42 protein-coding genes and 2 tRNA genes are annotated in these 50827 nt (G+C 54.8%); 33 read left to right on the top strand and 11 right to left on the bottom strand.

Going from position 1 to position 50827, the window contains the following annotated elements:
- The 9 genes from HMPREF2981_RS00340 to HMPREF2981_RS00380 form a co-directional block, all read left to right on the top strand.
- Positions 1-191, top strand: a 191-nt coding sequence (locus HMPREF2981_RS00340; RefSeq protein ID WP_168165914.1) for a PH domain-containing protein, incomplete at its 5' end; no start/stop codon positions are given.
- The gene (locus HMPREF2981_RS00345; protein WP_070659892.1) at positions 191-1903 is read left to right on the top strand and encodes a PH domain-containing protein; all 1713 of its coding nucleotides are present in this window, start codon (positions 191-193) and stop codon (positions 1901-1903) included. The genes HMPREF2981_RS00340 and HMPREF2981_RS00345, both read left to right, overlap by 1 nt.
- Before the next feature lie 89 nt (positions 1904-1992).
- Positions 1993-2949: a Rossmann-like and DUF2520 domain-containing protein gene (locus HMPREF2981_RS00350; protein ID WP_041321877.1), complete on the top strand. Its 957-nt coding sequence runs from the start codon at positions 1993-1995 to the stop codon at positions 2947-2949.
- Positions 2946-3893, top strand: coding sequence for a pantoate--beta-alanine ligase (gene panC, locus HMPREF2981_RS00355; protein ID WP_070450584.1), 948 nt, complete (start codon positions 2946-2948; stop codon positions 3891-3893). Before HMPREF2981_RS00350 ends, panC begins: the two co-directional genes overlap by 4 nt.
- 95 nt (positions 3894-3988) lie before the next feature.
- Positions 3989-5521: a lysine--tRNA ligase gene (gene lysS / locus HMPREF2981_RS00360; RefSeq protein WP_238382396.1), complete on the top strand. Its 1533-nt coding sequence runs from the start codon at positions 3989-3991 to the stop codon at positions 5519-5521.
- Between the two features lie 148 nt (positions 5522-5669).
- Entirely contained in the window at positions 5670-5885 is a 216-nt protein-coding gene (locus tag HMPREF2981_RS00365) for a hypothetical protein (protein ID WP_004005752.1), read from the top strand.
- Positions 5886-6058: 173 nt separating this feature from the next.
- Positions 6059-6418 carry a histone-like nucleoid-structuring protein Lsr2 gene (locus HMPREF2981_RS00370; protein WP_004005751.1) on the top strand — a complete coding sequence of 120 codons (360 nt, stop codon included), beginning with the start codon at positions 6059-6061 and terminating at the stop codon, positions 6416-6418.
- Positions 6419-6965: 547 nt separating this feature from the next.
- Positions 6966-9518, top strand: a complete 2553-nt coding sequence (locus tag HMPREF2981_RS00375) for an ATP-dependent Clp protease ATP-binding subunit (protein ID WP_070659895.1) — start codon at positions 6966-6968, stop codon at positions 9516-9518.
- Positions 9519-9740: 222 nt separating this feature from the next.
- Positions 9741-10250 carry a MarR family winged helix-turn-helix transcriptional regulator gene (locus HMPREF2981_RS00380; protein ID WP_070450579.1) on the top strand — a complete coding sequence of 170 codons (510 nt, stop codon included), beginning with the start codon at positions 9741-9743 and terminating at the stop codon, positions 10248-10250.
- Positions 10251-10326: 76 nt separating this feature from the next.
- Here the strand turns inward: HMPREF2981_RS00380 and HMPREF2981_RS00385 are convergent, their stop codons facing one another.
- Both HMPREF2981_RS00385 and HMPREF2981_RS00390 read right to left on the bottom strand, forming a co-directional pair.
- A complete protein-coding gene (locus tag HMPREF2981_RS00385; protein ID WP_070659943.1) occupies positions 10327-11094 on the bottom strand; it encodes an SDR family oxidoreductase in 768 nt (255 codons plus the stop codon).
- A gap of 128 nt (positions 11095-11222) precedes the next feature.
- The gene (locus tag HMPREF2981_RS00390; protein ID WP_070659898.1) at positions 11223-12158 is read right to left on the bottom strand and encodes an HhH-GPD family protein; all 936 of its coding nucleotides are present in this window, start codon (positions 12156-12158) and stop codon (positions 11223-11225) included.
- A 134-nt stretch (positions 12159-12292) separates the two neighbouring features.
- On the opposite strand from HMPREF2981_RS00390, the gene HMPREF2981_RS00395 reads away from it, so the two are divergent.
- Complete coding sequence (locus HMPREF2981_RS00395; RefSeq protein WP_070659901.1) at positions 12293-13072, top strand: hypothetical protein; 780 nt, start codon at positions 12293-12295, stop codon at positions 13070-13072.
- Positions 13073-13216: 144 nt separating this feature from the next.
- Here the strand turns inward: HMPREF2981_RS00395 and disA are convergent, their stop codons facing one another.
- Complete coding sequence (gene disA / locus HMPREF2981_RS00400; protein WP_004005745.1) at positions 13217-14281, bottom strand: DNA integrity scanning diadenylate cyclase DisA; 1065 nt, start codon at positions 14279-14281, stop codon at positions 13217-13219.
- A 125-nt stretch (positions 14282-14406) separates the two neighbouring features.
- Here disA and radA point away from each other — a divergent pair, with 125 nt between their 5' ends.
- Positions 14407-15834: a DNA repair protein RadA gene (radA, locus tag HMPREF2981_RS00405; protein ID WP_070659904.1), complete on the top strand. Its 1428-nt coding sequence runs from the start codon at positions 14407-14409 to the stop codon at positions 15832-15834.
- Positions 15835-16006: 172 nt separating this feature from the next.
- Here radA and HMPREF2981_RS00410 read toward each other — a convergent pair whose 3' ends face one another.
- From HMPREF2981_RS00410 to HMPREF2981_RS00440, 6 genes are all read right to left on the bottom strand, one after another.
- On the bottom strand, positions 16007-17269 hold the full coding sequence (locus HMPREF2981_RS00410) for an FUSC family protein (protein WP_070659906.1): 1263 nt from the start codon (positions 17267-17269) through the stop codon (positions 16007-16009).
- Between the two features lie 147 nt (positions 17270-17416).
- The gene (locus HMPREF2981_RS00415; RefSeq protein WP_070659909.1) at positions 17417-18955 is read right to left on the bottom strand and encodes a polysaccharide pyruvyl transferase family protein; all 1539 of its coding nucleotides are present in this window, start codon (positions 18953-18955) and stop codon (positions 17417-17419) included.
- An 8-nt stretch (positions 18956-18963) separates the two neighbouring features.
- The gene (locus HMPREF2981_RS00420) at positions 18964-19932 is read right to left on the bottom strand and encodes a glycosyltransferase family 2 protein (RefSeq protein WP_246825176.1); all 969 of its coding nucleotides are present in this window, start codon (positions 19930-19932) and stop codon (positions 18964-18966) included.
- Positions 19933-20060: 128 nt separating this feature from the next.
- A complete protein-coding gene (locus tag HMPREF2981_RS00425) occupies positions 20061-21062 on the bottom strand; it encodes an inorganic phosphate transporter (protein WP_070618415.1) in 1002 nt (333 codons plus the stop codon).
- Entirely contained in the window at positions 21062-21679 is a 618-nt protein-coding gene (locus HMPREF2981_RS00430; protein WP_070618418.1) for a DUF47 domain-containing protein, read from the bottom strand. Before HMPREF2981_RS00430 ends, HMPREF2981_RS00425 begins: the two co-directional genes overlap by 1 nt.
- Positions 21680-22011: 332 nt before the next feature.
- Positions 22012-22707, bottom strand: a complete 696-nt coding sequence (locus tag HMPREF2981_RS00440; RefSeq protein ID WP_004005703.1) for a hypothetical protein — start codon at positions 22705-22707, stop codon at positions 22012-22014.
- 133 nt (positions 22708-22840) lie between these two features.
- Between HMPREF2981_RS00440 and HMPREF2981_RS00445 the strand changes: the two genes are divergently transcribed.
- From HMPREF2981_RS00445 to HMPREF2981_RS00475, 6 genes are all read left to right on the top strand, one after another.
- A tRNA-Lys gene (locus HMPREF2981_RS00445) sits at positions 22841-22913 on the top strand.
- A gap of 689 nt (positions 22914-23602) precedes the next feature.
- Complete coding sequence (locus tag HMPREF2981_RS10820) at positions 23603-23752, top strand: hypothetical protein (protein WP_168165915.1); 150 nt, start codon at positions 23603-23605, stop codon at positions 23750-23752.
- A gap of 1625 nt (positions 23753-25377) precedes the next feature.
- Positions 25378-28050: an excinuclease ABC subunit UvrA gene (uvrA, locus tag HMPREF2981_RS00460; protein ID WP_070659915.1), complete on the top strand. Its 2673-nt coding sequence runs from the start codon at positions 25378-25380 to the stop codon at positions 28048-28050.
- Positions 28051-28494: 444 nt separating this feature from the next.
- Entirely contained in the window at positions 28495-29001 is a 507-nt protein-coding gene (locus tag HMPREF2981_RS00465; protein WP_070659918.1) for an asparaginase domain-containing protein, read from the top strand.
- Between the two features lie 163 nt (positions 29002-29164).
- Positions 29165-29731, top strand: coding sequence for a peptidase (locus HMPREF2981_RS00470; RefSeq protein ID WP_246825177.1), 567 nt, complete (start codon positions 29165-29167; stop codon positions 29729-29731).
- Positions 29732-29882: 151 nt separating this feature from the next.
- Positions 29883-30833, top strand: a complete 951-nt coding sequence (locus tag HMPREF2981_RS00475) for a hypothetical protein (protein ID WP_070659921.1) — start codon at positions 29883-29885, stop codon at positions 30831-30833.
- 414 nt (positions 30834-31247) lie between these two features.
- Here HMPREF2981_RS00475 and tnpA read toward each other — a convergent pair whose 3' ends face one another.
- Positions 31248-31667 (bottom strand): IS200/IS605 family transposase, encoded by a 420-nt coding sequence (gene tnpA / locus HMPREF2981_RS00480; protein WP_080972578.1) that lies wholly within the window; start codon positions 31665-31667, stop codon positions 31248-31250.
- Positions 31668-31691: 24 nt separating this feature from the next.
- Between tnpA and HMPREF2981_RS00485 the strand changes: the two genes are divergently transcribed.
- The 10 genes from HMPREF2981_RS00485 to HMPREF2981_RS00535 all read left to right on the top strand — a co-directional run bounded on the left by HMPREF2981_RS00485 (position 31692) and on the right by HMPREF2981_RS00535 (position 42017).
- Entirely contained in the window at positions 31692-32924 is a 1233-nt protein-coding gene (locus tag HMPREF2981_RS00485; RefSeq protein WP_070659923.1) for an RNA-guided endonuclease InsQ/TnpB family protein, read from the top strand.
- 579 nt (positions 32925-33503) lie between these two features.
- Positions 33504-34472, top strand: a complete 969-nt coding sequence (locus HMPREF2981_RS00495; protein WP_246825178.1) for a skin secretory protein xP2 (protein APEG) — start codon at positions 33504-33506, stop codon at positions 34470-34472.
- A 238-nt stretch (positions 34473-34710) separates the two neighbouring features.
- Entirely contained in the window at positions 34711-35214 is a 504-nt protein-coding gene (locus HMPREF2981_RS00500; RefSeq protein ID WP_246825179.1) for a hypothetical protein, read from the top strand.
- Positions 35215-35451: 237 nt separating this feature from the next.
- Positions 35452-36279 carry a hypothetical protein gene (locus tag HMPREF2981_RS00505; protein ID WP_070659925.1) on the top strand — a complete coding sequence of 276 codons (828 nt, stop codon included), beginning with the start codon at positions 35452-35454 and terminating at the stop codon, positions 36277-36279.
- 164 nt (positions 36280-36443) lie between these two features.
- Positions 36444-37178: a hypothetical protein gene (locus HMPREF2981_RS00510; RefSeq protein ID WP_070659928.1), complete on the top strand. Its 735-nt coding sequence runs from the start codon at positions 36444-36446 to the stop codon at positions 37176-37178.
- A 114-nt stretch (positions 37179-37292) separates the two neighbouring features.
- Entirely contained in the window at positions 37293-38138 is an 846-nt protein-coding gene (locus tag HMPREF2981_RS00515) for a hypothetical protein (RefSeq protein WP_070659930.1), read from the top strand.
- Between the two features lie 347 nt (positions 38139-38485).
- Positions 38486-39019 (top strand): mechanosensitive ion channel protein MscS, encoded by a 534-nt coding sequence (locus tag HMPREF2981_RS00520; protein WP_070659932.1) that lies wholly within the window; start codon positions 38486-38488, stop codon positions 39017-39019.
- A gap of 307 nt (positions 39020-39326) precedes the next feature.
- Entirely contained in the window at positions 39327-40214 is an 888-nt protein-coding gene (locus HMPREF2981_RS00525; RefSeq protein ID WP_239668145.1) for a hypothetical protein, read from the top strand.
- A gap of 159 nt (positions 40215-40373) precedes the next feature.
- Positions 40374-41138 (top strand): hypothetical protein, encoded by a 765-nt coding sequence (locus tag HMPREF2981_RS00530; protein WP_070659935.1) that lies wholly within the window; start codon positions 40374-40376, stop codon positions 41136-41138.
- A gap of 171 nt (positions 41139-41309) precedes the next feature.
- Complete coding sequence (locus HMPREF2981_RS00535) at positions 41310-42017, top strand: cation:proton antiporter family protein (protein ID WP_070659938.1); 708 nt, start codon at positions 41310-41312, stop codon at positions 42015-42017.
- A 103-nt stretch (positions 42018-42120) separates the two neighbouring features.
- Here the strand turns inward: HMPREF2981_RS00535 and HMPREF2981_RS00540 are convergent, their stop codons facing one another.
- Entirely contained in the window at positions 42121-42780 is a 660-nt protein-coding gene (locus HMPREF2981_RS00540; RefSeq protein ID WP_048751718.1) for a DedA family protein, read from the bottom strand.
- A 359-nt stretch (positions 42781-43139) separates the two neighbouring features.
- Between HMPREF2981_RS00540 and HMPREF2981_RS00545 the strand changes: the two genes are divergently transcribed.
- From HMPREF2981_RS00545 to HMPREF2981_RS00570, 6 genes are all read left to right on the top strand, one after another.
- The gene (locus HMPREF2981_RS00545; RefSeq protein WP_070659941.1) at positions 43140-45272 is read left to right on the top strand and encodes a RecQ family ATP-dependent DNA helicase; all 2133 of its coding nucleotides are present in this window, start codon (positions 43140-43142) and stop codon (positions 45270-45272) included.
- 55 nt (positions 45273-45327) lie between these two features.
- On the top strand, positions 45328-45846 hold the full coding sequence (gene tadA / locus HMPREF2981_RS00550; RefSeq protein WP_070448756.1) for a tRNA adenosine(34) deaminase TadA: 519 nt from the start codon (positions 45328-45330) through the stop codon (positions 45844-45846).
- Between the two features lie 388 nt (positions 45847-46234).
- Positions 46235-47161, top strand: coding sequence for an ABC transporter ATP-binding protein (locus tag HMPREF2981_RS00555; RefSeq protein ID WP_070448758.1), 927 nt, complete (start codon positions 46235-46237; stop codon positions 47159-47161).
- Between the two features lie 2 nt (positions 47162-47163).
- Positions 47164-49728: a YhgE/Pip domain-containing protein gene (locus tag HMPREF2981_RS00560; protein WP_048778882.1), complete on the top strand. Its 2565-nt coding sequence runs from the start codon at positions 47164-47166 to the stop codon at positions 49726-49728.
- A gap of 9 nt (positions 49729-49737) precedes the next feature.
- Positions 49738-50388 (top strand): TetR/AcrR family transcriptional regulator, encoded by a 651-nt coding sequence (locus HMPREF2981_RS00565; protein WP_004005669.1) that lies wholly within the window; start codon positions 49738-49740, stop codon positions 50386-50388.
- A gap of 226 nt (positions 50389-50614) precedes the next feature.
- Positions 50615-50701, top strand: a tRNA-Ser gene (locus HMPREF2981_RS00570).
- Positions 50702-50827 lie beyond the last annotated feature (126 nt).

Below are 50827 nucleotides of genomic sequence, written 5' to 3' on the forward strand. Positions count from 1 at the left end.
ATGGGCGCATCCAGTATGTAGATGTAGATTCCGGCCCCTTGGAACGTGCTCATCACCTGGTGCGTCTGACGATCCGCACCGCCGGGGTGACCGCTTCTAAGGTGACGCTGTACGGTATTCCCGCTGAACGTGGGCAGCAGCTGCGCCAGCTTTTGATACGCCGCGCCGATGAACGCATGGCGGCGCTGTAATGACACAGGAACCCCAAAACTCGAATAACCAGGGCGTGCGGTCTGTCGAGTCTTCTAACACTTCTGAACACCAGATAACCCCGGATGAAGCTGCGGAGACCCTCACGTGGTGGCGTACCGATGTGCGCACGTTCATCATGAAAATATGGGTTTTCTTCGCGTTTATTATTTATCTCGCGTGGGATTATATTAAGAACTCCTTCAACAATAATGCCGAGAATGATTACTGGAATATCCTTCGGCAGCTGCCCGAATATCTGCTGAACCACGTGGGACATAACCCGGTAATGCTGTATGGCTACGGTGCTGCGGCGGTTCTTATTTTTGGCGGAAGTATTCTTTCGTGGGCGTTTACCCGCTACAGCGTGAGCGTGCATTCGGTATACCGCCACAGCGGAATATTTTTCAAGAAACAGCGGCAGATTCGCCTGGAAAGCGTGCAAAGCGTCGATATTTCACGCCCGCTCGTCGCCCGTATTTTGGGGCTGTCCGAGCTTCGGCTTGAGGCAGCGGACGGTGCCGAAGAAGCCCTGCATATCAAATACCTCTCGCATGCGAAGGCGCAGGATTTGCAGGAACGCCTGCTGCGCAGGATGAGTACCCTGCGTGCCGCCAATACGTCGGAGTCCGCCGATGCTGTGAGTGCTCCGGCTGAGAAGGATCACGAGGTGAACCTCGCAGGGGAGCAGCAGACAGAAACAGGCCACAAGCCGGAACGGTTGCTCTTCAAAGTCCCCAATTTGCGGGTTCTTGCCGCGATTGTGCTCAGCGCATTGTTGTGGGCACTCCCGGTAGCGATTATCTGGGTGGGCGGTACGATCGTGGGGTGGCTGATGAACCCCCAAAAGGACCTGGGGCAGATATCGCAGTTTATTTTTCCGTCCCTGATTCCAATTCTCGGTTTTCTCTGGCAGCTGTGGAGCAGTTTCGATCAGGGAGCAAATTTCACGGTGGAGCGCATCCGCCAGAATACTTCGGATGCGCGCGGCGACAGCCTGCGCATCACCTATGGCTTCACAGGCACGCATACGCAAACCCTGTTCCCGCAGCGTATTCAGGCCCTCAAGATTGAACAGCCCCTGCTGTGGAAGCCCTTCGGGTGGTACCGGGTGGTGGTCAATATTGCAGGCGTGGCAGTAAATACGGAGGGTTCATCCGACGACTTATTTACCCGAAACACCGCCCTGCCCGTGGGCACCGCCCGCGAAATGCAGCGGCTTCTTCACCTGCTGCTGCCGAGTGCGTCACCGCACAGCCTCGAAACCGTGCAGGCGGTTATGGAATCATCAAGGTACAACCCCGCCGACAGCAGTGAGTTAGGCGTAGTGAAGGCACCGCACCGGACACGCTGGCTTAACCCGCTCACCTTCCGGCGTGACGGCTTCGCGCGGGTGAATACCGAACGAGTGGAAGCTGAGGCCGACCTGCACCATTCGGGACACGCCCCCACCCGGGATCTTCTCTTGCTGCGTGGCGGCTGCCTGCTGCGGTTCCTCTCGGTAGTCCCCGAGCGGCAGGTGCTCGCGGTGCAGTGGTCGCAGGGGCCGCTCAATCGCATCCTCAAAACCGCGTGCATAAGTTTAGGCAGCGTTCCGGGACCGGTTAAACCCACCGTCCAGAACCTAGAGGTTCACGATGCCGAACGCATTGCCGTCGAGATCATCGCCCGCACTGACGGCACTCGGGCCTATTACACATCGCCTTCGGCATAATTCCTTGCTCAAGTCCGTCATGATCTTCGACGCACCTGGTGAACGCTGAAAAACACGCGGATTTTGCGGTACCTAATATACTTAAGAGTGTGACCACGAATCATCTGAAACCCGCACGCCTCGGCATCGGCGTTATCAGCGCCGGTAAAGTTGGCGCTGTGCTCGGTGCCGCCCTGCGCGCTGCCGGGCATTCCCTGGTGGGTGTGCATGCGGTTTCTGAAGCTTCTCAAGAACGGGCGGATGTGCTCTTACCCGGCGTACCGCTCCTTGAGGTGGAACAGATTGCCGAACGCAGCGAGCTGCTGCTGTTGGCTGTCCCCGACGATGAATTGGCTGGTCTGATCGAGTATTTGGCATCTTCCGGGTCCTTAACCAGTGGGCAGTTGCTTGTGCACACCTCCGGGCGGCACGGCACCGATATTTTTGCTCCCGCAACCACACTGGGCGCTATCGGCTTGGCGATTCACCCCGCCATGACTTTCACCGGTTTATCCCTGGATTTACAACGACTCACCGGTACGAGCTTTGCCGTGACCGGGCCCGCGCCTTTTATCCCTATAGCTCAGGCGCTCGTCGTTGAAATGGGCGGTGAGCCCGTCCACGTTGCCGAAGCCGATCGTGCGCTTTATCACGCCGCACTGGCGCACGCCTCGAACCATCTCGTCACACTTTTGGGACAGTCCCAGCAGATGCTTGCTAGTATCGGTATTGAAGACCCGGCGCGTTACCTCGGTCCGCTGGTTCGTGCGACCGTCGATAACGCGCTTGCGAGTGGCGAAGGCGCGCTGACCGGTCCCGTGGCACGCGGCGATGCAGGTACCCTGGATGCGCATCTTAATGCGCTGATAGAGTACACCGACCACGAAAATACACAGGATATCGCTGACTCATATGCCGCCATGGTGCGCGCAACCGCATCTAGGGCGCATAATAGAAACTTATTAAACGACGACCAGAAGGCTCGGATTGAATCTACCCTGCGAACCCACACCACGGGCACGCGTCAATCCGGTGCGATGCCTGACGATAAGGAGTTCTCGTCATGACTGAGACCTCGATGCCCCGCATCGTCACGACTATTACCGAGCTTCGCTCCGCTATTGCGGAGGCGCTTGCCGCCGCCCAGGAACGGCTGAATGAGCGCGCCCGTGCCGAAGCCGCCGAACAGGAAGGTGAGGTGCAATACCGCAGCGCTACGCTCGGGTATGTGCCTACGATGGGTGCTCTGCATGCAGGGCACGCCACGCTTTTGCGCCGCGCGAGTGAACAGAACGATGTTGTGGTGGCGTCGATCTTTGTTAACCCGCTTCAATTCGGCCCCAACGAAGACTATGACAAATACCCGCGCGCCCTGGAAACGGACGCGCAGGTCGCCGCCGATGCGGGTGTCGATATTATCTTCGCGCCCTCCGTGGATGAAATGTATCCCGAAGGCGAGCCGCTTATTCGCATTTCCAGCGGCGAACTGGGCAACAAATTTGAGGGAATCACCCGCCCCGGACACTTCGACGGCGTGCTCACCGTTGTGAATAAGCTCTTCAATATTGTGCGCCCCGCCGCGGGTTCGCACGAGGTTAACGCTTACTTCGGGCAGAAGGATGCCCAGCAGGTTTTGCTCGTGCAGCGCATGATTCACGACTTCAACCACGACATTACCCTGCGTCCTGTCGCTATTGTGCGTGACGACGACGGCTTGGCTCTTTCCTCACGGAATGAATTCCTCAGCGAGCAGGAACGCGAAGCTGCGCTGGTGATTTCCCGAACCCTTGCGTTGATGCGCGAAAACTCGCTGAACCGCGGGTTTGAGAGCATTGATCTAGAGAGTGCACGGGCACGTATTAACTCGACCGAGGGTGTGCGCCTGGACTACCTGGAGCTTGTGGATCCGAGCAATTTCCAGCCGCCGACCGCCGATTCCGAGCGGGTGCTCGCACTAGTTGCGGCATATGTGGGTTCCACACGCTTGATCGACAACATGGATTTGCTGTAGCAAACCGTCACATTTGACCTCCTAAAACACGAGATAGGTACCTTTTGAGCAACGAGCAGAGTGCCACACCGGCCATTGCAGATATGTCCGAGCAGATGAAGATTCGCTTGGAGAAGCGCGCTAAGTTCTTGGAGACCGCGGGTGAAGCGTATCCCGTTGGGCTTCTGGATGCCGAAGGTAAGCGCATCGAACCGGATCATATCGCCGATATTCGCGCTCAGTACGACCCGAAATTAGAGTCCGGCGAGCTCACCGCCGGGGACGAAACTGACCATGTGGTGCATGTGCCGGGCCGTGTTGTGTTCGTGCGCAATACCGGTAAACTCTGCTTTGCATCCCTGCAAGCGGGTACGAATGGCGACCGCATTCAGGCGATGCTCTCGCTCAATGAGGTTGGTGAACAGTCGCTTGCCGACTGGAAATCCCTGGTGGATTTGGGCGATCACGTGTATGTGACCGGCCGCGTGGTGGTCTCTCGCCGCGGCGAACTGTCGATTATGGTGCGTGAGTGGAGGATGGCCGCGAAGTCGATTCGCCCCATGCCCGTGCTGCACAAGGATTTGAACGAGGAAACTCGGGTGCGCCGTCGCTACCTGGACTTGATGGTTCGCCCTGAGGCTCGTGACCTGGTGAAAAAGCGCGCCCTGATTACCCGCACTGTGCGCCGCGTGCTGGAAGACCACGGCTATATTGAGCTGGAAACCCCGGTGCTGCAGCTGGTGCACGGCGGCGCGACGGCCCGTCCGTTCCGCACTCACCTGAATGCCTTCGACCAGCCTATGACGATGCGCATCGCCACCGAACTTCCGCTCAAGCGTGCCGTGGTAGGCGGTATTGAGCGCGTCTACGAAATCGGTCGCGTATTCCGCAACGAGGGTGTGGATTCGACGCACAGCCCCGAATTTACAACCCTGGAATGCTACGAAGCCTACGCCGATCAGTACGTGATGGCCGAGCGCATGCAGGAGATTATTGTTGCGTGCGCACAGGAACTCGGGGTTACCGCGATTGAGACTGAGGACGGCACGATTGACCTGGGCGGTGAGTGGGCGTGGCTGAGCGTCTACCCCGGACTGTCTGAGGCCGTGGGCGTTGAAATAACCCCGGACACCCCCGCTGAGACGCTGCGCGAGATCGCTGCCAAGCATGAGGTCGAGGTGGATCCCGCCTGGGATGCTGAGAAACTTGTGATTGAGCTTTTCGGCGAAATCGTGGAGCCAACACTGCTGAACCCGACCTTTGTATATAACTACCCGCCAAGCGCCCAGCCTCTGGCGCGACCAAACCGCGATGGTTCCCGCACGATTGAGGCGTGGGATCTGATTATTGGCGGCATGGAGCGCGGTACCGCGTTTTCTGAGCTGATCGACCCTGTGATTCAGCGCGAGCGTTTGACTGAGCAGTCCCATAAGGCTGCTGCGGGCGATGACGAGGCGATGGAACTTGATGAGGACTTCTTACGCGCCCTAGAGCACGGTGCACCGCCGATGGGCGGTCTCGGGCTGGGTGTTGACCGTCTGATTATGCTTTTGGCGGGTGAACAGGACCCTGAACGCCCTGGAACCGTGGTGCGTCAGCCAGGTATTCGTGAAACTATTTTGTTCCCGCTGATGAAACCGGAGTCGTAATTTCGGGCTTGATCAAGCCTTTTCTTTCGTAAAGGTCTGTAAACCGCGTTAAACCGTAGATGCCGTTCGTAACGTGTATGCGTTATCGGGCGGCATTTTGCGCTATCGGGTATGCTGTCATCAGCACGAAAGGTTGTGAGGGATTTTCATGGAGATTTTGATTGCGCTGCTGCCTCCTATTTTTGCCGGGATTGCGTTATATTTCATTTTGCGTTGGATTAACCGGGCAGATCGCGCCGAACGTTCAGCACAGCGTGATGTCGAAAAAGACGCTCAACAGTGGTACGAGAAGGTAAAGGGTTCACAAGGAACGGTAAATCCTTTTGGTACTGATAAAACGGGTAATAAAACGGAGCGTCAATAAATATAACCGTTAAATGACAACACTATTCTGTGTCATTCCTTAGAATTCTCTATGTTGGTAGTCATTAGTCATTTATTTCTGTTATTATGAAGGAGATAAATTAGAGAGTGTGACAACGTGCAGTGTAAAAACTCATAGTTGGAGCAATAAACCAAACTAAGGAGAAAACCCCTATGGCACAGAAGGTGCGCATTATTCTTGAGGACGACCTTGATGGTGGTCCCGCAGAAGAGACTGTACGATTCGGCCTCGACGGAGCTCATTACGAGATTGACCTATCCAGTGCTAATGCCGCTCGTCTTCGTGATGCAATTCGTCCGTTCGCATCTAAGGGTCGTCGCGTTCAGGTAGGCGCCTCCCAGCGCGGTTCCCGCGGTGGTCGTGGCTCTTCCGCTCCGGTGAAGCGTAACCCTGAAACCGCTGCAATTCGTAAGTGGGCACGCGAAAACGGTCACGAAGTTTCTGACCGCGGCCGCATCCATCAGGAAATTCAGGATGCTTACTACGCAGCTATGAAGGCAGAAGGTAAGTAAATAGTATTGATACCATCGCTAATTCTGTGATGGTATTTCATCTGCCGACGGCGGGATGACACATCAAGTGTTATCCCGCCTTCTGTATAACGAGGTTTTAGAAAAAGTCCTTCATGAGAAGAGCTATCATCTTCCGGCTTTTTTATTAGCCCCGTGATATGTATTTAGGTAATCACATGGTGGGTATCGCCCCGGGCCTTTTCTTGGTGTTTATGGAATCCCCGTTATCTTATGAGAGCAATCCTCAAGAATGTCTCCTAAGAATCTAAATACCGAAGCAGAATTATAACGTTTTAGTAAAGGGCGCGGAGGTACATTAGTATTGCTATAAGCTAAAGCAATATTAGGTCTTCTGATAGAGCCCGATAAAAGTTTCATGAAAATGTTTATGACCGTCGAGAAACGCCCGATGCGCATCCCGGTTTTGGCTCGGTAAAAGGCTCCCCGAAAAATAGCGACACAGACGTTCTCTTGATGGCGAACAGTGCACCGTAGCCGCGCTTTTCCACGTAATCTAGTATCAAGCAAAATTTCCAAGGAGTGCGCAATGTTTGAACGCTTTACCGACCGAGCTCGGCGCGTTGTGGTGCTTGCCCAAGAAGAAGCACGCATGCTCAACCACAATTACATCGGCACCGAGCATCTGCTGCTCGGGCTGATTCACGAGGGCGAGGGCATCGGTGCCCGTGCTCTTGAGTCCCTCGGGGTTACCCTGAATGCCGTGCGCGAACAGGTGCAGAGCATTGTGGGTCCCAGCCCCCAGGCGCCAAGCGGTCACATTCCCTTCACCCCGCGCGCCAAGAAGGTCCTCGAACTTTCCATGCGTGAGGCCATTCAGCTTAACCACGGTTATATTGGCACCGAACATATCCTGCTGGGCATGGTGCGCGCCTCCGAAGGCGTGGCAAACCAGGTTCTCTCCAAAGTAGGCGTGCAGGGTGCCGAGGTTCGCCAGGCCGTCATGGATCTTATTTCTGGATACCCCGGCAACAACGAGAATAGGGAAACCGCCGGTGTCGGCGCTGGCAACTCCCGCGAGGGCACCCCGGCGGGTTCGACGATTCTCGATCAGTTCGGGCGTAACCTCACCGCCGCCGCACGCGAAGGTCAGCTTGACCCGGTGATTGGTCGTCACCACGAGATGGAACGCGTAATGCAGGTTCTCTCACGCCGCACCAAGAACAACCCCGTGCTTATTGGTGAACCCGGTGTTGGTAAAACCGCCGTTGTTGAGGGCTTGGCGCAGGCCATCGTACACGGCGATGTTCCCGAAACTCTCAAAGATAAGCACCTGTACACCCTGGATTTGGGATCCTTGGTCGCGGGCTCCCGGTACCGCGGTGACTTTGAGGAACGCCTCAAGAAGGTGCTCAAGGAGATTCGCACCCGCGGCGACATTATCCTGTTCATTGACGAGATTCACACCCTCGTCGGTGCCGGTGCCGCAGAGGGCGCTATCGACGCCGCCTCCATCCTGAAGCCGATGCTGGCTCGCGGTGAGCTGCAGACCATCGGTGCCACCACCTTGGACGAGTACCGCAAGCACATTGAGAAGGACGCCGCACTGGAACGCCGCTTCCAGCCAATTCAGGTGGACGAGCCTTCCCAAGAGCTCGCCGTGCAGATTCTCAAGGGTGTGCGCGATAAGTACGAGGCTCACCACCGCGTAACCATTACCGACGAGTCGATCGAGGCTGCCGTGAACTTGGCGGCACGCTATATTTCCGACCGCTTCTTGCCGGATAAAGCCGTTGACCTGATCGATGAGGCAGGTGCTCGCCTGCGCATCAAGCGGATGACCGCCCCGCCCGAGATTAAGATTCTTGACGAGAAGGCGTCGAAGCTGCGCACGCAGAAGGAAGACGCTATCAAGGGCCAGGATTACGAGAAGGCCGCCGCGCTGCGCGATCAAGAGCAAAAGGTACTCGCCGAAAAGGCCGAGGCTGAGAAGGCTTGGCGCGAAAACGGCGATGCTTTCGGCGAGGTGACCCCCGAGGTTATCTCTGAGGTGCTCGCATCCTCGACCGGCGTTCCGGTGTACAAGATCACCGAGGAAGAGTCTTCGCGTCTGATCAAGATGGAGGACGAGCTGCACAAGCGCGTGATCGGTCAAGACAACGCTATCAAGGCTCTCTCCCGTGCGATTCGCCGCACCCGTGCCGGTCTGAAGGATCCGCGCCGCCCCGGTGGCTCGTTTATCTTCGCTGGTCCAACCGGTGTTGGTAAGACCGAGCTCGCGAAGGCTCTGGCAGAATTCCTCTTCGGCGATGAAGACGCCCTAATTACCCTGGATATGTCCGAATACCAGGAGAAGCACACCGTGTCTCGACTCTTCGGTGCGCCTCCCGGGTACGTGGGTTACGACGAGGGCGGTCAGCTGACCGAGAAGGTGCGCCGCAAGCCGTTCTCGGTGGTGCTCTTCGATGAGGTCGAGAAGGCTCACACCGATCTCTTCAACTCGCTGCTGCAGATTCTTGAAGACGGCCGCCTGACCGACTCACAGGGTCGCGTGGTGGACTTCAAGAACACCGTGATCATTATGACCACGAACCTCGGCTCGCGCGATGTGAACCGTCGCGTTCCCGTGGGCTTCCAGGCGATGGATCACGGCGACGCCGATTACGAGCGCATGCAGGCCCGCGTGATGGAGAACCTCAAGGAGCACTTCCGCCCCGAGTTCCTGAACCGCGTGGACGATATTATTGTGTTCCCGCAGCTCTCCGAGAACGAGATTCTGCAGATCGTGGATCTCTTCGTGGGCCGGTTGGCAAAGCGCCTGGCAGATCAGGAAATGTCGATCGAGCTTACGGATGCCGCAAAGGTTCTCATGGCCTCGAAGGGTTACGACCCGGCAATGGGCGCCCGCCCGCTGCGCCGCGAAATGCAGCGTAATATTGAGGATGCTCTCTCCGAGAAGATCCTCTTCGGCGAAATCAAGCCCGGCGAGAAGATTACCGTGGGTGTCGAGGGTGAAGGCGACGATGCGAAGTTCGTCTTCTCCTCGCAGCAGATGCGGGATTTACCCCTGGAGACCGTCAATAAGATGGCGGAGTCTGCCGTGGAAGAAGCCGAGCAGATTACCGGAGGGGCATCTGACTAGCGGCTTTCCCCAGTAGGCAATCCTGCGGAAGGCACTAACTAAGGCTTGTCCCCGAATCCTTTGCGTGAGGATTCGGGGACAAGCCTTAGTTGTTCAGGGTGTTTTTGCCGCGCTTCTGAATAATTATTGCTGTACCCCCGGCAATATCGCCGCGTTTCTGCTAAGTGTGTATGTCGGTGAATAACAAAGCGAGACGGAGTCGGGGGATAGTATGCTTAGTACATGCCCGCATCATCGGAAAAATCACAGCAGTCTGTAAAATACCCTCCGCAGCCGGGACAGGGGCAAGAAGCCTATCTCGCCGAAACCCGGTCGCGCATAGGGTCGTCGATTAAACGCGCCGAGCAGGCGATGATGGCGGTCAAATCTAAGGTTCTGCGCGAGTATGATCTGAGCGTCGCACAATATGCAGCCATGACTTCGCTCTACTATGTGCCCGGGCAGTCTGCGGCGCAATTGGCGCGTGCCGCAGCGGTAACCCCGCAGACGATGGCCACCATTCTTGCCCGTCTGGATGCGAAAAGCCTGATTACCCGTGTGCCCTCCGAAGTTCACAGCCGCGTGAATATCGTGACCCTCACCGATGCGGGCGAAGAACTGGTTGTTCAGGCTGACGAGAAGGTTCGCGCCGTCGAGCGTGCCATGAGCGCCGAATTCACCTCACAGGAGCGTGAACAGCTGCAAGACCTGCTTGACAGGCTTATCGGGTTTCTTGAGCATAAGGGCGCATAGGCACACGAGCGCTTAACACGATGATGCGGTCTTCGTATGTACGAAGACCGCATCGGTTCGCGCAGTATCGAAATCGCTACAGGCTTGCCAGCCACTCCTCAAGCGTGGTGGAGACGGTGTGATCTGCGGGATCGGGAATCAGCCCGCCTTTGGCAATAGCGGAACCAAAATACGGCAGCTGCCGCACCACCTTCGGTGTTTTGCCGCCGACCTCGCCGCGTGCCGTGAGAAGGCGCTTCACGAACTCCGCTGTTGTTCCTTCTTCTTCACCGCGGATCGAGACGATGCCCGTGCGCGGTACATTCTCGGAACCGTCGGCAACATCGCATACCAGCTGTGCTGCAGCCTCTGCGGGAATAGGTGCCATTTTCATGGTCGGCAGCACCGAGACGGGCCCCACCGTAACCTGCTGAACAATGGGGTCAAGAAGCTCAAACCACTGCGTCGAACGGATAATAACGGTGTCTACGGCGGAATCCTGATAGGTTTTCTCCTGCGCCGCCTTGCCCGCATAGTAGCCGTATCCGCGGCTAACCGCCGGGTTTTCTACTCCGGCGATCGAGACGCAGACGATGCGCTTCACATCGTTATCAGCCGCCGCCTGCGCGATATTGCTGGAGGTGCTGATAAAGGCTGTCTGCGCCTTTTTGCTGCTCATGATCATGTTGTTAATCGCATCGATCACAACATCCACTCCGGTCAGCGCCGCGCTTAAATCTGCGAGCGATGAAACATCTACCCCGTGTGAGCGGCTGATCGGCACTACCTCGTGACCGCGTTTTTCCAGTTCGGCGGCAATTTTCGAGCCGATGGTGCCGGTTGCCCCTATGACCGCTATTTTCATGGAGTCCTCCTTCATAAAGAAATGAGCTTTCCAGAATGTTTTCTCCATTTTTCCAAAGATTTCAGGTGAAAACAATATTTTTTCGGGGTTTATCGTGAGTTAGGGAATAGCGTATAAAAGGTCAAAACCTAAAGCGAAACTCTGTCCTTGCGCTCTTTCGCGAGTTTATCTTTGAGAAGCCCGCTGTAGCATCGGTCGATTTGTTCTTGGGATGAGTCGAGCTTGCGTAAATCCTGCACCGGAACCTTCAGGGCATCGGGAACAGTAATATCGGTGGAGAAGTCCGTTAGAAGTTCCCGCGGCACCGGTGCGTGTGCAGCGCGCAGAACCGCCATCATGGCACCGCGCAGCTGCCGGTCGGTGCCGTGCCAGCTCTGCCCCGTAGGCGTATACTCGGCCTGTGGCTTTCCCGCCTTCACCCACGCGCAGATATCCTCAAGGGGGCACTGCTCGCAGCGTGGATTCTTGGCGACGCACACGAGTGCGCCCAGCTCCATAACGGAAGCGTTCCACACGCAGGATACGGCGGTATTCTGCGGCATCAGCTCTTCGGCAAGGGTTGTTTCGGCGACGTTCAAATGCTTATGGGGCAGTGCCTTGCCCATGACGGCGCGGGCGTGCACCCGGCGAATATTAGTGTCGATAACTGTGGCGCGTCTGCCGAAGGCGAAGACCGTAATCGCCGCCGCGGTGTATGCCCCCACGCCAGGAAGCTCAAGAAGTTCATCATAATCCGCCGGAACCTCGCCGTCATGATGCTTCGTAATAGCGACCGCCGCGCCGTGCAGTCGTTGGGCGCGGCGCGGGTAGCCCAGACGGCCCCAGGCGCGCACCGCCTCCGCGCTGTCTTCGGCGGCAAGGGATGCGGGCGTGGGCCAGCGGCGCATCCACTCTTCCCAAACAGGAAGCACGCGGTTCACAGGGGTCTGCTGCAGCATGAATTCGCTCACCATCACACCCCAGGCCGTGCAGTCGGCGCGGCGCCAGGGCAGGTCGCGGGCATGGTGCTGGTACCAAGTATTTATGCGGTGGTGTAGTTCGTGTGAGTCTTTTAAATTGAACATGGCAATAATTGCTTGCGTTGTAATGTATTACTGTTTCTAGAGTAGGTGATATTGGGTATCGGGTGCCAATTGACCCACAATATACAGGCAACGTATTTTTATCTATTCCATGTAGCTTATATATATGGTTTTGCATGCACGACACCCAAAAAACCGTTATTCTTAACGGTATGTCTGAACTTGGTCCCGAATTACCCCCCGAAGTATACCGCCGCCGTCGTATCGTTGCCGTGGTAGTGCTTATTCTTGTTTTGCTGGTTGGCGTTGTTGGTATTACCACCCTAGTGAACCAGATTAATAAGGGGCCTCAAGACGATGCCGCCGCAGAGGCGACAGCCACCGGCGAACCTTTCCAGAATTTCAGCGCGCGCCCCACACCTTCTACGGTTGCGCCTTCGGGGTCGGTGAGCGGTTCAGCATCCGGCAGCCCGAACGCATCTGCAACCCCGTCCGTTTCTGGGACCCCAGCGGTATCCGGCAGTGCAACTCCGTCTGGATCGGCGAGCGCATCCGCAACGCCAGCCGTGGCTCTGTGCAATGCCAAGGATCTGAAGGTGACGGTCGAGCCTTCAAAGAAGCAGTATGCGCCCGGTGAAATGCCGTCGTTCCACGTGGTGTACACGAATTCTTCGGGTAAGCCCTGCTTTATTGGCGGCGAGAAGGTTGCCGAGGGCGTGGAGATCAACATTACATCGGGCGACACCCAGGTGTATTCGTCTGCGAAGTGCACGCCCACTCCCACGAAGAAGACCGAGATTCCTGCGGGCAAGGAAGCCGCCAGCGATGTTGCGTGGGATCGTAAGCTCAATACCTCTGGGTGTAATGCGCTGAAGAATACGGCGAAGGGTACATACTGGGTGACGGCTACCGTGAATGGAGTGACCTCGCAGCGAGTGAACTTCCTGTTGAAATAGCGCCCACGGTATTCCCCTGCGGGAATATATAAAAGACGTATAGAAAGAGCCTTTATTTCAATAAAGAGAGTTTTTAACGCTTTATTGAAATAAAGGCTCTTTCTATCGGGCGGCTGGTGTTCTTCGGACCCTACCCGGCTAATGTTAGAGGTATTTTTCGAGGCTGCTTTCCGCCATGCGGGAGAGCGATTCGCGCACGGTGCGGGCACGATGCTCGCCTATACCATCAACATCACGCAGATCCTCCAGGGATGCGGCCATGAGCGCCTGCAAAGTGCCGAACCGTTCAACGAGGCGTTCGGCAATTGTGTTCGGAATAGTGGCGATGCCGTCAAGCAGGCGGTAGCCGCGCGGCTGCAGGGGAGTGTCGAGTTCGTAATCGCCGAACCCTGCGGCCTGGGCGATCATAGTGAGGTCCACAATATCCATGTCGGTAAGGTCGCGCAGAGCCCGAGTTGCAATGGAGATGCTTTGCGCGGTGGGCCGCGGCAGATAGTCATGCAGAATAACGTCGATACCCGCCATATCGGGGCTGCGGAGCTCTTCGAGCTGAAGCGCCACCAGACGACCGTTCACACCGAGTTCAAGCACATAGTGACTGACTTCAGAGATAATGCGCCGCACCATCTCCATGCGCTGCAGAGTGATAGCGACATCGCTGAGTGTAACGTGTGATTCGATTTCGAGTGCGGACAGCGTGGAAAGCACCTTGTTGAGGCGTTTCTTATAGCTTTCAAGGGTTTGGATTGCCTGGTTGGCGCGTGCCATCAGGTATTGGGTGTCTTCGACCGTGTACCGGGTGCCGTCCACATACACCGAAATGACGGACATGGAGGCGCTGACCGAGATCACCGGGAAACCCGTCTGGATTGCCATGCGTTCGGCGGTGCGGTGGCGGGTTCCGGATTCGTTGGTGTCGATGGTTGCATCCGGCATGAGCTGTACCGCCGCCATGAGCAGGCGGGTGGCGTCGCGGTCACAGATGATCGCGCCATCCATCTTGGCGAGCTCACGCAGGCGGGTGGCAGAAAATTCGGTGTCGATGGTGAACCCACCGGAGGAGAGCCCCGTGACGGTGCGGTCTGAACCGAGTACGATGAGTGCGCCTGTGCGCCCGCGGAGGATGCGTTCTAACCCTTCACGCAGCTCGGTGCCGGGGGCGATCTGCGCAATGGTCTTCAGGAGGAGTTCACTGTAATCTGTCTGCACGGAATATATTGTATCGTTTTAGCCTGTGTTACCGCCTTTGTGCGCGTCCCGCCCCGATATTCTCTTCTTCGGCTTTTGACGATCTAGGTGTTTAAAATGTCAGGGTCGCCCGTACAATAAAAACCATGGCTGCACGCACAAAAACCACTAAAGGATCCCCCGCCTACCGCTGTACCGAATGCGGCTGGACCACCGCCAAATGGGTGGGTCGATGCGGTGAATGCCAAACCTGGGGGTCTGTTGAGGAAGCCGCCGGGGGTACCGTGGCGCGCACCCGTACCGCATCCAGCGTGCAGAAACCGGCGCAGGTGATCGGCGAAGTAGACTCGACAGTCGCCGCCTATATGAGCACCGGCAACCCCGAATTCGACCGGGTACTTGGCGGGGGACTGGTGCCTGGTGCCGTGATTCTGATGGCTGGCGAACCCGGCGTGGGCAAATCTACCCTGCTGTTGGATGTTGCCGCCACCTTCGCGCGCGGATACACCCCGCGAACCCCCGCCGCTGAGCGTGCCCGAGCGAAAACCCGCGACGTGCTGTACGTGACCGGTGAGGAATCCGCCGCGCAGGTTAAGCTGCGTGCGGACCGCATCCACGCCGTCGCCGATACCCTGTACTTGACGAGCGAAACCGACCTGGGGACCGCGCTGGCGCATATTGAGCAGGTAGACCCGGCGTTGTTGGTGATCGACTCGGTGCAGACCCTTGCGTCCGCGGATGTTGAGGGCAGCGCCGGGGGTGTTACGCAGGTGAGGGAGGTTGCCGCATCGCTGATTGCCGCCGCGAAAGCACGCAACATGTGTACCCTGCTGGTGGGGCATGTGACCAAGGAAGGCACGATCGCCGGGCCGCGACTGCTGGAACACCTGGTCGATGTGGTGTGCCAGTTCGAGGGTGATAAACACTCCAATATTCGCATGCTGCGCGCTATTAAAAACCGATACGGACCCACCGACGAGGTCGGCTGCTTCGATATGCACGAGGATGGGATCGCGCCCGTGCTCGACCCGTCCGGCATGTTCGTTTCGCGCACGCCGCATCCGGTGGCGGGAACCTGCGTGACCGTGACAATGGAGGGGCGCCGCCCGCTCCTTGCCGAAGTCCAGGCGCTGTTGGATCAAGCGGTGGCACCCGCGCCCAGGCGCACGGTGGCGGGGTTGGATTCGGCGCGCATCCAGATGCTTTTGGCGGTTTTGCAGCGCCGCGCCGGGCTGAACGTGGGCAAACTCGACTGCTATGTTTCCACGGTGGGAGGTGCCAAAATCTCTGAGCCTGCCGCCGATCTGGCGTGCGTGATGGCGCTGGCATCGGCCGCGCAGAATAAGCCGCTGCCGCGTAAACTCGCGGTGTTTGGCGAGGTCGGCCTGGCGGGGGAGGTGCGTGCCGTGCCGGGTATTCGCCAGCGTATTGCCGAGGTTGGTAGGCTGGGGTTCACGCATGTGCTGGTGCCCGCATCCCCAACGGGCGTGGGGCAGGTGCCCGATGGGGTGACCGTGCGCGAGGTCGCCACCTTAGGCGAGGCGTTGAACCTGCTCTTCCCGCAGGATAAATAACTGCCGCACATCGTGACGTGACCGCGAGCAGAGTATTTCGGCGAGCAGATAACGAATTGCTATCTGCTCGCCAAAATACTATCTGCTCACGGGTCTTATGGTCGGGTTTTATAGACGGATCTCATGGGGATTAGACGCACATCATCAGCCACACGATACGAGCAGGAAAGACCTACCCCAGCCCCTCTTTGAGGTCTTCATCGCGCAGCATGATGTTAACGGTGCGGGTGCGCAAATCCTCCTCCTGAGCGCCCGCAACATCAGCCTGCACAATCGGAATCTCGGAGGTACGCGGCGCATGTTCCATCACGGCCTCGCCCAGCGGCACCAGCATGGCGGACGCATCCTCATGATCCATACCGGTAGCCTCCAACATATCCACGGTTATAAGCCTCAGCATAAGCACCAGCGACTCGCCCTCAAAGGTTTCTACCCCCAGATGCTTCGGTTCCAGAGTCTCGGCGAGAGAAATCAGGCGCTCGCGGGCAACCTCCATATAGTGTTCACGCTCATGTTCGGTACTGGAATACATACCCAGTCCCGTACTCTGGGCGGCAAGCGCCAGCTCTTCGAGCGCCGCCGAAAGCTTTTCAAGAGCCTTCGGGCGCAGCTGCACATGCGCAATCGTGGATGCCATACGCCGGTTAAACACGCGGGTATTACGAATCGCCAAATCGATAGCCCCGAGAGTCTGCGCCAGTCGATCAAGCTCGATTCGGGTCTTCTTCCCCGCCCACGAAAGCTGCGCCATACCGCGCGCCGTCACCAAATCGTTCTTACTCGCCTCATACAGTGGCTGAAGTTTACGCGAATCCTGCAGGCTCTGATACGCCTGATCGTAGTTGTACCGGCGAATCGCCTTTGCCGCCAGAAAGAAGACATCCGAGAAAGCGCTCATAAGAGCCTCGGCACGCTGACGCGACCCACTTCGCGGGTCTTTGGGCATCAAAAACATCATGAGGAACGCCGCAACACCGCCGATCACGCCGTCAAGGCTGCGGGTAAACGGCAGATCCGAGGTCGGCGGCAGCAGAATCACCAGGCAGGCCTGAAAACTGAGCTGAATCGTAAAAATAATACCGTTATCTAAGAACCTGGCCAGAAGTACCGAAATAAACAGTGCAAGCGTGGCCTGCCAGATGCCGCGCCCGAGCATCTGCAAAAACAGATCGCCAATCAGAATACCCAGGCTCACCCCGAACGAAACCTCCAGAATGCGCCGCGAATGGGTAGAGCCGCTCACGTACCCGAGTGACACCAGCGCCGCGACCGCTGCAAAAATAGGTTCCTCATGCCCCAGCACCCGCTCCGCAAAAAGATACGCCCCCATCGAAGCAATCGTGATCTGAATAGACTGAAAAAATCCCGCCCGAACGCGGTGAGCCCCGGCGCGGACATAGTTTAAGAATTGTTCCTTCATGGATGCGTGTGCCATAGTGTCTAGTCTACCCGCCCTGAAATTGTGCCGCTGCGGGTCCTTTGTGCCCTTGGATGATATGCATCAAAAGGCTCCTCATTCGAAATAAAGCGGGATCTCTGATGTTTGGCAAGGCGCTTTTTAAAAGGGGTTAGGGGCGGCAGGCTACCGGAACCGGCTCCCAATATGCCGCATCGCCTGCACCTGCCGACTGGTACGATGCGCCGCCCGCACCATCCGCGAACGCTTCAACGCCTGCAGCTCATCCTCGGCACGCTCAAACTCACCCCGCATATGCGCCTCCCATGAGTGCATGCGATCCGAAAGCGCCCATTCGTTGCCTTCGGCCAGCGAAGTCTTCAGCAAAAGCTCACGCACCGCATTGTTAATCGCCTCTAGGGACGGTTTCAGGGCGGGAATCGCCGCAGCCGCAGAAATACCCTCCGGCATATGCGCCTGCTTTTCCCCGCGCACAGAGGCCGCAATATACTCACGCCACGCGTGAAGCAGCGCGGTCACTGCCTCATGCTGCACCCGCAGCTCTTGGCGTTGCCCCCTGCTGAGCGAGAGCGCAGACGCAATGAGCTTCTCGGGAATGTCGGTGCCGAGCATATGAAGCGGAGTCATAAAATTCTGCATCCCGTAATGCCCCATGACCCCGCAAATCCGCATCTCAGTAAACGCATCGGGCACCAGCGCAACCGCAGGAATACCAGCGCTAAGGCTAAAGATCGCGGGATGGTAACGGTCGGTAATATTCAACGCGGCACCCTGATGGATGCGCACCGTCGCATCCGCGTGCAGAATCGGTATCACTGTTGCAGGGGATTTCATGGATGCGGCAACCAGTTCATGCGCCTTGTAGTCACCGGTGCGCCCGCCCTCCGACGCTGGGTCGCCCATATGCCCCAGGAAGACCGCCGCCAGCCCATACTCGGAGTAAATCTTGTCTAATAAAGCGGCTAGTTCGTGTACTTTGCTCCCCGAAACCTCGTGCACCGTAACGCACACATAACGCTCGGGAAGCTCAGGAACCTCAACCCGCGCATCCGCATAGTCGAGCGTCATCTCGGGGGTATGCGCCCGGTAGTCGCTGGCATCATCCACACCCGCAAGCGCCTTAAGATCGTGCTCGCGGCACCACTCGTAGGAGCTGCGCTCGCGCACCGCCACCGAGGCTGCCGAACGCAGCATACGCAGCAGAACTTCCTCATCGCGCGGGGAAAGCACGGGACCAATCGACTGCCCGGACACAAAGACCGGAATCTTCGCATACTGTGCCACCAGTGCGATAGCGGCGCGCTCATACAGCAGCCAGCCGTAGCGCGAATTCAGGTTGCCGCCGCCGGAAATGACGACCGCATCCACCGATTGAATACCCTCTACAAAATCGCGGATCTGCTGCGCCGACGGGCAAAAATCGGGCAGATTCGGCATAACGCCGCTCACAAGAAACTCTTCGAGGCGTTCCAACGTGATCTCACGCTCGGCAGGCGCCCACGGGAACAGCAAAAACGGCATATATTCGTATGCAGACGAACCCCCGGCCCCCAGATAACGCTTGCTCTGCTCGGCATCACGGGTTGCTAAAATAACCTGCATTCCTGCATCCGCCAGGTATTCGGCGGTGCTGATCGTCATGGCCTCGTCCCCCACATGGTAAACGGGCTGGCCAATATCGCCGACAACAAGAACACGAGTCATATGCGTACCTATTTGCTTGATGAATCTTTAGGCGAAAAAACGGCACGCAAACGCGAAAGTTTGCCACTCCACGACATCGCCCGCTCCATGCGGTGCAGCCGCTCACACTGTTCCTGCTGCATAGTTTCGAGACGTTCCAAACGTTCCTGAACGTCTTGAAGCGCCTCTAGAGTTTCCAATAGACGGCCGTCAAGTTCGTTCGTCAGGTGCGCCTGGTAAAGGTAGGGCCCGATATGCGCCCCGGCGGCAAGGTCTTCACGGATCGCGTTGGCGCGCACCTGCGCATCAAAAATACGATGCTGCTGCTCGTGGCTCACGCTATTAGCGGCAGAACCCGTCGCATCGGGGCGTTTGCACCAGTACGCCAGCGGCTCGTCTAGAAGCTGAACTTCACCGGCCATGGCGGCGCGCATATTGAATTCCCAGTCGCCTACCACGGGAAGTTCCTCATCAAAATACCCCACCTTCTCGTGCAGGGTGCGGCGGTACAGCACGCCGATCGGAACCGCGCGGTTGGTGCGGAACAGGAACTGCAGCCCCATCGCGGGCAGATCTTCGTGGAAGGTGCGTTCGTTCAGAACAATAAAACCGTCCTCGGTTTGCTGCTCAAAACGCTCGATAATCCGTACCACGCACATATCGGCACCGGTCTCGTCAAGGGTTGCGACGGTACGTTCCAGGAATTGGGGATCCCACAGGTCATCGTCGTCGTGAATGGCGATATAGGTAGACTCACTGGAGCGCACGCCCACGTTAGAGGCCGCTTCCATATTGCCGCCCGCAGCATGAAGAAGAACGGTCTGCGCCGCAACCGGGCTGCGGTCAATAATCTGCTGAGATTCTTCCTGATTTCCGCCGTCATCGACCACGTACACGGTGTATTGCGTATACCGTTGCTCGGCGATGTTCTGCAGGGCACGTGCGAGAAAGACCGGGCGATCTTTCGTGCGTACAATGACGGCGACAGAGGAAAACAAAGCTCTCCAAAGAATATATAAGGCCTGCGCATAAGGCACGTAGGGCGGAAATATATAGGGTTGTCTAGAATTCTACGGAGTTGCGCGGGAATAAGCGAGCATTCCAGCCCACATTAGGGGTAAAAATTCTACCCAAATATGCCATCAAGAGCCATCATGAGGGCGATCGCACACAAAAAACATGCCGGAAGCGTGACAAACCAGGTTAGCATAATGTTCGCAACGATCTTCGGCTTCACCGAGTTAAACCGCTGATTCACCCCAGCCCCCAGGGCGGATGCGGTCGCCAGGTGCGAAGACGAGAACGGCAGCTGCAGCAGGAAGTACCCGAGCGCCTGCATAAGAGCCGTGGTGCCTTGAGCTACCGCGCCGCGCATCGGGTCTAAGCGCACCATACGGTAGGCGAAGGTGTAGCCGATGCGCCGCCCACCCGTGAGCGTGCCCGCCGCCAGAGCCAGCGCAATAGTGAGCACATGCCAGGGGAGGAGGTCCCGCGTGGGAAGCGGAAAAACCGCACCCAGCACGTGCAGCACCAACAGGTACAGGTATCCGGTCTGCATACCGTGCAGAAGCGAAATTGCGGATGCCGACACTGCCAGCACCTCACGCGAATGCCGGTTCACACTGCTTGGTGAAGAACGGATAGCTAGTCGGTAAAACGGGAGCACTAAAAGCCAGGAGAGGAGGAAAATCAGGGGCGGCAGGTAGAGGAGCGGCAGCAGGGTGGCATCGAAAATCGCGGGGATAAACCGTGAGCCTTCGCTATCAACCCGGGCATACCATGCCACCCCGGCAAGGGCGCCGATGAGGGCGTGCGTTGAGGAAGCTGGCATGCGTAAGGCCCAGGTCGCCACACCCCATAAGGCGGCGGTAATGAGCGCGGCGGTCAGCCCCGGCAGGCCCAAATGCCCGCTGGGAACGGCAATCCAGGGCACACTCATATCGGTGATCAGCAGATACGCCGCAAACACGCCGATCCCGTTGAACAGCGCGGCGGTAATCAGAGCCGCGGTATCGCCCATCGTGCGGGTGCGTACCGGCACCGCGATCGCATTGGAGGCATCGTGCATGCCGGTCACAAAAATCGCGGAAAGAAACGCGCCCACACACAGAATACTGAGCAGAACCACTAGGACTCCTGCACGATAATACGCCCGATCTCAGAGGACACGCCGCGCATCGCATTTGCCGCCTCAACCAGTTGGGCAATGAACTTGGTGTACCGGCGGTAGCGTTCCATCGGGAAGCGTTCGGCGAGTTCTGCATCGTATTCTTCGGCGGTACGAAAGGCTTGGCGCGAGATACGCAGCATATCCATCCAATAGTTATCCAGGCCCTTAATATCGGCGAGCTTGGGAATTACTGCCTCGGTCAGCACCGCCTGCCGCTGGATAATGTCGAGTATCGCGGTAATATGCGGGGCAAAACCGTCAATTTTGTGCAGATAAAGGATGTGCGCGGCACTCGTGAGCTTTTCGACCGCGTTCGTGAGTTTGCGGGCCAGCGTGTAGAGGTCTTCGCGGGGTACCGGGGTGGCAAATGAGCTTCGCACGGTGGTGAGGGTCATGAAGAACAGGTCGGTCGAGTTCGCCTCGTGCACCAGCATGCGGTCGAAGAGTTCGGGGTATTCGGAGGTAGATGAGCCAACCATTTCGGAGAGGAGCGCCGCCGCCTCCGCCACCTGCACCGAGATTTGTGCAAGCGAGGTGAGTGAGCTGTTGGCTTGTGGAAAGATGCGGTGCAACATAGTTACAGTCTAACGCGGGTGTGCTTAGGGTGCGCGGGTCTGATACTTCCCGCCGGCGGCTTGAGAATACAACAGCGGGAAGGCTATCATGTAGCCTTCCCGCTGTGAACGTTAGCGATGTCGGGCTGGGAGCGCCTCTCGGCGGAAGGCCGCTCGAAGCGGCAAATGATTTGGAGCCCGGGGCTACCTATTAGCAACCCGACATCTTGTCTTAAATTATCCGCCCGCGCCGAGCCTCCGTCAAGGTACATGAGCTCTAAGCAGAACACCCGGCATCAGTTCCTAATCCTGTATTTTCCCGGGATTTGATAGCGCGCGAGTACCGTGCGGGGCTACAATGCTTCGAGTCCGCCGCTTGCCCGCCAGTGCGCGGCGGTCGCCTCCAAATCCTCGGCGATTTTCACGAGCTTTCGGTATTGTTCGGGCACGCGGAACATGCGTTCAATGCCTTCGCGGCGAACCTCATGACTGGGCGGATGCACTCCCTGCGGGTTACCGGACAGTCGGCTAATATCTGCACGCTCATAGTTGAGACGCAGCCCCAGTGCCACCACACGCGCGAACGCCGCAAAACGTTCGAGAGCTATATCAATATCGCCGCTGTAGAGCCCGGCCAGAATTTTGTCCGCCGTTTTGACGACCTCGGAGGCGCCCGGTGGGTCTGGCACCCCCGCCAGCAGATGCGAACGGTAATCGGCACCCATACCGGTAGAGAACGCTTGTGCGGTGGCTTTTGGGTAGCGTCGTACCATGTCGCGCAGGGAATACATGCGCCATAGCGCTCCGGGGAGGGAACGCGCGGGTGAATGAGACCAGAGCTGCGCAAGCGCCTCAATACCGTATTCGTCAGTGAAGTCTATGAGTCGGGCGGCAACCTCCGGGTCAGAATTTTGGCGTCCGCGCTCCAGCAGAATGCGAGCAGACGTATGCGCCGCCTCATCACGGGCGGCGGGATCTTCACCGCCAACGCGACGCTCAAACTTTTCGCTGGGCTGAGATACTGGGCGATGATGTGCACGATGGGCCATAGGTGTTTAGTGTAACGGGAAGGGCACGAGTTTTTCGAAGGATTCAGCCGGACGAAAATCATATCTGCGAAGGCGACTCGTGACGGATTTGTAGTGTATAGTAGATGATGTCTTCGCGTTCACGCGGGACGGCGCGCCTTTAGCTCAGTTGGTAGAGCTACGGACTTTTAATCCGCAGGTCGTGGGTTCGAGCCCCACAGGGCGCACTCTTCACCAGAAAGAATCTGGTATGTCGCCCCTTTCGGTATGAAGCCGAGCGGGGCGACTTTTCGTTTAATCCGTCCTTGGCCTTCTTCTATATACGAAGGAGCGGGAACATGTGCGGAGACAATGCTGTTTCCAAGGAGATCACCAACAGTTAGATCAAGCGCACCAGCAAGTGTAAATAACTCATCCAAGCTGAAGTTTTGTTTTCCTCGAAGCCGGTCTGACACGCCTGCCTGTGTAGGAGAACCCGAGCAGATTTTGCAAGCACGCATGTATCGGTATGTAATCCTTTTTGCAGGATTGGGGATTACAGATCGCACCGGATGAGCTGACACACGCGGCTCCGTGGACAGCTCTAGGAGCGGCTTAGAAACATCGGTTTTAGAAGACCTTTAGAGGATATATAGATTCAATGTCTTTTCGGATGGTTAATTGGGCATACGAACAGGATTTACCGCCTAGCCCAAAGCTTTTGTTGGTCACGATTGCTGATAGAGCTGATTACGCGGATGCTGTCGATTGTTCGGTCTTTGGTAGAGACCGGGACTATCACTACTGCTTAAGGGGAAACATAAGTCACGTTAGATGATTTTATTGGAACGACTTTTGAAATTCTGGTCATTTTCTTCGGCCTAGTCTTGTCAATATTTTCTTGATATTAAAAATATCGGAAGAAAGAAAAATAACCATGACCACTAAAAGTAATTTGCGGGATGATGAAAAGCTAAACACTGGTGAAAAGATTTTCGGTATTTTTATCATCCTCATTGTATTATTCATTGTCTTTGTAGTTGTTTTTGGGCTTCGGAATGTTTGGAGCGATCTTTCCAGTGAATGACCTCATACTAGACAAGCGAAACAGAAAACAACTCGAACTATTGATATTCTTTCACTTTAGTTATCTAAAGAAAAAGTACAAACTGGCAGCTTTGAAGGTCGCACAGGCGGAAGCATTATTGGAAATGTTGGTTATGCGCAGGGAAACAGTGAGGGGAAACCTGTTATCTATATTTATACTCGTTACCGTGCCGCCAATATGAACGACGATGCGGCATCGGCTCAGGATTCCTTCATGGATGTGACTCCGCAGAACCCGTTCTACCGCGAAATCGCATGGTTTAAGGTTCAGAAGGAGAGGAAATAATGTTTCATAAGGTTTACGAATTTTGAAGCATAAGTAATTTTGTTCCTTTCCATGTCATATCATATGGGTTCAATATGATATGAGCTTTGAGGCGGTTGCTCCTACGGTTTCCCTGGGGTGACTACCTTTTTTGTGTCTTGGAACCGCTTGCTGGTGTGATGTTGCAAGTTTTTTGTCGGGCGGTGCCGTGTTTTTACTTGCCACATGCGTAATACATTATTGAGCCCCTCGTTTCGTGGTGGGTGCCGTTGTTCGAGAATTTTTTGGGGTCAGAGAAGGGTTTTGGTGTTCTCCATTGCCGTTGTAGCACCCCACGAACACAGTACTCACAAGCACCCTAACCTGTGGGGTGTGGAGCGTAGACGGTTCAAGGGATGTATCAGTAGATACTCTACGGGTTGAGGTCGGGAAAGTTTTTTACTCTACTTGTTGCGTTTTTCCTGTTTATCCCCGACTCACTTATGAAAGTTATTCATGTCGTCGTGGTCTGGGTGTGCGTTGTTGTGTTCGAGAAAATTTTTTTGGTGTCGATGGTGGCGGGGAGGATTTAGAGACTCATGAAAGATTTTGAAGTTTTATGTGAGCATCCTGTTGTGTGCTGGTTCTTTTTTATGGTTGCTCCTACGGTTTTCTGGAAACTATTCCTTCCTATTGCCAATGTTGTGTGTGAGGTGGGTATGTCCTGGGTGAAGAGGTTCGTGGAGGCTTTTATGCGGACGGTTTTGCCTGGTCCGGAGAAGGTTGGGGTACGTCTTGGGGTATGGGTGCGTTCTGTGTTCCGGCGGTAGGTGGGTGACTCATTAGGACGCTCACGCGAAGGCTTTGTTTGACCCTCAGACGGGATTATTTCGGAATTGTTCGGCGATGCACCGGCCGGAGGAGACTTTTACGGGTGCGTGATGTGGCTCAGATCGAGTCTGAAGTGTGTGCTGATGCCAAACTTATTGAAGCCACTCAAACTAATACCCCGTATTGGTAAGACTTAAAAAATAGAGGGAATTAAGCGAAAGCTTAATCCCCTCTACCTATTCCTTTTTTCAAGAATTAATTACTGAGCGGCAGGAATGCTACCGTGCGGATCAATAATATACTTCACAGGAGAGCGAGTGTTTTATCAACCTCAAGGGACTTTTAGTTCCTCAGCAAACTTACCATAGTATAGAGGGGGTAGAACAAGATCTCCCCCCCCATGTGGAAGAGAATAAAAAATCGTTGTCTACGAATCGGCGGGATAGGCAGTAAAATGGCAAACGACAAAAGATCACAACGATTTTGAGGCTACCGGTGCCTCATACAGAAGCGATTGGTCAAATTCATCTATGAGCGATTTACCCGAATCCACCACAAATAAAGAAACTCACATCCAGCCAAATGTTCAGGTATTGGGCGCACGTCAAAATAACCTGCGCAATGTTGATCTTTCTGTGCCCCGTGATGCTCTCGTGGTCTTTACCGGCCTGTCAGGATCAGGTAAATCCTCCCTCGCGTTCGGAACCCTCTATGCAGAATCGCAGCGCCGTTATCTAGAGTCGGTGGCCCCCTATGCCCGCCGTCTTATCGATCAAGCGGGAGTGCCCGACGTCGATTCCATTACAGGGATGCCCCCCGCTGTAGCCCTGCAACAACAGCGAGGTGGGCAAAACTCCCGGTCGACCGTTGGTAGCATCACGACCATCTCAAGCCTGGTTCGTATGTTGTATTCACGCGCCGGCCAATATCCAGAACACCAGAGCATGCTCTATGCCGAGGATTTCTCTGCCAACACCCCGCAGGGGGCATGCCCTCAATGCTATGGAATTGGCAGAGTCTATGAAGTACCCGAAGATCACATGGTCCCCGATCCCACCAAAACCATCCGTGAACGAGCCATAGCTTCCTGGCCTACCGCCTGGCACGGTCATCAGCTTCGAGATGTATTGGTGGCACTTGGCTACGATGTGGATATCCCCTGGAAAGATCTTCCCAAAAAAGATCGCGACTGGATTCTTTATACGGACGAAACACCACATGTACCGGTCTACTCGCGTATGACACTTGCTGAGGCTCAAGCGGCTAAACAAGCACATGTTGAACCTTCTTATAGCGGCACCTACGTGGGTGCAAAACGCTATGTACTGGATACCTTTGCTAATACTAAAAGTGCCTCCATGAAACGCAAGGTAGCGCAGTTTCTCACATCAATCCCTTGCCCAGCCTGCCACGGTAAACGCATCAAACCAGAGGCTCTCTCAGTAACCTTTGCAGGGTTAGATATTGCTGACTTCTCCCAGCTCCCTCTCTATGAGCTAACCAATCTTCTTGAAAAAGCTGTCGAAGATGCTTCCCACACAATCACTATGAAGGCAGATGAGAAAGAAACGCTCGAGCAGAGCTTGGACCAAAAAAGGGGAGAAGAAGCTACAGAGTCAGGCAGTCACACAAGTGAGCTTGTTGCTGAGACAGAACCGGAAGCTCGTAAGAATCCCCCTCAGCCTGTTGAAAAACTTGCCGCTACCTCTCGGCTGGCCGCTGGCCTCATTGAGCGTCTTCGCCCCATTATCGACCTCGGCTTAGGCTATCTTTCTCTCGATCGAATGACTCCTACCCTTTCCGGTGGTGAACTGCAACGTTTGCGCTTAGCTACTCAGCTGACGTCTGAACTTTTTGGTGTGGTCTATGTATTAGATGAACCTTCTGCTGGCCTACATCCTCAAGACACCCGTGCGCTTCTTGACGTTCTTGACGGACTCAAAGCACGGGGAAATAGTCTGTTTGTGGTGGAACATTCTCTTGAAGTAATGCAACATGCTGACTGGATTGTGGATGTAGGGCCGGGAGCTGGAGAACATGGTGGTCGAGTCCTTTACAGCGGTGAAGTTGATGGTTTAGCCCACGTCCAGGAATCTCTTACACGCGGTTATCTCTTTGGAGGCAGTGGGCTCCCACCGCATACTCCCCGGAAACCCGAGCAGTGGATAAAACTTTCTGGAGTTAGCCGAAATAATCTCCATAACGTGGATGTACAAATCCCACTAGGGGTTCTCACTGCCGTCACAGGTGTTTCAGGTTCGGGGAAATCTAGCTTAGTCAGCCAGTGCCTACCTCAACTGATAGGTCATCGACTAGGTAAAACGGTGCAGGTAGATGAAACACCCGTAGAGGGAGATGAAATTTTAAGGGCCGAACAGGCCCCTGAAACGAGGGGAACTGTTGAAGGTGATTTCAGCGGTATACGCCGCGTGGTTGCCATCGATCAGAAACCTATTGGGCGAACACCTCGTTCCAATATTGCCACCTATACAGGGCTCTTTGACCATGTGCGCCGTCGTTTTGCCGATACCACAGAAGCCAAACGCCGGGGATACAAACCAGGCAGATTCTCCTTTAACGTAGCGGGCGGGCGCTGTCCCACCTGCGAAGGTGAGGGGTCGGTGATGGTAGAGCTACTCTTCTTACCCTCGGTGTACACAAAGTGCCCGGACTGCCAAGGTACCCGCTACCAGTCAAGCACCTTAGAAATACTCTGGCGTGGTAAGAATGTGTCCCAAATTTTAGAAATGAGTGTGGAGGAAGCTCTGGGGTTTTTCGACGGCGAAGTGGAGGTTACGCGTTCACTGGCTGCGTTGAGAGATGTCGGCTTGGGTTACCTGCGTTTGGGGCAGCCTGCGACTGAGTTATCTGGTGGTGAGGCACAGCGCGTCAAACTAGCTACGGAGTTGCAACGGGCACAACGCGGCGACACTCTGTATGTACTTGATGAACCCACTACCGGTCTGCACTGTTCAGATGCTGACCGTTTGATATCGCATCTTCAGACTTTGGTTGATGCTGGTAATACGGTAGTGATGGTCGAGTTGGATATGCGAATTATCGCAACGGCTGATTATGTGATTGATATGGGCCCTGGCGCGGGAGAGGGAGGCGGTCAGATCGTTGCCACGGGAACACCTGAGCAGGTGGCCACGGTGGAAGATAGTGCTTCAGCGCCGTTTTTGGCTACGGTTTTAAAATAATTAAACTAATATTCCTATGTTCTTTTTCTGGCTATGTAGTTGGTAAATGATGCTAGAAAGGATCTCTCGAAGTATTGATTTGGGTAACTGATATTCTCTAATGATTCTTGAGGCTGCCCTGAAGAATATACTGATAGAGACTGTTATCTTCTACGGGCAGAGCGGTAGGATACGTTTTCCTGTTGACGACCAGCTGATGACACTAGAAAACCCGCCGTTGATGGTATCCCGGAGATATCTAGGCAATGCTTCTGTATGCTTTATCTGATAATAAAAGCAGATGCATTCCCCGGCATTAAAATTTAGACGGATAGTGGGTGAAGCGTAGCTGTCTAATTCTTGCCACAGAACGTAAAGAAAATCGCTCCAATGCCCTAGAATATATGCGGTACCGGGGCAAAGATATACCCCGGCGATGTTTCAGCCCCTAAGGAGCCCGCGCCCATGAGCACCATCAAAAACCCGGACGTTATCACTATCCTGGCAACCGGCGGAACTATCGATAAGTTCTACTCGGTGGCGGGTACCCTCGATATTGGCAAGCCTGCCGCGCACGGTGTGCTGTCGAGAGTGCTCACCGACATTCGCTTTGATATTCGTGCGCTCATCGGCAAAGACAGCCTGGATATGACCGACGAAGACCGCGCCGAACTCGTTGCCGCCCTCGACGCGGTCGAACACGACCAGGTTCTCATCACCCACGGGACCGACACGATGAGCGAATCCGCCCGATACATCGCCGAGCATGCCAAGCTGGGGTCAAAGGTTGTGGTGCTGACCGGTGCCATGCAGCCGGCGGTCATGGCGCATTCGGATGCGGGGTTCAACCTGGGGGCTGCGATTTCCGCGCTTAACCTGCTGGAACCGGGCGTTTACATCAGTATGAGCGGCCGAATTTTCCCGGCGCACACCGTGCGTAAGGATCGTGCCCGCGGGATTTTTGAGGGATAAACTACTGAAATTTTTGCTGCGTTCTGCAGGCTCTTGGTGACGCTTCAGTAAACAGTGCGTAAATCTAGCGTTATCTCAGTTTCATCTCGTACCGTAGTATTGAGTGCTTTCTCGATGGCGCCTCCGGCAGTGTTTCACAACGCCAGCGGCAGACAGGGTACCTATGAGTGAACAATATAACCCGGGTTTTTGGGATCAGGCTTGTTCCACGCCGCCACCCGTGCGGCGCCTGTACCTTGTCCGCATGCTTTTCCTCGTGGTGCCTGCACTGACGCTGGTGTATTTTTTCGAGGCTATCGGGCTTGACCCTATCGGCTCGGTTCCCCTCATGTACCTGTCTCTGCATGGCTGGTTTGCGGTCGCGTATGCGCGCAATAAATCTATGGGGCTCGTCATGGTGGGAAACCTGCTCAGCGCCTTGGCGGCATCCGTTATCACCGGATTTTTCGCCTATATTTTGGTTTTTATTCACGGGCCAAGAACACTATGGAAACTTTTGGGAGGCTCGTACCCCATTCTGACCATTTGGATTATGGCGTCCTTCGTGATCGAGATTTTATGCTCCCTCATATTCGTCTTCCTGATCTTCCGCAGGTTCCCCTCCCGTGCCGAACGTGAAGCTCAAGAGACTCGCGAACTGTCAGAAGATGAAGACCAGGCAGTCAACGACCATACGCTGACTAAGACCGAAGCACAGAGTACACACCGCTCAGACTCAGATACGCCATAATGCTTTCCTGAGCTCATCCATTCCCCAACGTACCGTGATTGCAGCCGTTACTCCCTGCAAGCGTGGTAGTGTATGACATAACCCAACGTTGGTGTAGCGAGGCACCCGCGCGCCGGGCTACACAAAAATTACCGGTAACGAGGATGTATATATGAGCACAGACCCCATGAAAAACGATGATTCTTCCCGTCAGCCTGAGGAACCTAGAACTGCGCCGCAGGAATCTTCGGCAACGTCGCATGTAGACGAGCATTCGGGGTACAGCACCGCACATAAGACCGACGGAACCGGTGGCGCATCACAGCACGAATATAGCGGGCGCACCGCGAAGTCGGATCCCTTACCCGAGGATAAACAAAGCCCCAACAACTCTGGCAACGCCCAGAATCAGCAGACCCCTCCGTCTGCGCCAGGGTATGTCGGGTTACAACCGGGCTATCCTGCGCCGAGCCCATCGACGCCTCCAAACCCCTATGCGAATCCGCATACTGTGCCCGGATATTCGGGATATGCAGTTCCGAGCCCAACCGCATACCCGTACACTGCATATCCGGCAAACCCGCACGATGAGATTGTCCGCAAACGTTCGCTGATGTACCTGCTGCGCCTGTGTATTGTGGGCGCTCTTATTGCGATCGGTATTGTTGCGACGACTTTCGCCCTTATCGGTGCGATCATCGAACTTAGCGACTGCGGAACCGGCAGCTACTCATGGAGTGAATACTCGCAGCGAGTATGCCGTGAGGATAACACCTCAGCAATCACGGGGGCGTCGATTTTCCTTGTCATTTTTATCGCGTATCCGATATGTCATATTTTTGGGCTGCTTGCCGTCAGGAAAAATCAGCACCACGTGAGGGTGCTTGTCATTAACATTATTGGCATTGTGCTTTCGTCTTTGGGGATTGTGCTTGCTGGTTTAATGCTCTTGGGCGGTATAGCCATGATAACGGCGTTTGGATCCTCGGGATTACTCGCCATTTTTATCATATTCCTCGTGGCTGGGGCAGTACCCGTGGCAGAGCTTATTTTCTCGATTATTTTCGTTCGGCATGCCTCGTGGATGAACCATAAGGACTACTTCACGAAACCCGGTGTATAACCACTGTGGGGTGCCACACCGTGCCCCATATCGAGTGCTCTTGGCGTGAAAGGTAAAATGTGGCTCACGAGCCGGTAGAAAACGTATCTGGCAATAATTCTGATATACAGTCGACGGGTCGGGGTGCGGAACACCATGTGGCGCATCCAGCCTTGTCGGCGGGTTATCCAATGCAGGGTCAGCCTGGTGTGCCTGCTTATGCAGCACCCCAGAACCCCTATGCTGCCGGAGCCGCAGTGTACGGTGTGCCGGGTACCTTCGGGTACTTTGGTGCATTATCGGCGGGTCCTGATAACTCCGAAATCAGAAAATATGCATCGATATATCTGGTGCGTCTAGGTATTGTAGGTGCCTGTATGCGATGGGTATTATCTAGTTTTCTGAGAAGACTCCACCCTTTAGGGTGGAGATGAATCAGCTACCAGGGCGAGCCTGGGACTTCACATACTCAGCAATAACACTCAATGGGGCACCCCCAGCAGACCCCGCATAATACGAGCGTGACCACAAATGGCCACCCCATAAAAACGGGGTAATCTCAGCTTCAAAATCACGCCGAAGTACACGAGAGGAAACCCCCTTGAGGGAGTTCACGAGTTTAGAAACAGTCACGGTGGCTGGGTAGCGTACTAGCAAGTGAACGTGATCTGTTTCCCCGTTGAACTCATCTAGGGTTGCCCCGAAACTTTCACAGACTTCTCGCATGGTTCTTTCGCAGGTGGTGAGCATGGTGTTAGTGAAGACATTGCGCCGGTATTTAGTGACGAACACCAAGTGAACATGTAAATCCCAAATCGCATGTCTACCACGTCTTATATCAGTGGTATTATCCATGACACCAAGTATATAATAGGTGTTATGAGTCTCAAGCGTTATCGTTACCGCGCCTACCCCAAGAAAGGGCAAAAACAGCCGATTGCTGCCCTGTTTGGGTGTGTACGCGTGGTCTATAACGACGCTCTAGCCTACTCAGAGGAACAGTATAAAGACACAGAGAAGAAGCCCTCTAGTAAAGAGCTTTCTGCCCGACTCACTCACCTGAAACAGACCCCTGAAAAAGCGTGGCTGAAAGACGTTTCCGCTGTACCCTTACAGCAGTCCTTACGGGATCTGGATAAGGCGTACACTAACTTTTTCACCTCCGTGACAGGTAAGCGTAAAGGGGTTAGGATTGGTGCCCCACGGTTTAGGAAACGCTCATCCCGGCAAGCTGCTAGGTTTACATCCCAAGCATTCAAGGTTAGACAAACCACTCACGGGGTAGGTTTTGTGAAACTGCCTAAGATTGGTGAAGTCCGCTTCAACCTCTCACGTAACCTACCCTCACCCCCAACCTCTGTAACCCTGATCCAAGAAGCGGATGGTAGGTATTATGTGTCTTTCGTTGTCGAAAGCACCCCCGCCCCAGCCCCGAAGCCTACCGCCTACGCGGTAGGCGTGGATATGGGCTTGAAAGACCTAGCTATCGCGGTGAACAGTAACGGGGGAAGCACCGTCTTTGCTAACACTAGACCTCTGAAACAAGCCGAGAAGAAACTAGCTCGATTACAGAAACAACTCTCGAAAAAGAAAAAGGGTAGTAACCGTTATGTCAAACAACGACTCAGGGTAGCTAAAGCCCACACGAAAGTCCGAAACGTGCGAACCCATTACCTACACCATGTAGCGAACCAGATTGTTAACGAAAACCAAGTTATCACCCTGGAAACCCTCTCAATCACGGGTCTAGCTAGAACCCGGTTGGGTAAGAGTGTGTTGGACGCTAGTTGGGGACACCTCAACCGGTTGATTGAAGAGAAGGCTGCCGAACACGGTAGAACCCTTATCCGCGTGGATAGGTTCGCACCTACTACCCAGATCTGCTCGATTTGCGGTACACCTAATGGTAGAAAGCCGTTGAATATCCGTGAATGGGCCTGTACTGGGTGCCAGTCCCATGTGGATAGGGATTTGAATGCGGCGGTTAATATCCTACTCGCGGCAGGGCTTGCCGAGAGTTTAAACGAATACTGCGGAGATGATGTAAGACGTTTGTTAGCAAATGCTGTTGTTGTTGATGCTGTTCACCCACCGAAAGTCACCACAGCCTAGTTTGGTTGTAGTGACTGGTAGGAATCTACCCCGTTCACGGGGTAGAGGAAGTCAATTCAGGTATTAATGACACGTTTGATTCGTGCAAAGGGGCATTGGATCAGGATAAATGCCTTTCACGTGAACGTATAGTCATTGTGCCCGGGTATATTTTAGTAACGCTTATCGCGGCCTTTCTAATCTGCAATATTTTTGGCTGGTTAGCCGTTAAAAATAACCGTCACTATCTGCGGGTGCGCGTTATTAACATTATTGGGATTGTGCTTTCGGCCTTGGGAACTATGGGAGGAGTCTCGGTTTTACTCACAATAGTAGAAAGTATGGTGACTTGGGGGGCATAACGGGGGTAGAGGGGCATTAGTCGCCCTCCTGGCGACGGTTGCACCTGCGGTTGATTTAGCTTTCTCGATTATATTTGTAGTGCATGCATCGCGCATGAAACGAGGGGTATATTCCCCGAAGAATACCTACCAACCGTGATAGGGTATGCGTAGATAAAAAACTCACTCGGCTTCGGAAATTTATATACCTGAAAAGCCGTCTATATCTTTAGAGTATATGGGGGAGGAGGAAACTGCTGTGGATCACGAATCTCGCGTGCATGATGCCGATGCGGTTCCCCCTGCCCACATGAACGCCGAAGATGCTTCGCCTCGGGGCGAAGCCTCGCAGGTCGGTCAGGATGCGGCGCCCACCCGCTACACGGCACCGATTCGCCACGCGGTTCCGGCAGCACCGCCCGCATACGCCCTTGAGCATGCACGACAGAATTCTGGGGAGCCGGAACCAGCCCCACAGCCACCGCAGCCCAAGAAACAGGGCGCGGTTCGTCAGGCGCTTCGGGCAGCTACGAAACCGAAAACTGCCGAGCCTCAGGCACCTCAGGATGCGCCTGCCCCACGTTTTATTCCCGCACCCGCATCAGCGCCGCCTGCGTCTAGTTCTTCGGATGTATCCGCTACATCAGAACCTGCCCCATCACAAACCTCACAAGAGGTTGAGCAGGATGTATCGCCGCGACGGAATAGTATTCCACATCAGGCATATACGCCGAAGAACCTGAGCCGCGCATTCTCTCAAATGCAGGTAGGCCTTGAAACAATAAATGCACGACGACGTTCCCTGAATATCATCATCGGTATCCGGTTAGCAGTGCTCGCTCTCTTGGGGATTTTTGAAGGCGCTATTATTGCACGCTACACCACCAATATGGGGTGGGGGTTCTGGCTGATTATCACAATCTACACCGTTGTTCAGGTATGGCCGTTAGCGCGTCCGCCCAAAGACGCTTCGGACGCTTCCGTATATTCCGTATGGGGAATATTTTCGCTGATCTGCTTTATCGGTGTTGGACTGGTACTTTCACCCATCACATTCCTACTTCTCGTCTTGAACTGGGATGGTATTTCACTGGGTCTTGACCCCATGATTGTGCTCTGCGCGCTGGGTGCTTTATGGCTTCTTGAAATCGCATTGCTGAGTGTAACCCTGTATAAGTTCAATACTCTGCGTGCGATACTTGCTCGCCCAACATTGAGTATTCGCTAGGGCGTATATACGGGACTCACCGTGTGGTTGCGCGACATGATATGACATGCACAGCGGCGTTGTTTCTGTCTCTTGCTGGCAAACCTTGCTAATCTAACACTAGAAACCAGTACGAGAGGGGAAAACCCGGGTGGAAAACCAGCCAGAGCATCCGCATGACGATCGGGCCACGGTATTAGTGTCGAAGATATCGGGCAAGCCTATAAGGCCCCTTCAAGTGTCTCTGGCAGCCCTCATCATGACGATATTTATAGGGATGTGGGCGTACATTCTGATCTCGTATATCGTCTGGGTTGTTACGGTGCCGCTGCAGGGCGTGTCGCTCTGGGAATCAGAAACTTTTCTGACGCTCAAAGACCAGCTTCCCCTCGTATTTTTCATGATGGCAACCTTCGTGCTGATGGCGCTTCATGTGGTGGTGTTATTTGCGTATTTACGCGGGCATAGGTGGGCTGCGTATGTGCTGACTGCCTCCTTGCTGTTGGGAATGCTCTGCACCTTTATTGTGCTCTTGCTGGTGGGCGTTATCATGGCCGGTCTTAATGGAGCCCCTATGGAGGAAGTAGAGTTCCTCTTAGATTCCAACTCGTCGCCGCTTTATGTGCCTCTTTATGTGGGCATGCCGTATCTTGTGATGAGCGTTATTGCTCTTGGACTGATCTGGAGCCGTGCCGCCCGCGAATACATGCATGCGCGAAGTTTATGGCGTGCCGAGCAGCGTGAGGATTCCCTGATGTTCTAAACCACCCCACAGTATATTCTTTATCTGGAATATATGCAGGTGAGAGAGTATTTTGAGGGTGCTGTGCCAGATGTTTTCTGCTCTGGTGCGGTACCTTTTGTATATCGCAGAAAACCTGCTGAGAAATATTCCACATATGGAATACGGGTGTAAATACTGCAAACAGCCCTTGAGGTCGGCTACTCTCAGAAATAAGTTCACAGTTCTATTGAGCTAAAACCTCAAGGAGAATCGCCGATGACCAACCACCCAAACCCTGCTTCAGGAGATCCCTCACCCCAGCAACCTTCAAACCCTTATGTGCAGCATTTACAGCAGCATATGGCGGTGGGGCAGGGGCAGAATCCTACAGTTCCTCTTCAGGCTGCCCCTCAGGGCATATATGACAATAACGCGGTTAAGATTGAAAAACCTGCACGAACATTCGTACTGACACTGGTTCTTGTGGGTGCTTTGGCATGTATCGCGTTACGGATCATAGAGTATCTGGTCAGTGCATCGTTAATGAACGAGGCGGCACGCTGGGTAAGCTCCCAACAGTATGCAGAGAATATTGATCGCGAGGCCATTGCGGTTCCCGCATTTTTACTCTCGGGCGCCCAGGCAGCCTTTCTGCTGGTATCTGTTTTTGTGTCTTCGTGTCTTTATCTGCTCTTCGGCTGTTTCGCATATGTGGGGCGGAATTGGGCGCGTATTATGCTAACAATTCTTGCCGTTATCGGGATTATTATGAGCGCCTTCAAATGTTGGGCTTTTAATACCGCACAGACAGGTATTGAGGGGATCTCTCAAAATCCACAGGTACAGGGGTATATGGGGGTGCTCGTGATTCTATATGCTGCCCTCTGCGCGGTTAACCTGCTTACGATAATTCTGATGTGGCTTCGTCCGGCTAATCGTTATGTACGCAAACTCAAGGCATATCGGCTGGCGCGTTTAATGGAACAGACTCAATATCAGCAGGTATATGCATATCATGTTGTTCAGCCAGGCTACTATGCGGGGCAGCAGCCAGGAGGTTACAACCCCAACGCCGGGCAGCAGTATCCCGAACAGCGGTCGTAGACGGGCAGACCGCGATCAGCAGTTAGGGCGGTTGCAGAGTTTAAGCCGCCAAGGTTCGGTTCATAAGAGAACCACAATGCTGGTGTTCAAGGAACTTTTAGTATGCTCAAGAGAGTATTTACGTAACACTATAAATTTCATAAAACCCGTGTAAGGATTGCACCATGACATATTCTGCCGCGCCCATGCCGGAAGGCACGCCCTCGTATCAGCCTCATATGGCAGCATCGAATCCAGGAGGTCTCGCTGCCGCCTTTAAGGAGCCTAAAAGACCTGCTTTTGTTTTTGTCTTCGCAATTTTTACCGCTACCGTGTGCCCAATCCTGCGTTTTGTGGAGTATGTCCTAACGTCTTCATATTTGAGTGAGGCTCTTAAGTGGCATCAATCGCGCACATACGTACCTGCGTATGGTGATATGTCTCTTGAGCAGATGAAATCTGGAATGTTTGCACAGGCGCAGCTAAACTCAACGCTCACATTCCATTTTCTTTCCGTGCTGACATCTGCTCTGCTTTATATTCTTTTTGGGCTCGTCGTGAATAGTGGGAAAAACTGGGGCCGTATTCTGCTGACTATTCTAGCCTCCCTTGGCGTGTTGATGAGCGGTATGAGCGCTTTGGGGCAGGCTTATACGATGTCCAATCCAGAGGCGCCAGCTTTTGCGAATGCGCAGGGGTATTTAGGGGCTCTGGTGGCCGTATATATGCTACTTTTCCTGGCGAATATATGCCTGGTTGTTCTTGTGTGGATGCCGCCCGTGAACGTGTATATGCGGAACACTAAAGCCTACTGGAAAGCTAAAAAGGCGCTTGAGGTGGGTAGTAAGAGCTACGCCAACCGGTTTGAGGCTCAGACGGAATCAGCTTCGGAAGAGCAGACTAAAGGTACAAACTCATAACCTGGTCGTCATTAAATAAGCCCGAATGCTAGGCAGTGTGAGCGCTTTCCGCTATTCTCGAAAAGAAGCCCAAAGCGGTGCTTCACCCCGTTATAACCGTAAGGACTATTGTCGATGAATGAATACCCCAGGCCAACCGACCCAGACCCCCAGCCGCAGCAAGGTCCGCAGACATCGGGCGCATACCCAAACCAGCCGCAGAATCAGTATGGGCAGAACCAACCCGTAAACTTACAGATCTCACAGCCTTATATGCAGAATCCGGCGCATCAGGCGGCGCCGTCACCTTCCACGCCGCCGGAATCAGCCGCAAAACCGAAAATGTCGATTCTGTTGCTGTCTGTCCTCATCCTGGCGATATTGATGCCCATCTTGCGCGTCATCGAATACGGCATTATGACCTCTATGGTGAGTAGCATGATGGAATCGATCCGTCAGTCTTTTGGGGAGGATATTTACCAACATGTCATGGCTAACCCAGAATATTATGAGCTTAAGACTGTAAAGAATGTCGTGATAGTTCGTTTGATCATCGGTATTTTCTTCAGCATCATCTACATTCTTTTCGGAATTTTTATTTTCCTGGGATACAACTGGGCGCGTATTGTTTTGACGGTTTTCACGGCGTTAAACACACTCTTATCTGGGCTTCTGATGGTAAGTGCCATTGTGGATTACGGCGTATCCGGTGAGTATATGGACTTTATAGATCTTCATGGCTACGCTGCCTGGCTCCTCATCATCTATATCGCCATTTTGGTGGTGGGTCTGCTGCCCCTGATTCTGATGTGGCTGCCGCCCGCGAATAGGTATGTTCGCCAGCGTACTTCGGTGCGGCGGGCGCGGAACCAGGCAAATAACCCCTACGGAATGTCACAGTCCTATGCATATCCGGCACCCGCGCCGCATCCGGGGCAGGCGCCGGGGAATCAGCCTTCCTCTGGAGAGCAGCAGCTTTAGCTTCCTGATGATATGAGAGTTTTACTTCGTAAGGGTGCTGCGGCATATATTTAACATATATGCCGCAGCACCCTTTTTATAACTGATCTCGTTGCGCGTAAATAATTTCTTGTATGTCCATAAAGCCTTTATTTCTGGGTATATGACCGATAAATAATGAAACTATAAGCGCCTTAAATCGCCGCTTTTCAATATTAAAACACAGTCCAAAAACCTAGAGATATTGTCATATTGCTTGATGAACCTGTAACGTGTGCTTTAAGGGTTGTGGAGGTTCTTCGTAACACTCAGCTAAGACCTTAGATACTTTCGTACAATGCCGCAGCCCTCTAGGAGGAATACCGCCGATGAGCTATGACAGTGCTGTACGCTCTGAATACTCCATAACAACACTAACCTCTGGGTATGTGGGTGAAGAGAATATAGTGAATTATTCGCCCATACCAAGAGCCACTTTAGAGCGCCCCTATGTACCCCGTGCGGTGAAGATATCCGCATGCGCCAGCGTGATGATTGCTATTCTTCGCACCATATACCTGACGGCATCATGGCATTTTGAAAATTTTGCTCTGGGGAATGCTCTGACTATTGCCAACGTTTTCTTGCACGTTATTCTAGGAATTTTTATTCTTCGGGGGTATGCGCTGGCGCGTGCTCTGCTGGTTTCACTCGCGCTGCTGACCTTGGGAACATCCCTACTGACTCTGAGCTGGCTGCGCCCCGCCGTTCCCGATATTCCGGGGTCATATTTGTCGGTTGTGGTGCTGAGCATGGCGGCACTGACGCACCTGGTGCTGTTAGGATTTTTGATGTTCCCCGCCAGCGTTACCCTGTATATGCGTGAGAGCAACGCCTACCGTCAGGCATGCGCGCACTGTTAGCCATAGGTTCTGGGAGCCTATTTACAAGATAAATCCGGGCTATGTTCCTGAGCCAATGGCGGCGCGTCAGCTTTTCTGAATTCGGGAGCGATGGTTTGCGGTTGATGAAGGGTGTGTTTCCCGAATAAAATTCGAGATCGGTCGTGTCCAAAAATTTGTCGTATATGACGAAATATCATGTTGAGCTCGGCGTGATTAAAAAATATTTCACGACATCGGTCAATAATGTATGACCTGAAACTAAGGCTCCGCTATGCTCGTAATACAGCCGTTTAACACGGTAACCGAGAACAAAGGAGTACCACCGATGAGCGAGCAGCATAGACCTGACCCGGCTCTGCCTCAAAACCCTCAGCCTTCCGGAAACCAAGGCTACCCCCAACAACCCGCACCCGCCGGTCAGCCCATGTATGGGAACGCCCCCGCTCCCGCCGCTGAACTTCCTGAGAAGCCCGCCTACCGAGGAACCGTTGTCGCCGTTCTCATCGTGGGTATTATTGCGGCTCTTTTGCGGATTATCGATATTATTATGGGGCTTTACCTACATCCGCAGGCAAAAAATTTCGCCCAGGAATATAACATCAGCGAAAGTGAACTTGGAATTACTGATTCTAGTCCCCGAGGAATTATCCTTGGCATCGTAATCGCCCTTCTTTTCTTTACCCTAGCAAGAAATATGAAGAAAGGCGGTCTAGGATCTGCTATCGGTCTTACTGCTGTAGCCGGTATCTTTACAGTGATCTATGCTAATGGAATGCCAGAGGCTCTGGATACCGTTAATAGCTTTGACGAAATTATAAGCGATCCCCTCTTCCCAGAGAAGTACAAAGGATTCTTCTCCGCTATAAAGTTTGGGGTTTATCTCGAACTAGCTTCTATCGTGATCCAGGTTCTTCTGATTATCCTGATCTGGCTGCCAACCACTCTTAAATACATGAAGAAGGCTCGGGAATATTACGGCGCGGTAGCTGCACAACAGCAGGAAAATCAGCCCGTCGATGCCAGCGCCCTCGCCGTGCCCGCATCCGAGGGACAGGCACCCGCTGCACAGCATAACGCCCAGCAGGCTCAGCAGCAGGGGTATGGATATGATCCGCAAGCTCCTCAGAATCCGCAGGCTCAGCAGAATAATGTGCCGCAAAACCCGCAAAATCCCCAAGACCATCAGGGTAATAGCGGGTACAATCTGAATTAGAGATTGAAAATTTCATAGGTTTGATGCACTTCGTGCATGCCTAACAATGTTCGTCGTGCACCTCAGGCGGGGGCACGACGAACATTCTTTAAGGAACTCTCAACGATCGAGGTGAGAATTCCGCAGCCCAACCACAGAAAACATTGTTGAGGAGGAACCATGAGTCAAGATCCTTATGGTCAACAACCCCCATACCAGCCGCCGCATCCCAACGCGCCCATGCACCCGGCGATTCAATACGCACCCGTGCCAACGCAGAAACCTGAGCCCACTACCGTCGTCAAGATCGGCACCTACCTGATTTACGCTGTGGCGCTGTATATGATCATGCGAGCCATCGTTGGCTTGGATGATTTCGGGTTCCAGACATACCACACGGAGAACGGCAAGACGACCGAAGTAAACTCTTCGACGGGACTCGGCTATGTCATCAGTGCAATTTTTGCTGCGTTTACCATTCTCCTCGGATTCTTCTACTCTAAGGGTCACGGGTGGGCGCGCATTACCGCCCTTGTCCTGGGGATTATCGGTACCATTCGCGATCTGCTCTACTTCTTGCTCACCCTTCTCGCACAGTCGCTGGTACAGTCCGTTACATCTCAGATGGATGGGGCGCAGCAGGTATCTATCAGCCCTGCTGTATACATAGTTCTTATATTGGGCATTATTTTGCAGATTGCGGTAGTGGTTTTCATGCTTCGTGGTGATGCCGCTCGGTACACGAGCGATAGCCGCCTCTGGCGCAACTACCGGCAGGATCAGGGCCCGCAGCCCGTTCAACAGCCCACAGAATCCCAGCCTCAGCAAGGATTCGGTCAGGCTGCACAAAACCCACAGGCACAGAACCCGCAATTACGGCCAAACCCCGCACCGCAGAATCCCAATGACCGGTACGACAATGGTGATGGGTACCGTTTGAACTAACCTACAGACACCCGGATGCGCCCTCAACAGCGCGGAAACGTTCGCCGTACACTACCATTGAAGTACGGCGAGCGTTTTGCGTTTTTGCACCATATAAAAGTGTTGCTGGCATGCATACGACCGCCATAGATATAGCACCGGTACACACGATAAGAGTCACCAGGACACATCATGAGCCAAAATCCCTATTATCAAGATCCGCAGTATCAGCCCTCATACGCCCAACAGCCTCAAGGACCTTATGGCCAGCCATACCAGCCAGGGGCTTATGCGTCTGTTCCAGAGAAAAAGCCCGAACCCAGCACGGTGGTAAAAACAGGTATTTACCTGATCTTTGGGTATGCGCTTTATGCCCTGGTATCAAGTATTTACAACTCGGTAACCCTTCGAGACAGGATGAATGCCCTGCTCGAACAGCAGAAGAACCAGTACTCTCCGTATGGGAACTACAGTAGCGTCAACTTTTCAGACTCGTTGATAACAACGAGTATTGTTGTTGGCATTCTGATAGCCGTCATCATAGTCGCTCTTACGGTCGTTATCGGTTATTTTTACGCCAAAGGGCACACTTGGGCGCGTATTACAGCTTTGGTCTTAAGTAGTATTGGTACTGCATTCGGTGTGATTACCCTGATCATGATCCTCATGGGTGCCGGCACAGGGTCGGTAAGTTATTCCCCGTATTCTACGATGAACGACCCTGTGTCAATTGGTATGACAATCTTCTCCACGGTTCTGCAGGGCGCCATTATCGTGTTCATGGTGCTGCGTGATGCTACGCAGTATACCGCTCAGAGCCGCATCTGGCGTATGTACCAGCAGAATCAGAGTGGCGTAAATCCCTACCAGCAGCAGGGGAACCAACCCTATAACCATTAGGGTATATGCTTCGATAAGAATATAAGCATATAGCAGGGGGCAGCGATACAGACTGTATTCGCCGCCCCCTTATGCATACGCAGAAGTTTGAGATTTCGATGCTCTACTCGGCTGCTTCGTTCTTGGCTTTGGAACGACCGCGCAGGTATTCAAAAGTCACGGGCAGAACCGAAACCAACACAATAATGACCGCAAGCATCTCAATATTATTGTGGATGAACTCGACACCACCCAACAGCACGCCTGCCATACCAATAGAACCAATCCACAGGACGGCACCCAGGATGTTCCAGAGGTTGAACCTGCGGCGTGGATACGAAGAAATACCCGCCGCCAGCGAAACGAAGGTACGAACGATCGGTACGAAGCGACCTACAACAAGCGCGAAACCGCCTCGTTTAGCAAAAAATTCTTCCGCAGCGTGCAGGTTCTTGGTGCTCAGGATTTTTGCATCGTCTTTGAAAAGATTACGGCCATAGCGGGCACCCAGCTGATACCCGACCTCGCCGCCAGCTACCGCTGCAATGATAAGAACCGGGAACGCTAACCAGAGCGACAGCCCCATGCGGTCGTGGAGCATACCCAGAGCGAAGATCAAAGAGTCGCCCGGAAGCACCGGAAACAGCACGCCCGATTCGATAAAAACGATGATGGCCGAAACCACCAGAACCCACGGACCGGTGCTGATCAGCACATCTTCAAGCTTGAAACCGAGGAGCCCCAGCGGAAGATGAGCAAGAAGTACGGGGATAAAAAAAGCCATAGAAAAATCCTGAAGTAGTCGAACACAAGGCACGCGCGGTGCTTGCACACAATCCTATGCGGTCTGCCTGAGAGACCACTAAGGCAAAAATATGTGGAAGCTATGAAGTGTCTCGCAATATTCTACCGGGATTCTTTGTGAGAAACGATTAAGAGTGTGAACCTGCCTCATGAGCTTGGCTAACTGATGGAATCATGGCGTCTATGCCCGATGAAGAATATAAAGGATAGTGAAGTCAGTACCCATATATTCCGTGACCGTTATAGTATTCCCAAACCTGTATGCACGAGGTAACCGTACAGCATGTGCGGAACCTTGAAATCTGCCATGATGGGAGAAACCCCTCACAAAGGAACCCCATGCCAACACTCCATGAAAACGCCCAAGCCCTGCTCAGAAAGCTCACCGCAAACCCGAATGCGAGCTTTCACCCCGGGCAGTTCGAGGCTATCGAGGCGCTTGTCACCGACCGCCGCCGCACCCTCGTGGTACAGCGTACAGGCTGGGGAAAATCTGCCGTGTATTTTATTTCGGCGCTTCTGATGCGCGCCCAAGGTTCCGGGGTTGCCCTTATTATCTCCCCGCTGCTTTCGCTCATGCGCGACCAGGTGCAGGCAGCCGAACGTGCCGGGGTTCGTGCCGCTATGGTGAACTCCGCTAACGTGACCGAATGGGAGGCAATACGCGCCCGCCTTGATGCAAACGAGCTGGACGTTCTCCTCATTGGACCCGAACGACTCAATAACCCCGCATTTCGTGAAGAGTGGATGCCTTATCTTCAGCCGCAGCTCGGCCTTCTGGTGGTCGATGAAGCGCACTGTATATCCGATTGGGGGCACGATTTTCGCCCCGATTACCGGCGCATCGGGGCGCTTATTCGTGAGCTCGATACGAACGTTCCCGTACTCGCGACGACCGCAACCGCGAACGAACGTGTAAGCCGCGATATTGCCGAACAGCTTGCCGCAGGCGCCAGCCCCGAGGATGTTGTGGTGCTGCGCGGTTCGCTCACCCGCGATTCGCTAAGGCTGGGCGTGCTGCAGCTGCCCGACGAAGCGCAGCGTCTAGGCTGGCTGGTTGAACACCTTGATACGCTGCCGGGGTCGGGGATTATCTATACCCTGACGGTATCCGCCGCTGAAGACACCGCACGACTGCTGCAAACCGCCGGGCACAAGGTTCTTGCGTACACCGGAAAAACCGATCCCGATGAACGCCGCGAAGCCGAAGAAGCCCTCAAAGCCAACCGGGTTAAGGCTCTTGTTGCCACGAGTGCCCTCGGTATGGGATTCGATAAACCCGATCTGGGGTTTGTGGTGCATCTTGGGGCGCCTTCTTCGGCGGTGAGCTACTACCAGCAAGTAGGCCGTGCCGGTCGCGGCACCGACCATGCGGATGTACTTCTGCTGCCGGGGCGTGAAGACCGCGCGATCTGGGAGTATTTTGCGACCGCATCTATGCCCGACGAACAGAACGCTTACGCCGTGTGTGATGCTCTGGCGGATGAGCCTGATGGGCTGTCTATACCCGCGCTGGAGGCGCGTGTACAGTTACGCCGAAGTACCTTAGAGCTTCTGCTCAAAGTACTCGATGTTGAGGATGCGGTGCGCAAGATCGGCTCACGCTGGTACTCCACAGGTGCTCCCTGGAGCTACGATGCACCGCGGTACCGTGCCGTGGCGCAGGCGCGCGTTCGGGAGCAAGAGGCCATGCTCGCCTACGAGAGTACCGAAGGGTGCCGCATGGTCTTTCTGGCACGCGAGCTGGACGATACCACGGCGGCTCCGTGCGGAAAATGCGATAGGTGCGCGGGCCCCTGGTATCCCGAACAGGTCTCTGAGCGCGCCGTGCAGCAGGCTCAAGGAACCCTCAACGCGGTTGGCGTAGAAATAGCCCCGCGCGGCATGTGGCCTACCGGGCTGCAGGAACTTACGGGAGAGAACGCGCCGAAGGGTAAGATTCCGGTGTCAGAGCGGGCCGAACCGGGTTACGCGCTGGCACGCCTCAGCGATGTGGGGTGGGGCAGCCGTGTGCGTGAACTTTTGGCGACCGACGAATCCGGGGAACCTCTTGATATGCCCGTTCCTCAATCTCTTGGGCAGGCCTGCGTGCGGGTTCTTGCGGCATGGGACTGGGGCGAGGTCGGCCGCCCCGAAACCGTACTCACGGTACCGTCTCCGGTGCGTCCCACGTTAGCGCGCTCGTTAGGGGAGGGGCTGGCCCATATCGGCAAACTCGTGTATTTGGGCGAGGCTGAGCTGGCCGCCGAACCGCGCTTCTTCGGCGGCAACAGTGTTTTCCGATGTGCCGATGTCATGCGTTCCTACCAGATTCCGCCTGAGGTGATCGAGAGGCTGCGTGAGCATCCGGGACCTGTGCTTTTAGTGAGCGATATTGTGGATTCTCGCTGGAGCATCACCGTGTTAGCGCAGCGGCTGCGGGCGGGCGGAGCATCCGCCGTATACCCCTTCGCGCTGGGTGTGACACACTGAGAATATGTATCTCTCATGAGGAATATATAGCTTTTGACAAGGACATATAGACGATATGGAATACAACAATAGTGGTGCTCACGCCGGTGACGGTGAAGCCCTCAGTACCATTGCGACATTGGCTGAGCATGAACGCTGGATGCGCCTGGCTCTCGACGAAGGAAAGCGCGCAGCATGCGCCGGTGAGATACCTATCGGCGCGGTGGTGGTAAATGCCGAAGGCGAAATTATCGGCTCGGGGCACAATAGTCGCGAACACGATCATGACCCCACCGGGCACGCTGAGATCCACGCGATTCGCCAGGCGGCACAGCATCTTAAGACCTGGCGTTTGGAAGAGTGCACGCTCGTAGTGACCGTTGAACCATGCCTCATGTGTGCCGGGGCGATTCTGATGGCGCGCATACCCACGGTGGTTATGGGTGCTTGGGAGGAAAAAACGGGTGCGGTGGGGAGTCAATATGATGTGCTCCGTGACCGTCGTTTAGGGCTTGATGTGCAGGTTTACGCCGGGGTGCTGCGCGAGGAATGTGCCGGGCTGATGCGCACATTTTTTGAAGCACGCCGCCCGTAGCAGGGGATCTAAACTGCTGGGTATTTTGTCTAAATTCTTTGTCTTCCCTCATAAAAGTCTCGTGATGTGATCAAACGGTTTCCAACGTTTTATTCACATCACGAGCCTTTTGTTCGGAGAAGACTAAGGAGGACGATAGGGGGGGCGATAGAGGGAGAGGAAGCGAAAGGGACCGGCACCGCTCACCCCCTTATTTGAACGAAAATCGCTTTTTATTTGAAAAATAATCCATAAATTTCAAAAATAATATCGGAAATCGTCAAAAAATGGTCATGTGCACTGTTTCTGCGGATCTACGATAGATGAGGTAATTCAGGGTCCTGCGTGCCACTTAACGCGGGGACGCGCCAAGAATCCTGACACGTATTCATTTAAAGGTTCAGCACACATGTTAACCGCAGACGATATTTGGGCTCGGGGCCGCCATAAGGCGCTCTTCGGCCGTACCAGCTTCACGGTGGAACGCGGCGAGGTCATCCTGATACAGGCCGACAGTCAGATTGAACGCACTTCCCTGAGCTTAGCCCTTACCGGGCGGCTGAAGCTCAGCGGCGGAACTCTCAGCTGGGATCACCGAAGCCCCGTCAGCTTGCGCCACCTGCGCAGTATCTCTGACATTATTGATTCCCCAGAAGTTACCGCCCCCGAAGTACATATGCGCGTGCATGATTACGTCTCCGAAATGCTCTCGTACTCTCTGCCGTTCTTCGGTCGACCCCGAGCAAGCCACTGGCTGGAGCAGAATGATTTAGGCGAGCTCGATAGGCTCTGGACCGAACAGCTTACAGGTGAGCAGAACATCCGTCTGATGAGCGCGTTAGCGGCGCATACCCGCTCCGATCTTCTGGTATTTGATACTCCGTCACGGCATCTGGACCACACCCGCATGTGGCTGCCGTATCTGCAGGAACTCGCCGAAAACGAAGACGATCCGTGTGCCGTGATCGCCGTAGTTCCGCATATTTCCGAAAGCTGGGACGGCAAAACTGCCGTGGTTGGTGACGCCCACGAAGACCTTGAAGAAAACCCGCAGGATGCGCCCGAGAGCATCCGCCTCACCGTTGCGCGGGAGGAAACCGACTCGTCCCTGGATGACCTGCTCGGCGGCGACCACCACGACGACGATCATAGCGACCCGAACGATCGCGAGACGCTACAGAGCGAGGATCCGGGCGAGAAGGTACAGACCGTCCGGTCACCGCAGGAAGACTCGGCGGTGAACGCATCCGAAGTATCCGAGTCTCTCCTCGAAGACCACGAAGAACAGCTCGAAGAATTATCAAACCCGAAGAATCCAGCAGAGAAGGAACAGTAACTGTGAGTGTAGTTCGTGTTGCGCTCGTCGAACTTAAGCGTCTAACCTCCGGAGTGCTTCCGGTATTGGTGCTTTTTGCTATGTCGTGTATCCCGCTGCTGTACGGTTCACTGTACCTGTACGGCAACTGGGATGCCTACGGGAATGTGAACGGTATTGTGGGCGCACTCGTGGTGGAAGACGAGGGCGCGAAAGATGCCTCCGGTAACGATCTGAACACCGGTGCGGATGTCAAAAAGAGCCTGCTGGATGCGGGAACCTTCGACTGGAAGAGCGTAGAGACCCGTGATAAGGCCGTCCAAGGCGTCAGCGACGGGACCTATGATTTTGCGCTCGTGATTCCGAAAGACTTCTCGGCCAGGCTCGTGAGTACCGGCTCGTTCAAACCTGATGAGAAAGGCAACACCGGTCCCATTAACCCGCAGGCCGCCGGGCTGGAAATCATCACGAACGACGCCAATAACTATGTGCTCACCAACATCGTGACGAAGGCGGGAACAGCCGTGCGGGATTCCGTGGCCTCCAAGGTGGGGGATAAGACGGCGAACACTCTGCTGGCAAGCTTCACGACCATTCACGGAAAAATGAATGAGGCAGCCGACGGCGCCGACAAAATCAACGCGAACACCGTCAAACTTTCCGATGCGATGACCCAACTCGCTGACGGAACCGGAACCCTCAACGATGGTGCCGTCAAGCTCGCGGATGGGTCTGAGCAGCTGGTGGATGGTTCCAGCAGGCTCATCGAAGGGCAAAATAAGCTCGCCGACGGTTCGTCCCAGTTGGCTGACGGCGCAGGCACCCTCAACCAGGGTGCCGGAAAAGTCAATGACGGTGCCGTCAAGCTCGCTGACGGATCATCAACCCTGGCCAACGGTGCCTCTGACGCGCATAACGGCGCTTCCCAGCTGGCGGATGGCTCCGCAGCCCTCGCAAACGGCACCGGCAGCCTTAAGAAAGGCGCGAACGACCTCGCCCAAGGTGCCCAGCAGGTCGCCGACGGAACGCATTCGCTCAAGAATGCACTGGATCAGGACGGGGTGCGTCAACTTCCCGGAACGCTCACCGCCATGTGCCAAAACCTGAACTCAATCGACACCTCCGCCCCAAGCGGGGATTTTGGCACAGATCTGTCAAATACGGTGGTGTCTAAGGTTGCCGAAGATACCCGGCAGAAACTAGCGCCTCTCGTCGAATCCGGCTCCATCAGCCAGGAAACCGCCGACGCGATCGTCGCCAACATCAATTCCGAACAGACGAAATCGGCTGTAGCATCCGCGAACGATCAGGCACTCAAAAACCATCTGGCGCAGCACGGACAAGCCGGTTCAGATGTGTTGGCGAAGCTGCAAACCCTCAAAAATGACAACTGTGTGGCCACCGGGGAATCCGCTGCAGCGCAAAAACTCAGTACCCTGATTGATGGGGTGGATAAGCTCGACTCCGGCGCCACGGCGGTAGCGCAGGGTGCCGGAACACTGCGCGACGGCATCACCAAACTCGATTCCGGGGCAACCACCCTAGCAGACGGTTCAGCTAAACTCGCTGACGGCACCGGGAAAGTTGCCGATGGTGCCTCCACCCTCAATAACGGAGCAGCCCAACTGGCCGAGGGCACCGGCGAACTCAAAAACGGTACCGGAAACCTGCACAACGGCGCACAGCAGCTTGCCGATGGCGAAAAAGAAGCCGTAGACGGCCAAAATAAACTGCACGACGGCGCAACCACACTGCAGGACGGGTCGTCCCAGCTTGCCGATGGCACCGGAAAACTCAACAGCAGCACCGGCCAAATCGCCGACGGCACGGGACAGCTCAAAGACGGAACCGGGCAGCTCTCCACCGGACTGCAAAACGGCACCCGCCAAATCCCCAACCTGAACGAAGAACAGCAAAAAGACGTAGCCTCCGTCATGTCCTCACCCGTGGACCTCGAACACAGTTCCCTAGCCAACGGACGTAATTACGGCGAGGGTATGGGACCGTTCTTCATGTGCCTAGCCCTGTGGATCGGCGGCCTGATGCTCGTGCAAACCCTGCGCCCGCTCAACAACCGTGCACTGGCCTCAAAGGCACCGACAGCGCGCATCATCCTAGGAAGCTGGCTGCCGTTCGGACTGATCGGTATCGCCCAGGCAGTACTCATGTTCGCGGCAGTGAAATTCGGGCTCGGATTCCAGTTGGCGCATCCGTGGCTTGCCTTCTTCTTCCTCTGCTTTGTCGCAACGATCTTCACCCTGTTCATTCACGGCGTGGTGGTGTTCTTCGGCTCGCCCGGCAAGCTCATAGCCCTAATTATCATGATCCTGCAGCTCATCACGGCGGGCGGCACCATGCCCTACGAAACTCTGCCGCACGCCATGAGATGGATGCACGACTTCTTCCCCATGGGCTACGCCGTCACCGGTATGCGCAGGCTCAGCTACGGCATCAACGAATCCAGCCTGATGCCGATCATGATGTACCTGCTGCTGTGGGGTGCCGTCGGTCTGGTGCTGGGGTACCTGGGAACCCGCCGTGACCGCATCTGGTCCCTGAAAAAACTAATCCCCGAAATCACGGTGTAGGGCCTTAGCATGGAGAGAACAGCAACCGCCACGAAGGGAACCATCCCCATGCCCGATACGCCGAACCCCGCACGCCGACCGGGCCGCACCGGCAAAACCCAACGCAAACTCTTCACCGCCACGATGGAGATCATGGAGCATCGGGGAAGTGCCCACGTGAGCATTGAAGAGGTCGCCCAGCGCGCCGGGGTCTCCAAAGGCACCGTGTACTACAACTTCGGGTCGAAGAAAACCATGATCGACCGGCTTCTGCAATACGGCACGCACCTGCTCGTGGAGAGCATGAGCGAAGCTTCCGTCGCTCAGAGCGACCCGCGCGAAGGGCTGCGCAAAAGCATCTCCACGGCGCTCACCTATCTGCACGAACACCGAGGATTCACCAGGCTCTGGGTGAGCGAAGTGTGGAAGGGGCTGGACGCCTGGACCGACTCAATGGTGGACAACCGCCAAGAAATCCTGGATTTCATAGAGTCGCAGGTACGCGCCCTGCGCAGCCGCTACACGATCGATACCGCCCAGGATACACGTGCGTTGGCGCTTTCTATTTTTGGTGCTACTTTTATGCTGGCGATGGACCGGGAGATACACGGGGTGCAGCGTAGCATCGAGGACTCCACCCGTGCGGTCATGCTGGTATTTGACGGCTATATTCGGCACTGACGGATGCGGCTTTCAGGCGATATTGGGGTGCACAGCCGCTATGGGTTCGCTCTTGACTGAAGGCTAACCCCCTGGGTGAGGAACTAAGATCCTCAGGCAGAATAAGCGGTATGATGCGCTTGTCGCTAAGGATTTGAGGGGCGTCCCCAACACCTTGGATGGAACCGAGCGAGGGGGTGGAGTTTTTTGCCCCCTTGTGGCGGATGCGGTAGAATCATATCCTATTGGTGGTGTGTCCGAGCGGCCGAAGGTGCATCACTCGAAATGATGTTTGGTGTAACAGCCAACGAGGGTTCAAATCCCTCCACCACCGCATAGCTAAACCCGTCGGGTCTTAGAACTCTAAGACCTGGCGGGTTTTCTGTTGTGCACCTTGTGTCTAGAAAGCTATAGGCTTAGGTGAGGACGAAGTTTTTAGCCCACGTGAAATCTCCCGAGG

Origin of the sequence: Rothia sp. HMSC069C01 (assembly GCF_001814655.1) — a bacterium.
Classification (GTDB): domain Bacteria; phylum Actinomycetota; class Actinomycetes; order Actinomycetales; family Micrococcaceae; genus Rothia; species Rothia dentocariosa.

What these genes read in the sequence shown, in the direction of transcription:
- uvrA (WP_070659915.1), top strand. Translation starts at nt 25,378, where the DNA reads ATGAGCGATTTACCCGAATCCACCACAAATAAAGAAACTCACATCCAG.
- HMPREF2981_RS00510 (WP_070659928.1), top strand. Translation starts at nt 36,444, where the DNA reads ATGACATATTCTGCCGCGCCCATGCCGGAAGGCACGCCCTCGTATCAG.
- HMPREF2981_RS00530 (WP_070659935.1), top strand. Translation starts at nt 40,374, where the DNA reads ATGAGTCAAGATCCTTATGGTCAACAACCCCCATACCAGCCGCCGCAT.
- HMPREF2981_RS00430 (WP_070618418.1), bottom strand. Translation starts at nt 21,679, where the DNA reads ATGTTGCACCGCATCTTTCCACAAGCCAACAGCTCACTCACCTCGCTT.
- tnpA (WP_080972578.1), bottom strand. Translation starts at nt 31,667, where the DNA reads ATGGATAATACCACTGATATAAGACGTGGTAGACATGCGATTTGGGAT.
- HMPREF2981_RS10820 (WP_168165915.1), top strand. Translation starts at nt 23,603, where the DNA reads ATGACCACTAAAAGTAATTTGCGGGATGATGAAAAGCTAAACACTGGT.
- HMPREF2981_RS00410 (WP_070659906.1), bottom strand. Translation starts at nt 17,269, where the DNA reads ATGGCACACGCATCCATGAAGGAACAATTCTTAAACTATGTCCGCGCC.
- HMPREF2981_RS00500 (WP_246825179.1), top strand. Translation starts at nt 34,711, where the DNA reads ATGACGATATTTATAGGGATGTGGGCGTACATTCTGATCTCGTATATC.
- HMPREF2981_RS00390 (WP_070659898.1), bottom strand. Translation starts at nt 12,158, where the DNA reads ATGTTCAATTTAAAAGACTCACACGAACTACACCACCGCATAAATACT.
- HMPREF2981_RS00465 (WP_070659918.1), top strand. Translation starts at nt 28,495, where the DNA reads ATGAGCACCATCAAAAACCCGGACGTTATCACTATCCTGGCAACCGGC.
- radA (WP_070659904.1), top strand. Translation starts at nt 14,407, where the DNA reads ATGGCTGCACGCACAAAAACCACTAAAGGATCCCCCGCCTACCGCTGT.
- HMPREF2981_RS00535 (WP_070659938.1), top strand. Translation starts at nt 41,310, where the DNA reads ATGAGCCAAAATCCCTATTATCAAGATCCGCAGTATCAGCCCTCATAC.
- HMPREF2981_RS00540 (WP_048751718.1), bottom strand. Translation starts at nt 42,780, where the DNA reads ATGGCTTTTTTTATCCCCGTACTTCTTGCTCATCTTCCGCTGGGGCTC.
- HMPREF2981_RS00555 (WP_070448758.1), top strand. Translation starts at nt 46,235, where the DNA reads ATGTTAACCGCAGACGATATTTGGGCTCGGGGCCGCCATAAGGCGCTC.
- HMPREF2981_RS00505 (WP_070659925.1), top strand. Translation starts at nt 35,452, where the DNA reads ATGACCAACCACCCAAACCCTGCTTCAGGAGATCCCTCACCCCAGCAA.
- tadA (WP_070448756.1), top strand. Translation starts at nt 45,328, where the DNA reads ATGGAATACAACAATAGTGGTGCTCACGCCGGTGACGGTGAAGCCCTC.
- HMPREF2981_RS00415 (WP_070659909.1), bottom strand. Translation starts at nt 18,955, where the DNA reads ATGACTCGTGTTCTTGTTGTCGGCGATATTGGCCAGCCCGTTTACCAT.
- HMPREF2981_RS00485 (WP_070659923.1), top strand. Translation starts at nt 31,692, where the DNA reads ATGAGTCTCAAGCGTTATCGTTACCGCGCCTACCCCAAGAAAGGGCAA.
- HMPREF2981_RS00395 (WP_070659901.1), top strand. Translation starts at nt 12,293, where the DNA reads ATGCACGACACCCAAAAAACCGTTATTCTTAACGGTATGTCTGAACTT.
- HMPREF2981_RS00515 (WP_070659930.1), top strand. Translation starts at nt 37,293, where the DNA reads ATGAATGAATACCCCAGGCCAACCGACCCAGACCCCCAGCCGCAGCAA.
- panC (WP_070450584.1), top strand. Translation starts at nt 2,946, where the DNA reads ATGACTGAGACCTCGATGCCCCGCATCGTCACGACTATTACCGAGCTT.
- HMPREF2981_RS00470 (WP_246825177.1), top strand. Translation starts at nt 29,165, where the DNA reads ATGAGTGAACAATATAACCCGGGTTTTTGGGATCAGGCTTGTTCCACG.
- HMPREF2981_RS00365 (WP_004005752.1), top strand. Translation starts at nt 5,670, where the DNA reads ATGGAGATTTTGATTGCGCTGCTGCCTCCTATTTTTGCCGGGATTGCG.
- HMPREF2981_RS00520 (WP_070659932.1), top strand. Translation starts at nt 38,486, where the DNA reads ATGAGCTATGACAGTGCTGTACGCTCTGAATACTCCATAACAACACTA.
- HMPREF2981_RS00565 (WP_004005669.1), top strand. Translation starts at nt 49,738, where the DNA reads ATGGAGAGAACAGCAACCGCCACGAAGGGAACCATCCCCATGCCCGAT.
- HMPREF2981_RS00440 (WP_004005703.1), bottom strand. Translation starts at nt 22,707, where the DNA reads ATGGCCCATCGTGCACATCATCGCCCAGTATCTCAGCCCAGCGAAAAG.
- lysS (WP_238382396.1), top strand. Translation starts at nt 3,989, where the DNA reads ATGAAGATTCGCTTGGAGAAGCGCGCTAAGTTCTTGGAGACCGCGGGT.
- HMPREF2981_RS00370 (WP_004005751.1), top strand. Translation starts at nt 6,059, where the DNA reads ATGGCACAGAAGGTGCGCATTATTCTTGAGGACGACCTTGATGGTGGT.
- HMPREF2981_RS00385 (WP_070659943.1), bottom strand. Translation starts at nt 11,094, where the DNA reads ATGAAAATAGCGGTCATAGGGGCAACCGGCACCATCGGCTCGAAAATT.
- HMPREF2981_RS00525 (WP_239668145.1), top strand. Translation starts at nt 39,327, where the DNA reads ATGAGCGAGCAGCATAGACCTGACCCGGCTCTGCCTCAAAACCCTCAG.
- HMPREF2981_RS00375 (WP_070659895.1), top strand. Translation starts at nt 6,966, where the DNA reads ATGTTTGAACGCTTTACCGACCGAGCTCGGCGCGTTGTGGTGCTTGCC.
- HMPREF2981_RS00345 (WP_070659892.1), top strand. Translation starts at nt 191, where the DNA reads ATGACACAGGAACCCCAAAACTCGAATAACCAGGGCGTGCGGTCTGTC.
- HMPREF2981_RS00475 (WP_070659921.1), top strand. Translation starts at nt 29,883, where the DNA reads ATGAGCACAGACCCCATGAAAAACGATGATTCTTCCCGTCAGCCTGAG.
- HMPREF2981_RS00545 (WP_070659941.1), top strand. Translation starts at nt 43,140, where the DNA reads ATGCCAACACTCCATGAAAACGCCCAAGCCCTGCTCAGAAAGCTCACC.
- HMPREF2981_RS00380 (WP_070450579.1), top strand. Translation starts at nt 9,741, where the DNA reads ATGCCCGCATCATCGGAAAAATCACAGCAGTCTGTAAAATACCCTCCG.